The sequence below is a fragment of the Nostoc sp. T09 genome, from assembly GCF_002154695.1.
Classification (GTDB): domain Bacteria; phylum Cyanobacteriota; class Cyanobacteriia; order Cyanobacteriales; family Nostocaceae; genus Aulosira.
This window is the reverse complement of the sequence record NZ_MTAV01000016.1, coordinates 3731-61401: the sequence shown is the minus strand read 5'-3', so window position 1 is coordinate 61401 and position 57671 is coordinate 3731. Positions and strand designations below refer to the sequence as shown.

Below are 57671 nucleotides of genomic sequence, written 5' to 3'. Positions count from 1 at the left end.
TTAGCGGTTCTCTTGTTGCAGCCAATATTTTGCGAAACGCAACCATACCAGTATCTATTAAATTGATTGAACGTAATTCTGAGATAGGTAAAGGAGTTGCATATAGTACAACAGTTATTTCTCACTTGCTGAATGTGCCAGCAGGTAAGATGAGTGCTTTTACAGATGAACCTAATCACTTTTTGAGGTGGCTGCATAGAAATGGACATGCTGAAAGTACGGCATCGACATTTGTGCCGCGCAAAGTTTATGGAGAGTACGTACAGGCAATTTTGAACGAAGCTGAGGCCAATGCTCCAGCTTACGTGCGCTTAGAGAGAATTGTTGATGAAGCGATCGCGATTGAAACAACAAGCTACAGCACAAAGGTACAACTAAGTAGTGGTCAATGGTTGCACGTGCAGAAAGCTGTACTAGCCTTGGGAAATTTTCCAGCTTTGCTACCACAACCAATTGCTGCACTCGGAAAAGATCATCGCTACGTTAAAGATGCTTGGTCTAGTGATGCGATCGCCGATCTTAATCCAGAAGATTCCATTCTGTTAGTAGGAACTGGGTTGACGATGGTCGATGCAGTTGTTGCACTACACCAACAAGGTTTTCCAGGAAAAATTCATGCTGTCTCCCGTCATGGATTAACGCCCCAGCGCCACCAACCAACAATCCCCTATCATATATATATAGACCTGGAAACTGCGCCAAAAACAGCACGGGGATTACTGCGTTTAGTACGTCAAGAAGTCAAAAAAGCTGCTACTCATGGACAGGATTGGCGAGCAGTAATTGATGCCATTCGTCCAATTACCTCACAACTTTGGCAAGCACTGCCAATGATAGAACAGAAACGCTTTCTCCGCCATGTCAAAGCTTACTGGGAAGTTTCCCGCCACAGGATTGCAGGGGAAATTGCCGAGGTATTAGATGCGGCTAGCCAATCTGGTCAACTGAGCTATTACAGCGGTCGGATTCAAACTTGTCAGGAAGTTGACAATGGAGTAAATGTGACAATTCGGGAACGGGGAACACACGCAGATATAGTCTTGCAGGTTAAGCGAATTGTCAATTGTACAGGTTCAAATTGTAACTACCGCAGGTTACAGCACCCACTGATTGCTAACTTACAACAACAACGGCTGATTCGTCCTCATGCTCTATCAATCGGGATCGATACTGCTCCTAACGGTGCTGTGATTGATGCCCAAGGAAATGTCTCTGAAATCCTCTATACCTTAGGAACACCGCGTAAAGGCAACCTTTGGGAAACTACTGCTGTTCCTGAAATTCGTATTCAAGCAGCAAATTTATCACAAGAGTTACTGAACTCTCTGACTCCCAAACCCTACGCTGTGGAAAGAAATTGGTTCGCTGGAAATTCGTTGAATGCATTGCCCAAAACTGCCATGCTATTTCGTCAACTTTTCGATCCAGAATCGAGTACCTATACATACCTCATAGCCGACCCACAAACCAAAGCGGCTATCTTAGTAGACCCTGTATTAGAACAAGTAGAACGTGACCTCCAAGTATTGCGAGAACTAGGACTGACCTTGCATTACTGCTTAGAAACTCACATTCACGCTGACCATATTACCGGCACAGGCCAGTTGCGACAATTTACAGGTTGTTTTAGTGTTTTGCCTGAGAATGCTAAGACGGCTCGTGCAGACCGCTACATTGCTGATGGTGGAATATTGCAATTAGGGAACGTACAGATTCAGGCGATCGCTACTCCCGGACATACAGATAGTCACATGGCTTACCTAGCCAACGGTACTCATTTGTTAACCGGAGATGCCTTGTTTATCCGAGGCTGCGGTCGTACCGACTTCCAGAATGGTGATGCTGGGTTACTCTATGATGTCGTCATGCAAAAGCTATTTACACTACCAGATGACACATGGGTATATCCCGGTCACGACTATAAAGGACAAACTGTGTCTACAATTGGTGAAGAAAAGCGCTGGAATTCCCGGTTTACTGGACGCAGCCGCAGCCAATTTATTGAACTAATGAATAACTTGAATCTTCCTTATCCTAAGAAGATGAAGGAAGCTGTACCTGCAAACCAACGTGGTGGCAAAGTTTTAGTGACCTTGGACTATCAAATTTGAGCTTGGCAAATTATTTTTTGTATGGTGGGCAGTGCCCACCTTAAAATTTATTGTCTATACTTTAGCGTTGCTGAATAAAAGTACTTCAAATGTGAATCATATAGGTTTTTGGTAGACGATGCCCACTCTACGATCTAAGCCAGAGATCATCAATCCCTGGCTTAGAAATTTATGGATTTACCATTTATTGAGAGAGCGTAGCGACGCAGTTTTAATTACTGATATTGATATGGAGTCATGATTCCTGCGGGTAGAACTGCATCTTCTAAATCAGCCCCTAGCAGGTTTGCTCCTTGTACGTTCGCAGTTAGAAGATTTGTTTTTTGTAAATCAGCCTTTTGTAGATTTGCTCCTTGGAGATTTACTCCTTGCAAGTTTGCTCCCTCTAAATCTGCATCATAGAGATTTGCTCCTTGCAGATTTGCTCCTGCTATATTGGCTTTGCTTAAATCTACGCCTTGCAAATTAGCTGTTTGTAGGTTTGTACCTTGTAAATTTGCCTTTTCTAATTCTGCATCTTGTAGGTTCGCACCCTCTAAATTAGCAGCTTGCAGGTTTGCCCTTTCTAATTGTGCTCCAACTAAATTGCATCCAACACATTCATTAGTTGTTAATAAACGGCTGACATTTGCTGCTACAGGATCTACAGACCATATTGTTGGAAATGTTACTTGAGGTAGAGATACTACTGGAGCAGGTATGGATTCGGTAGGTACAGAAGTTACAGGTGATGTTTCTGTTTGGGCTAGGGCATTAGGTTGGTCAAACAGAGAAAATACTGTGACAAACGCTATAAATACAGCTGTAAAAATCCAGGAAGTAATTTTTTGGTAACTTGTTGACTTCATAATTTTCCCCTCGCGATCAATGGAGTTAAACTAAAACTAAAATGTTGCAACTATATGGGCTACACCTGAAATATACTGACTTTTATAGTTTTGTATTTTTAGTTATACATCATAATAAATATATTTTTTCATTTTTTCATATTAATGAAACAGCAGTTCAGGCGCTCTCTATCAGCGCCACAAACCTATTTTTAAAGCGTTGCCAAAGTAGGTAAAAGCTGAAACGTTCCACTTTTCATCATAATAGATAATCCTAGCCAAATTAATACAAAAGGGAAGATTTTTCGACCAAAGCGAGCTAGAACAGGAGCCATCAGAGGATTACGAGTCATGTTGTATGATATGAAGCACCACAACCCAACAGTCAAATATAAAACACACAAAATTACCCCTAGACTTGGAAGATTAGTACTAGCAAATAAGGGCACATAGATACCAATATTGTTTCCTCCGTTGGCAATAGTGACAGCAGAAACGCGGTAAGTTTGGGGATCGCGGATAGTTGCCAATAATGAGTTTCTATGACGCTTGGATTTGACTGAATCCTTGAAGTCTAATGGTACAGCTTGTACAGTTCCCGATTCATCTTCGCGACTTATGAGATTACTAATACCAATAATAATTGGAAGAATACCTAGTAATCCAACCCAAGCTTCTGGAAGGACTAAACCACCGAAGAAACCCGGGAGACTAGCGGTAACTAATATAGTGAATCCAATAAATTCACCGCAAATAATATGCTTGGGACGAAAAGTATGATCAACTTTACCAAAAAAAGCTGTTAAATATATATTGTCATCAAAGGTAGTTGCAATAGCTGCAGAGATACCAATAATTGATGTAGTAATCAGCCAACTCATAATCTTGATTCACAATAATTTAATGATGTTTTGACTATTCCCTGTCTGCTTATAGAGGTAAGGACAGTTCAGGAAATCGTTTAATCAAATCTTGTTGTTTTTGATGGCGATCGCTCTTAAGACTGCGTGAGATTTGTTGTTAACAAGCTAGCTTGGCTTTGTATGGTTTCAATATTAAGTTTTTCGCCTAGATAAGAGCAAATACTATTTTTTTTCTAAACGATAAACACAAGTTATTAATATTTAATTATTAATGAAGCTTGACAATTAGCAATATAAATCTGACCTAATCACAGTCAGATCAAGTCTGGTGTAACACCTATCATTAAGGCCCAGAGAGAACGCAGAGAGTTTTTTACTCAGCAATTAGGCGGACATAATGAGCGATCGCCGCCAGGTTGATAGATAATAATCCAGTGATTGCAGATGGATTTTCCCAGCCCAATGCACTATGACCAACTATTTCCGTTCTAATGTTGATGCAATGGCTAGCTATATCCCTGGTGAACAGCCGCCACGGGGTACACCAATTATCAAACTCAACAGTAACGAAAACGCCTATCCTCCCTCACCTGCGGCATTAGAAGTACTGCGGAATATTGATGGTGAATGGTTGCGGCGATATCCAGAACCATTCGGAGGAGAGTTTCGGCAAGCCGCAAGTAAAGTTTTAGGCGTTCCTAGTGATTGGATCATTGTAGGTAATGGCAGTGACGAATTGTTGAGCATCGTTATTCGTGCTTGTACTGAACCGGGACGCAAGGTAGTCTATCCAATGCCTACTTATGTGCTATATCGCACATTAACTGAAATGCAGGCGGCAGATATTTTAGAGATTCCTTACGAAGAAGATTACAGTTTGCCCTTGAAAGAATTAATTTCTGCTGATGGGTCGGTAACATTTATTGCCTCTCCTAATAGTCCATCGGGTCATGTAGTACCAACTGATGATCTGCGGAAATTAGCCAGTCAGTTATCTGGGGTTTTAGTAATTGATGAAGCATATGTAGATTTTGCTGAAGAAAATGCTTTGGATTTAGTGCAGGAATACGAGAATGTGATGATTATTCGGACACTTTCCAAAGGTTACTCCCTAGCAGGATTGCGATTAGGGTTTGGGGTGGCAAATCCCAGGTTATTGGATGGGTTGTTTAAAGTGAAAGATAGCTATAACATTGATGCGATCGCCTGTGCAGTGGCAACTGCTGCTATCAACGACCAAGCTTATAAACACGCTTGTGTAGCAAAGATTAAAGCATCAAGAACTCAGCTAGCATCAGACTTAAAACAATTAGGTTTTCGTGTTTGGGATTCTCAAACCAATTTTTTACTAGCGCAACCTCCTCAAGGAAATGCAGAATACCTCTATCAAAAACTCAAAGAACAAAAAATTTTAATCCGCTACTTCAAGCAACTAGGACTAGAAGATAAATTACGCATTACTGTTGGCACTGATGAACAAAATCACACTTTGGTGCAGACATTGAATAATTTGCTGGAGACTAGGAAATATTAAGTTAAAAACAAAAATTTGTTATTTAGACTTATGGCAAATGCAAATTGCCTAAATTGTCGCTAATTGCTAGATTTTATGTCAATTTAAGTATTTTTGAGGTAGCAAATCTAGTTTATCCAGACTAAGACAGTTAAGGGCATTTATGGTGAATGAGTCAATGTTTTCAGATATTCAAAACCATTGGGCAAAAACATCTATTCTTGCAGCGGCCCAGCGAAATATATTAAAAGGTTATCCAGACGGTACTTTTCGCCCAGCTGCACCTGTGACTCGTGCTGAATTTGCGGCGATTATTTCTATTGGCTTACCAAAACAGCCATCATCTCGTCCTGAGATTAGCTTTATAGATGTACCAGCTAATCATTGGGCGGCTAAGGCAATAGCCGAAGCATATCAGGCAAATTATCTGTCTGGATATCCCAATCGGATGTTTAAACCCAATGAACTAATTCCGCGTGTGCAAGCTTTAACCGCTTTAGCATCAGGGTTAAATTATGGGGTAACAGCAGACCCGATAAATACTTTGAAAAAATATTATGATGATTTCGGGCAAATTCCCAGTTATGCTACACGTGCGATCGCAGCCGCAACTGAAAAGCGCATTGTTGTGAACTACCCAGAAATCAAACGCTTGCAGCCCAATCAAAACGTTACTAGAGGCGAAATAGCAACATTTATTTGTCGAGTTCTCGAAATTCCTACAGTACCTTCTAAGTATATTCCTGGTACAGAATTGTTCGTGATTCCACCCCAATTTGATGCTGCTGATAATTTTGTGGAAGGATTAGCACGAGCGCAAAAAAGTAATCAGTGGGGATATATTGACAAAACTGGAAAATTTGTGATTCTGCCACAATTTGAGGAAGTTCATCCTTTTTCAGAAGGATTGGCATTAGTCAGAGAAAATCTCAATAAATCAAGCCCAACCTAATTCATGGAAATTCGTGGTATTTGGCTGACTACAACAGCTAGCAAAGTCTTTAACTCCAAACAAAATATTGCCGAGGCGATGAACTTTCTCGCTGAAACTGGATTTAATGTGGTATTTCCTGTTGTCTGGAATAACGGACTCACCACTTATCCCAGCCGAGTTATGCGAGAAAACTTTGGTGTTGAAATAAATCCGCAATTTCAAGGTAGAGATCCTTTAGCCGAATTAATTGTCGAAGCCAAACGAGTTAATCTTGCTGTTATCCCTTGGTTTGAATATGGCTTTGCTAGTTCTTATCAAAAAAAAGGTGGTACAATCATCGCCAAAAAACCAGAATGGGCAGCGCGTGACTATGCTGGTAATTTACTTACTAAAAATGGTTTTGAGTGGCTAAATGCTTTTGATAGCGAAGTGCAAAACTTTTTATTAAGTTTATTTTTAGAAGTCATTAAAAACTATAAAGTTGATGGAATTCAAGGAGACGATCGCTTTCCCGCTTTACCAAGTGAAGGTGGTTACGATCAAAAAACTGTTGAACGCTATCGCCAGGAATTTAATCGACTACCACCAGAAAACCCCAAAGATCCACAATGGTTACAGTGGCGAGCAGATATTCTTTCAAATTTTTTAACCCGCGTCTACAGGGAAATAATTAATATAAATCCGGAATTAATTATTTCAATGGCTCCGAGTGCTTATCCTTGGAGTTATGAAAACTACCTCCAAGATTCTCAAACTTGGGTTAACCTTGGGCTAGTCGATTTAATTCATCCCCAATTATATTGGCGAGAATTTGAACTATATAAGAGAGATATAGATAGGCTTGTAGCTAATCAATTTACCAAACAACAATTGCCACAACTAATTCCTAGCGTGCTTTTAAAACAAAGTACATATCGAATTGATTCAGAACATTTAGTTAAGGCACTAAACTATAACCGTTCTGTTGGTATTCAAGGGGAAGTTTTCTTTTTCTATGAAGCTTTGCTAGAAGAGAATAACCTTTTAGCTAAACTGCTAAAATCTGAATTTTATTCTAAAACTCCTAGAACACTTGACATAAAAGAAATTAAAAATAATAGCTTTACCCATCGGCGCATAAATAGTAACTATAGTTATATAGATACATCGCAGCCAATTAACATCAAGCCACAATTTGATTGGGTTGAACCATTTTCTGAAGGTATGGCAGCCGTGAAGATGGGTTACAAATACGGTTACATTGATAAAACAGGTAAACTTGTCAGCCGCCTTCAATTTGATAATGCTCAACCTTTTGCGGAAGGGCTAGCCCTGATAAAAGTTAATAATAAATATGGCTATATAGATAAAACTGCCAACCGGATAATTGCGTTACAATTTGATGATGCTGCATCGTTTTCTTCAGGCATGGCAGCGATAAAAATAGCTGATAAGTGGGGATATATTGATAACATAGGCAAAATCATTATTGCTACTCAATTTGATGATGCTAAATCATTCTCCGAAGACATAGCAGCCGTAAAAATAGCTAATAAATGGGGTTTCATTGATAAAACTGGCAAAATTATAATTGAATCTAAGTTCGATGATGCTACAAGTTTTTCCGAAGGTTTCGCCTTAGTTAAATTTGTGAATAAATGGGGATATATTGATAAACTAGGAGAATTTATTATAGAGCCACAATTTTATGAAGCTGATATTTTTTCAGAAGGATTAGCTCCTGCGAAAATGGGAGGTAAATGGGGATATATTAATCAGTTTGGTGAATTTATAATTCCCAGGAATTTCGATTTTGCTAAACCTTTTTCTCAAGGTATGGCATTAGTTAATGTAGGTGGAGAATTAAAACAAGATCTAGAACAAGGCAAAGTATATTTCACAGGAGGTAAATGGGGCTATATTCGCAAACCTTAAATGGCAGTGAGTATTGGGTAAACTCAAATTTTGCAGCAGTGAGCGATGCCTGCGGCGGGCTACGCCTACGCACTTGTTGTATCACTGATGAAATAAACGCGATGATCGCTCAGTTGTCATCTCTTCTTCTTCAACAAGCATCACAGCTAAATCTTGCAATGCACGTTCACCATCCCCCAGAAACGTTGAACCATGCATTGTCGCCAGGGTTCGCAACTTGAGTGCTGCTAACTCTTGGAGAAACGGTATGTGTTGTGTATGTATGGCTCACACAGGTAACAAAGAAACATGAGCCGAAACCACCTTCCACCCATCCGGAAATCTGTACCAAGTCTGGCTTTGTCGCCCAAAACGTTCTACACCATCGATAATGCGACGAAATTCTAGCGTTACAGTTGCTGTATCCTTTGCAAACGCCACAACTTTGAGATTGGAAATTTCTCGTTCGATTTTTGGGTTCGGTCGAGAGGCGCGAAAATTGCGAATCTCTTCACCACCGTAGAGGTTTTCTGCTAAACCAAAGCGTACTACTTCTGGTGCATCCCAAAATAAACTATCCATCACTTCCAGATTGTTATTAACCAAGGCTTCTTCGTACTTGAGGTACAAATCAGTTACTTCAGCTACAACAGCAGGATCATTTACTGTAGTCATTGTTGCGATCAATTGGGGTGATATGGCTGATTATGTCATTCTAATTAGTCATCCGAGTATTTAAAAACACAATAGTTCTGGTTGATTATTTGAAACTATTACGAATTGAAAGATTTTCGCGTAAAATGTGATGAATCAAGTCACATTTTACACTCCTGGTTATTTCAGTCCGCTAGTGTAAACTTCGTCGAACAGGGACGATAAACCAAAATATTCAATAATGCGGCCACTGTTAATTTTGATAGCGGATGAATTACGCAAGCGAATTGTGCGACATAGACAAGTCGACTTTTTTAGCAGCCAATCCATCAAGCAGACTGGTGACTAGGAATTGGGGATTGGGTGCCAATCCCCAAATCTTTTAAGCTCATTTATGCAGCAAAACCTAATCGGCTTATTTTCCTGACTCATCTAAGCGACGTTGCCATTCAGCGTCAATCTGTGCAGAACGCTCAAATTCCTGTTCGAGTAAGTCAGTTTCACTAGAGTAAATCACATCTTCTTTGCCGATTACTTTTTCTGTAGCAAACCGAAGGGCGTAATCGATTTTGTGCTGTAAACTTGCATCCATGTTTGTTAATAGCCTAGCCCGCGAAAGGCGATCGCGGTTACGTGCGGCAATTTTACTATTGCGCCACTGAATCCAGAAATAACGGACTAACGGTATACCCAAAAAGCCTATTCCATAAGCTAACAGTAGCCAATAAATCCCTTGGACAAAAGCTACCAATCCACCTAATTGGGCAGCAACTATACCATCTCTTAACAAACTTCCCAGTACTAAAGCACCAACAAAATTTAGTACGCCCAACCCAGCACTGAGCATATTTTGTCCTGAACTTGCTGCACTAAAACGCCAGAGTGATTCCTCTAAATATACTGGAATCGATTGATGACGCTTTTTGCTCGCTTTCACCTGCAATTCTGGGAAGTAATAGACAATTTGTCCATCGGGACTTACCTCTGGTTGCCCATTGAATCGTATGAGCACAGGCAACATATAGTCTTCGTATTCTTGTTGGTATCTCTCACCAATATTATCCAAATAAGGAGCTATTTGCTCTGCTACAACTGCACCACGATTATTACGAATTACAGCAGCAATTTCCTGCCAACGACGTTCTTCTAAGTTGGCATTAGGATTACCATCACCAAACAAAAACGAAAAAACAGCCTCAAAAAAATTTAGATTGCTTGTTTGGTTTCTTTCGCGTCGCCGTTCCTGATATTCAGTCTGATAATTGGGGCTAAAATACCAAAATAAATCTGGAAAAAAAAAGAAGCCACCGCCCCCATAATTACTGCCTCTATTGTCACTATCACGATCTGAGTTCATAGCAGTAATGATAATGATGATGGTAACAGTAATTAAGGCGATAGAAGCAATTAAGAAAATCCCAAAGGAAATGCGAATCAGGTAAAACAGAGCGCCCCAAACCTTTTGCCACCATTCCTGAAACCGTAACTGCAAATACTTGTTACGTAAATTTGACCGAAAATCTTGTGGAAATAGGTAAACAATATCACCTGATTCTGCTACCTGTAAATGTCCGCCAGCATCAGATGCTAAAGCTAATAACCCTTGTCCCGCCTCCGCGATATTTAATCCTGCCTGGGTTGCTACATCACCAACGGTGACGCGATAACCCAGTTGTTCCACAGCGTGCATAATGGTGGGATTGGGAGCCATAGCTCTCCCCTCCTGTTAAACATTTTTACTCTCTTTATTCAAGTATAAAGTTTTATTTGGGGTGACTGGGGAAAGCGATCGCCAATTCAATATTCAATTTCAGTACAATTCTCAAGAATCACTTTCAATTTTTAATTTTTAAATATTTAAGGTTTTGGTCGCTACTCTATTTATGTTAAAATTGTTTTCCTCGGCTTGGTTAAATAGCAACTTTTCTGCCCTCAAATATGGTTCAGTACACTCTCGCTCAAAGCCCAGAAATTATCCTCAGTGTTTCTGGTAAAGATTCAGCCAAAGCCCGTGAGAAAGCAATGGATCAGCTGATGGAACTGATGGATGCAGGTAACCTCCCCACAGAACTAGAAGAGGGATTTGGTCCTCAACAATTAATTGAGGTAAAAGAACCAACTACTGAGACTGCTAGTGGTGAAGATGCCATTACTCAAGCTGTGCAGGTTCTTAGCAACCTTGCCACACTTAAGCTCAAAGTTCAGGAATCACGTACTGAAGCCTTAGAAATTCGCAAGGCAGTTGATATTTTGTTCTCAGATAATTCAGTAACAGAAGAAGAAATTTCTCGCCTCAAAGAAGGTTTTAAACTCCTCAAAAATTTTGCCCAAGCTAATCTACGTTACCAAGATGCGCGAACTAAAGCAGAGCAGGCAAGACAAGTTCTAGATCAGGCCTTAAAATCACCTGATAAGTAATAGCATTTGGCAATTAGTAAAGGGTAATTGTTAATAAAATTACCCTTTATTAACACTAACTTCGCTTAGTTTTACTTAGATAAGAGGAGTTAGTATTGGCTGTGACTTTTTCTGCACTTACTTTTTCACCACTCACGCTCTGCTTGTAATACTGTTGATAGTATTGATAAGAAACAGGCGCAGCATCCTTAGACTTATTAGCTATCAAGCCTAACAGGGGAGTTCCAGAGATCTGAATCTGTTCCAATGCTTGCTGTAGTGCAGTGCGCTTGAGCTTACCCAAACCAGCAACTAGTACAAGACCATCAGTATTAGCTGCTAATAAGTAGGCGTCTGCAAACCCTAAAAGAGGGGGGGTGTCATAAATTACTAAATCAAAACTTACTTGCAGCTCCTCCATTAAATTATGCATTTTCTGAGAGGCAAGTAACCTTACCGAATCTGGCGGAATCGGCCCGGCTGGCATCACAAACATATTCTCTTCTAAAGGCGATGGCTCAATTACATTGTGCCAATCTAGGTCTTGCGAAATCACATCAGTCAAGCCCTGAATGTTCATGAGTCCCACTCGATTGTGTAAGCTAGGAGCACGCAGATTGGCATCCACAAGTAATACTCTTTGACCCATCGCTGCTGCTGCTTGCGCTAGCTGCGTCGCAATTGTAGATTTGCCATCTCCCTGTCCTGCTGAACTGATTACAAGTGAGCGAATTGGTGTATCAGAACCCAAAAGCAGAATATTGGTGTAAAGAGAGCGAAAAACTTCAAAGAAAGAGGCTCCATCTGAATTTTGCACACCCCTGGAGAGATTGTCTTTTGTCGCGACTTCTAGTTCCTTTCTTAAAGGAACTATTCCCAGTAAAGGTAGCCTTGTAGCATCCTTGAGTTCTTGAGAAGAGTAGAAGATATTGCTAAGTTTATCCACAACTAAAGCTGTTCCTATACCCAAAAGCAAACCCAAAAGACCACCCAATGCTAAGTTTCGCTTAGCACTATCTGAGACAGCCAAAGGTTCATTTACTCTTGTTAGTTTAGGATCAAGTAAAAGCCAAGGTTGTTGCTTTTGGGCTTTCTCAATTTGCAAAGATTGTTGTTTAGTCGTAAATTGAGTCAGTGCCTCGTTAGCAATTTGCAATTCTCGTTGGATGTTGTCGTAATTACGGCTAATAGTTGCTAACTTTCTAACTTCACTATAACCATTGTTGATTTTTTCATCTAAAGCTCTATCACGTGCTGACAGTTCCCGGATACGGCTTTGAAAGTCTTTTTGGACTCGGGACTCTTCCTGAGCCAGCAATGGCAGTAAATACTCTTTCTTTTGTCTCAAAGTCACCATTGCTGGGTTTTCATCTGTAAACACAGCTGACTGTTGTTTAGCTGCAATATCTGCTGCCTGGATCTGGTCTAGAATCTTTTGGTAGCGAGCATTATCACTCAACAAAGAATTACCTGCTCTCTCACCAGGCTCTTGAGCTAATTCTTTTTGTAATTCTTCATATTTGGCTACCATTTGTTCTAACTGGACTCGATTCTCTATTCGCTGTTGCCTCAAAGTAGCAATTTGAGTAGATAACTCTTGAGCTTTCTGCGCAGGTTCAATCAAGTTATTATCAAGCCGCAGATTGCGCAATTGGTCTTGCCAGTATTTCAGACCCTTAACTAGTGGCTGTTTTTGTTGATTAACAAACTTAATAGCCTGTTCAACATCTGATTGCCGTTCCTGCAAACTATATTGCAGATAAGCATCAGCCAGCAGTTTTAATACATCACTAACTAACTTTTGATCTGAGTTGGTATATTCAATATTTAAGATGTTTGGCTTACTAGATGAAATCTTTAAGTAATAAACCAGTATGTCATAAGTGAGATCTGGGTATTGAGCTTGAAGCTTTTCAACGATAGGATTAAGGACTCTAGGACTTTGTAAAACCGTGATTGTTGTCTGAACGTCTTTTGTAGACTCAGGAGGCGCTTGATTACTTAGAGTTTGGGGAATATTGGCGAGCGCTTTATCCTCACCAGTCACTGGCTTGGTTAAAATATCAAATGTGCCTTGATATACTGGGGGATCTGTTTCCGCCTTCAGCACTGCTGCTGTTGCTACTAAGGCTGTGGTTCCACCAATCAACAATAGTCTCCGACGCAGAACTGCCCCAACTTGACCTAGATTTAATCCACCTTCATCATCATTTAATTGGGTAAAGTTTGCTTGTGACAACGGGTGAGGATACTTTTCTGACTTCAGCATAGCATTTGTCAAATAAACTACTTATATTCCTTACACAGGTGAATTCTTCGATTCAATCTTTGGTATAGGTAGTTAGATTGCTCCGAATTAGGTTTTTTTTCTCTGCACCCTAGTAAACCAATAAATTTACTAATTAATCATGTAGTACAAACAATATTAGGGGTAAATAATTGTTACTAAGACCTTACTGAATACAAATATCTAGCTTAGGCTGCTATACATAAAATATAGCTAATTTAAATAAATTTACTATAACCACAGTAGCATTACGCAAGAAAAATTGGTGAAATTCTTGAAAATATTGAGTCTAATTTTGGAGAAAATGGCAATTATTTACATATAAATACTATAATACTAGTATATAAAATATCTATAAATTAAAAAAGTATTTAAGTATACACTTAAATTTAGACATTAGACTGATTTTTGCAAACAACTGTAATTTTCAGATATTGTCTCGGAGCTTATATTACAAACTATTAACCAACTATTTGGGCATGTGTTTAATACCACACGGGGGCGCTCTTTGACCCCATACATGAAAGCTCTTGATTCAATTCCAGGACTATATTTTTTGTTTGCACGAAGAAATTCCCTGGTTTAGAACCATGCGATCGCCCACAGAATGACACAGACATCTCTGCCTCATCTTCGTTCAAAAGCAGTTAGTATAGGAGGGTTTTTGCTAAAAATATTTTAAAAGTCTGTGTTTACGTAAAATCTTTTCGTCTACGCGGACTAAAGTCCAGAAAAGCGTTCTTTTGCTATGCCTCAAAAGGTTGGTTATTTTATCTCATAAACTAAAGCCTTGAAGGCTTTGAAATAATGAAATAGCACAGCTTTCTAAGTAACTGGGGCGCTAGGATTCGAACCTAGGGATGGCGGGACCAAAACCCGCTGCCTTACCACTTGGCTACGCCCCAACGATTTGCACTTTAGATAATATAGCAGCCACTGCTAGGTTAGTGTCAAGTACTTGGAGAGAAAAATTAGAATTATTTGCTTTGCTTTATAGCCAGATAGCGAGCACCCTAAATAAATTTAACTCTGCTTGGTATAAAGCTGACGGTTCGCACCATTAACTTCTTGGTGTGCTTGAGGATTAAGCGATTCCCTACTTATCTGTCGTTGATGCCATTGCAACCCAATCAAAATAGCTACAGTCATTGTTTGACCAGGTTCCTCCATTTGAGTAATAATCAGTCCGTAAATAAACAAAGTCAGCATTAGCAATTTGCATAAATCGTCCCGGCAAAGACGGCTCCAAACGATATACCCCAAATACAGATAAGTTACTAAACCAACAAAGCCTAAATCTCCCCAAATACCAGCCCAGCTGAAAAGAGGCATAAACAAGGAAGATTCTAGAATTAGCCAGTTAGAGTTTACATAAGCCCACATTTCTTCTGTTACAGGATGAGTTGTAACACCTAACGGAGCCAGCATAGATGCATAATCCCGGAATACCCATCCTCCTAGCCTGCTCACAGTATGACCAGGTCCTAAACCCAGCAACCAATTGAAAGGAGAGTGAAAATAACTAGAGATCATGCTAATTCCTGCTATTTTAGCCTGATAACCTTCGCCATTAGGAGGAATGTAAATTGATGTTCTATTCGCCCAATGTTTGAATGCAGCTAAAGCTTCTATATCTAGATTTTCTATTACCCAGAAAAAACCTCCAACAACAATAACTACAGCTACGAAGTATAAGAGTAGCTTGCGAAAATCATTAAATTTAGTTAGTACCAAAATTATCCAAGCCAGTAAAAAGACTACCAATATCTGCTTGGAATCAGAAACTATTAAGTGATAAAAGGCAGCAAATATACAAAACATTCGCCACCAAAGAGGAGCGCTTTTAGCATTTATAAAATAGTACAAAGCAACACTTATTGAAACTGAAACAGATACATAATTACCAGCTCCAGATAAATAGAATACACCTTGTACGTTATCTGCTAAGGAATATTTAGAATACTTAAGTATACCTGTGACCAGAAGAAAGTACTGAGCGATCGCCAAAATTATATTAATAATGGCAGATGCTAAAAGAAAAAATCTTAATTTTTTCCAGCTTGCTATTGATAGTGGCAGACAAGATATCGCTAACAATAGCATAAAAGGCTCAGTTAATAATATAAAATCTAAGACTACGTTAATGAATCCCGCATGATTTAACAGCGCGCTTGCAAGCATTACTCCCAGGAAAAAAAGTAAGCCGGCTATAATGTCCCACGCAAATCTGATCTGCAATCGATTTCTTGTTGGAGTACTAGCTACTACAATTCCTAATACTACGGGAACAATTAAAAAATGTAAAAAATTTATAATTGAGGGTGCACCAACTGCACTAATCATGCGAGGGTAAAAAGCGCTGGCAAAGGCTAACAATATTAAAAATATATTTTTAACATAGCCTTGTTTCTTTTTTTGATAAATTGCTGATTCATCAATAAAACTATGCATATATTATTTCCCAGAAACTTTATTTTATTAAAATCAGAATTTCGACTGATGCAAGTATTTAAAATTCTAATATTTTAGCATAAAAATTGAGATATTGATGCGCAGTGTTTAGCTTGCAAAAACGTTGCTCTGGGATAATCTGATTAGAATAAGGTTCAGATAAAGAATCTGTTATAGCATTAGCAAGATTTCGGGTAGTATCTCCCTGTAATTCAAAATAATTGCAGTTATTATTTCCAATTTCTCTAAATATAGGAATATTAGAGCATACCACTCTACAAGAAAGATATAATGCCTCGGCTAAAGGCAAGCAAAAACCTTCAGTTGAAGAAGGGACCACCAAAAGCTGGCAGTTCTCATACAACCAACGTAATTCACGATCATCGATTGATGTCATGAGCAGAATACGATCTTGTAAGGAAAGTGCTTGGATTTGGTTATGAATATTCTCCGTCTCTGGCCCAGTGCTACCTATAATAATCAACTGAGTTGAATCTTTTATCTGATTAGTCTTTAACAATAGATGATAAGATTTGATTAAGATATCTAAGTTTTTATTTTTGCGATGCTGGGCAACAGCTAGTAAAAAAGGTAGTCTAGTATTAGTAGATTTTGGTGCTTGAGAAGTGACATGACTAAAGTCTACATAATTATAAATTACACTAAGTTTTTTTCGCTGTTCAATCTGGGAAAAATATTCTTTTAAGCGTTCTACAGTATATTGGGAAACACAAGATAATCCATCACTATTATTAATACATTGCTCTAAGAATAATTGATTAAAAAGCACATTAGGATAGCCAAAATTTTCCGGATATTCATAAGGATATAAATCATGGATAGTAGCTACTACAGGGCATGGAAAAAGTTGACGAATAAACGGAAGTGGGAATGCAAGATGCACTAAATCTGCATGAAGTTGTTTGGCTAGTTTTGGTAAATCCCATAAAAACCAAAGATTCCTTGTAATGGACATATTTTTAATATCTACACTAACCAAGGAAACTTTATCTGATTCTAGAGAAAAAGAAGTTTCAAAATAATCTTTTTGCCATAAACCCAAAACCAAAGTTACTTTGCTAATTTTGTCTGTATCAGCCAGACATCTTGCAAGATTTGCAGCATGTCTACAAACTCCAGTTGGTTTTGTAGGCCTGTGTAAAGCAGCAATTAAAATGTGCATATTATGATTTTATTAAATAATTTGCAACTGAAAATGAAAGATACTGTATTTGTTTATGTACTAAATAAATATTTGGATATTGTACTATTTTTCATGAGCAAATGTACAGCTAGCCAGCTAATAAAAAAACTAGGTAGAGAAAATACCATCTGAGAGAGAATGGTTACCTCTTCTAGAAGATGAGGTTGTATTCTTTTTACTAAAATCTCCATAATATTGATTGCTAAAGGGTGAATTAAGTAAATTCCAAAGGAACATAATCCCAAATCTTTTATAAAACTGTTATCCTTTAAGTGATTGGATAAAGCAATGCCAAACGCTAGTAGAGAGTATCCTAATAAAACTTCTCTAAAGCCAATAGGTAAGAACCAATTTCTCAAAAAATCAGTAATAATAAATACCAATAATGCTAGTGTAGTGGCTGTTAATTTTGAGAATTGTAGTGTAAAGTCACTTTTAAAAAGAATAAATCTCCATGTTGTAGCAATAAAGAAGTAAGGCATACACCTCACTATCCATGCAGTTATTACGGAAATAAATCTCAAAAACTCATTAGTGTTATTATGGTTAGGAATTAATTGGTTTAGTAAACCTTGAAAAGCCACATTAGGTCCTAATAAAAATGTATTATTAGTTATAATAAGTAAATTGTAAAAAATGAGACTTAATAAAGTTAAAACAAATAATCCTCTAATATTAATTTTTGTTTTATCCAAGTAAAACGCAACTATTATAAGTGAAGTTCCTACTAACAGAATCGGTAAAAAATATAACTGTATTGCTGCTCCTCCATAAAAAATTATTGAGAATGGATCTTTAAATAATTCATTTAGTTTATTATCCTGATGTAATGCTAAGAACATTATTGTTTTAATAATCAAAAATACTATTGTCCAGATGATATAGGGAAGGAAAATACGCCGCAATCTAACTTGCCAATAATTCCATGAAAAATCAGGATTGCGCCTACAGATTATGAGATAAAAAGAGGTAGCTAAAAAGAAGGGAACAGGAAAGTTAAATAAATATGAAAGCTGTGCAGATAAAGGGTCTACAGTAGACCAAGTTTTATCTCCAGAATGCAATAAAACAACACCGTATGCTGCAATACCACGGCATAAATCTATCCCTGCAAACCTTGATTTTTTTTCCATTTTGCTGTTCACAAATATTTCACAATATAGTTAGCGTAAGGTAAAATATTTACCAGAAAAATAACTAGAGATAGTAATTAGTTGTCAATATTTGAACAGTTGTATCTTATAAACTTTTAAGCTGATTCAACCTGAGCAGTTATTTTTGCCAGTGTGCATTAGTAGTAATTAGTTTTTAGGTAAAAAACCTTCAATTCAGTGAAGTACTTTCGGATTTTGTAAAGATATAGCTTCTTCGTAGACTTGAGCCAGGCATTTACCCATAACTTGCCAACTATAGCTATCTCTGACTAACTTCTGTCCTGCTTGTCCCATGCGGATGCGAAGTTCTGAATCTTTAGCCAAAGTAATCAATGCTTTTGCCAAATCATCAACTGCTTGCTCCGGATTAATTGCAGCAATTTTGAAGCCAGTATCTGCTGTTACCTGCTGTGCTGGTCCTCCCAAATCTAAACAGATGACTGGACGGCCTGTTGCCATTGCTTCAATGCATACCCATCCACCTGAGTCATGTAAACTAGGGTGAATTAATACATGACAATGTTTTAAATTTTCTAAGGTCTTTTCGCGAGGTAATCTACCCCAAAATTTCACTTTTTGTGCAATTCCTAACTTTTGTGCCAGGTTTTTCAGTCGCTCCCATTCTGGTCCATCCCCAACAATCCAATATTCTGCTTCAGCTAAGTTCGCTTTTGCAAAAGCTCGTAATCCTAAGTGAAAGCCTTTCCAATGCAAAAGTCTGCCCATACTAATAAACCTTACAGGTTGCTGAGCAGGGATTGGGTATTGGTTCAGTACAGCGATTTCTTCTGCGAGTAAACCTGATTCCGAAAGAATATCGACATATTTCACGCCCATTTTATACAGCCTTTTAGCTGTATCTTCAGTTGTGGCTCTCACTATAGCGCTCTTTCTTGCAGTCATATGCACAAAAGGATCGAGTTCCCCTAAAGAGCGAGTGAAAATCCGTGCCGTTTCGTAAGCTTTAGCACGGAAGTTGAAATCCTGCCAAAACTCTTTTGGAGCAGTTTCGCCACCACCAACAGGCCCCCATATAAAGGGAACGGGCAATAATGACAGAAAGCTGGGATTAGAATACTTAACAAATGTGACATGATGTACTACATCAAAGCCAATTTCACGATGCAAACTACGGGCTATAAAGTATGCTTGTATCTGCCATAGATAGTAGTGAATTTGCATTGCGCCATTCGACCCTAAGCGCCATAGTCCACCTAAGATGGGTAAGGTAAAATAAACGAAGTGCAAGTTAGGAATTGGATTAGAGGCTAGTTCTGCTTCAATAGCTTCTTTACTTTCATCAGGTCGAGTTAAAACCCAAACTTCATGGTATTTGGCAGCTTCTCGAACCACATTCCACCCTACACCACGCTCAGATCCCTTTCCCGGTTCACACGAATAAGCAGAAATTAATACTTTCATCAGCAATCAAGATATGGTTTGATAAACAGTGTTAATTAAATAGCGGCATCAAAGATATACACAATTGACCTATTTCTCCTTTATTAATAAAAACAACTAATAATACAACAGTTTTTCATAAATCTCTGCCAGTTTTTCTGCTGTTTTTTCCCAAGTAAATAACTTGGCTCTTGACAGTCCTTTATCGACTAATTCTTGATAATATATTGGGTCATTGTGCAATCGCAGTACTGCTTCTGATATCGCTTGAGGATCTTTGGGGTTAATTAGAATTGCAGCATCTCCAGCTACTTCCGGCATGGCTGAGGTGTTTGAAGTAATAACTGGAGTTCCACAAGCCATAGCTTCTAAAATTGTTATGCCGAATCCTTCATGCAGTGAAGGTGCTATCAGAATATCAGCAGCATTATATATTTGAACTAGCGTATTCTTATCTGGCTTACCAAAATAAGTAATATAATTTTCTAACTGATGATTTTGAATGTATTGTTTTTGCTCATCTGTAAAGTCTGCCCCTACTTTCCAAAACTTTATAGATAACTCTTTTTGTTTTAGAATATTTAAGGATTCAAGTATAGTAAAAATATTTTTACGAGGATGATTTGCCCCTACATTAAGTAGGTAAGTTATTTTAGAGTCAGATCCCTGCTTTTGGCAAAAAGAGCTAATTTCAGATTGAGGTAATGGTCGAAATATAGGCTCAACAGCATTAGGTGTTACAGAGATTTTGGCTGGTTCTATATTTAATAGTTGAGTGGTATCCTTAGCTGTTACACAAGAGACAGCAAAGATATGATTAGCATACTTCATGCCTTTTACAGCCAGCAGCCACACATTCTTACTCACAAACGGCAGTTGCACCGAACCTTGAAGATTGCCAGAATAGTAAAAGTTTATTAAGTCGTGGCAGGTGACAACAACAGTTTTAGCAGCATTTTGTAACCAGTAAACAATATGAGCTTCAGCCGGTTCGATAATATGAAAAACATCAGCTGATTGTTGTTTTACCAAGCGTGGAAAGCGCCAGAAACGCTCATAATATTTTATAACTCTTAGAAAAAAAGAGGAACTGGTTCTATCAAAATTACGCGGTGCTAAATCCACAATTTCCCAATCAGGTCGGACAGTTTTTAGACCTGAAATAATGCCATCGGCATAGACATCCATGCTGAATTCTTGCATGGTACGGACAATAACTACACGCATTATTAATTTCCCTTTGCATCACACTCCAAATTACAATTAACGCCAACTTTTGTTCATGGCATAACTATTACTGCTTGGCTGGATTAGGTTTTGCCAAAGGTTGATTAAACGTTCAGCAATCTTTTCATGGGTATAGTACTGATAAACTCTAGTCATACCATGTTGCCTTAACTCTTGCCGCCAAGTTGGATTGCGAATCATTCGCTCTAGAATTGCTGCTAACCCTGCTGATTCTCCTTCTGGAAATATCAAGTCAGAACGCCCAATGACATTTGCAATTTCGCCACTGCTAGAGCCTACTACAGGAACACCCATTGCCATCGCTTCAATCAAGACGTGACCAAATTGCTCTTTCCATGTGGGAGCCGTAAGCGAGGGTAGAACTAAAACATCCAATTTACTAATTTCCTCAGGTGCTTGCTCATGGCGTACTGATCCGCGCCAAACAACTAAATCTGCTATTTGCTGCTTCTGGGCTTCTTGTTTGAGAACTTCTTCATAGGGACCGGAACCACAGATAATAATCCGAAGGTTGAGTCCTTTTTCTTCAAGTAGATGTGCAGCAGCAAATATAGTATCGATACCCTTTTCAGGAACTAATCTGCCAAGAAATCCAATGTGAAATTCTTCATTTTTATTTTCAGGCGATCGCGGACTAAATAATTGAGTATCCACTCCCATCTGAGGCATAATTTCCATTAATCCGGTGTAACCCCATTGCCGTAATAAATTAGCTCCGTCCTGATTGCCTGGAAGCATCAGTTTGGCTGTATTCATTACAAATTGACGAATCCAATGGCGTACAATCGGTAGAGTGCGATCCATGTTCTCCCAACCAAACACGACAATTGGCTTGCCTGTTAGTCTGCTCCAAATTGCGAGCTCAAAAGTACAAAGGGAGAATACTTCTTCTTCTACCTGCACTATATCAGGTTGAAAATCTTTCAAAACTTGCCACAGGTGCCAAGGTGTATACATATGAGCACCTCCGCGACCGGAAAATATTACAGGTGCTGTATAGATTTTAATTTTGGGGTAAGGTGTTTCTACTTCAAATTGGCGATTCCACTCCAGTGCTTTCCAGTTGCTAGGAGTTAGTAAGCCGACTTCAACTTTACCAGTTTCAGCGATCGCATTCAGCTTTCCTTGGTTTACACCAACTACATAAGCGTGACTAATAAAAAGTACACGTATAGGAGAATTGGCTTCAGTTTTATCTGCCTTGGTAACTGCAAAGCTATCAACAGTACTCATTCTTCTCTCCTTATGCCATGTACTTCAGGCTGATGAATTTTGCCCAACAGCTCTCTGCTTTCGGATAAATTTGACTAAACGCTTCAACCATCCATTACCGTATATCTGGTTGAAACAAAGCGCAAACACAGAATCTGGTAGATACTCTCCTTTTTTCAGTAGCCATCCCTCGACTCCTGACCAACTAAACTGTGGATGGTTAATAAGTTGTTGATGTGCTTCCCGCCGTTCGGATTTGGATGCCTTTTTTAAACGAGCCACTATATAACGATTGTGACAATAAATCTGTCTTGATTTAATACTAGTTAGCCTTGTAGCTATATCTGGACCATAAAATTCGCTTAAAAAGTGTTTGATCTCTAGATTAATTTGCTCAGCAACATTCATTTCTCTTTCTAAATAATCTGCTGACAAAGACTGAACAAATGTTAAGTTTGAGCCATGCAGACGATACTTGCTTAGTACATCTTTTACAGGCACTATGCTAGATAAGAACAATGCAAAATTACGAACAAGTGCATCTGCGTTCCGTACAAAGGCTTCATTTAAGGGAAAAATACAATCAGTTACTTCACGGCGAAAGCAGAGTGCAGAAGCTGGCGGTAAATCATCAATAAATCCCCCATTTTCTAGGGCGGAGATAGCCATCCAACCTGAAGCCATACTGCTTAACAAAGGTTTTCTTTCGATCACATTTCCATTAGCATCTACTGGAATTACATTGTGAATTGCAAATCCACTGCTTGGTTCTGCCTTAAATGCTTCAACGATTTTGTATAGCTTGTTATCCATCCACACATCATCTGCATCCAAAATACAAATGATTTGCCCTTTGCTTTCTTGATATGCTGTATTTAATGCCGAGCCAACGCCTCCATTTGGTTTGCGTATTAATTTAATTCTGGAGTCTTTTTGCAAGTAGGCTTCGATTATTTCGCAGGATTGATCTGTTGAGCCATCATCACAAACTATCACTTCATAATGAGAATAGGTTTGGCGAATAGCGCTGTCTAAAGTCTCGCCAACATATTTTGCGTAGTTATAATTTGGAACTAATACTGATACCAATGGACTCTCAGGCAGTTGCGACAGTTTAATAGGTTGCAAATTTTGCGTTTGTAGTTCTTGCATTTGTTAATTACTTAGTATTCAAAGAAGCATTGTTATAATGTTTTGTAAGCAATAATTCTTGGTCATCTAATTTAAGATACTTTTTCCAAAATTTTGTGGAAGTAAACCGATTAAAGGCATTTCTCCATTCAGTTCTAACAGATGTCCATCTGATACTAAGCAGAATAATAATTTTTAGCCAATTAATTAATATTTTTATGCAGCTTTTTCGATCCATTTCATATTTTTCTACACTACTATTTCCTTCTCTAACGATAACAACTCTTTTATTTGGGAAAACTTTATGCCAATTATCAAAATAATCAGAGCCCATCCAGTACATTACATCTTCATTACTGAGCAAGAAGTTAGGAAGGAAATGACCATTCAGAGTCAATAAACCTATAATACGCTTGATTACTAGTTGACTATGGTTTTCATTACCTTGTTCTTTTAATGTATGAACTGTATTTGAAGAAGTAGTTTTTGTGCTCTGAGTTTTATGAATTTTGCTAAGTTCTAAAATTTTTGAGTGCAGAATCTCTGGATCATTATTTTCAATAACTGTTGGCCCTTCTATATAATCCTCAAATCCTTTAAGTAACATTTCCGCAGAATTGTAGTCAAATACTAATAAACTATAAAGTAATGATTTTGTAAGGAATTTAATGGTATCCACATAACCAAATAAACTCCTCATTGAATTAGTTATCAATCTATTGCGAACTGAATAATAATTTATCCAACCAGAACTTTTTGCATAAAAAGGTTCATGCCAAATAGAAATTCCCGGGAAAACCACTATCATTTTTCCCAGCCGTTCTCTTATCCTCAATCCAAATTCAATATCATCCTCTTTTATAAAGAAGGGCATTGGAAGACCCATATCTTTAATAACTGATTGAGAAAATGAGAAGAACCAAAATGCTCCATAATCTGGAATATCTTCCGCTAGCAATATATTTATATTACTAGGATTTTCAATATTAAGCTTATGCTTCAAAGATAGACCTTTAGACATGTCATCTTTGTAATTTCCATTAGTATCTATATACTTGCAATATAGTGCTCCAGCTTCATGTACAAGATACTTTTTATATAAATCCAACATACTACCAGCTACAGCAAAGTCCTGATTTGCGTACTCGTACAAAACGAAAAGTCTATAGATAGATTCACTATCTATTTCTACATCATCATCCATAAACAGAAAATGTGTATAGAGATTCTCATCAATAGCTTGAATTAGACCTCGAGTAAAACCTCCAGCACCACCAAAATTTCTGTTCGGAATCAATTGAACCCTTGGCTCAGGAAATTCATCTTCTTTAAGCGTTCTACCGTTATCTACGATAAAAAACTTAAAATTTTCTTTTTGTAATAAATCATCTTTTAAGACAGTATTAACTGTATTCTTTACATATGCTTCTTTTTTAAAAGTACAAGTAATTAGCGCTAAAGATACTTCATGAAGTTTGGGTTGCTCTGTTGCAATACATCCTTTGACAAATAAACCTTTCTCACTCAAACAAATGATTTCTAAGTAATGCCTGCCTGCATTTTCACTACGCCAAGAATCTGGTAGGATTACTTTAATAGGTTTTGATAGCAAACATTTCTCAAAGTTTGCTGTATAAATCAAGTCTCTGGACTCTCCATTGTAGTATTCTCTATAGAGAGATATTTGAAAATCACCATCAAGTTTTAACAAGTAATACAAATCTTTAAGAGCGGTATATTTGACATAAAATTTTTCATAAAATGAATTGAAATAAGTATTCAAAGATAAAATACTTTTTTTAGTAAATGCTACCTCTACTTGTTCTTGAGAAAAATTGAGCAATGAACCTTCACTGCACCTCATATATAAATTAGAAGTTTCCGAGGCGCGGGGAAATCGAATTCTAGTGATTATGTTCATTTGTAACCTGTTCTTTATTTGCTTGTTTCAAGTGTTGTTAGTAGATGCCGCGCCTAAGTTCTATTTATCTAGAATTGTACAGCCAGCGTTTGCTTTAATTAACTGATAAATTATGAGTAAAATGGAAGCCGACTAAGTTGCTTCTACGTTAGCTATCTCTTTCTCAAACAAGCCAAGTGCACGCAATACTGCTTGATCCATATCGTAGTATTTGTAATCTGCAAGTCGTCCTGCAAAAAGTACCGTACCGTTGAGTTTTTCTACTTCTTTGAGGTAAAGGTCTAGACGGGCACGGTTCTCTTCATTGAGAATAGGATAATAAGGATCATTTTTACCTGGGACATAAGCTTGCGGATATTCCATCACTAAGGTAGTTTTGGGAGATGTTTGTCCTGACAAATACTTCTGCTCGGTTATACGGGTGATGTCGTAGTCGTTGGGGTAGTTAACTGTACCAACTTCTTGATACAACTCTTGATCTAAAGTCTCGAATTGAAAGCGTAGGCTACGATAGGGCAATTCGCCATACATATAATCAAAAAAAGTATCAATTGGTCCTGTGCACAGTATTCGGTTAAACTTTACATCATTGATAATCTCGCGGTAATCTGTATTTAGGAGTACCTTGATGTTAGGGTGAGCCAGCATTTTGCGAAACATTTCGGTATAACCCAGCTTGGGCATACCCTGGTATGGGTCTTGAAAATAACGATTATCTCGACTGATGTACACTGGCACACGTCCTGTGACACCCCGATCAAGTTCCTCTGGTTTCACGCCCCACTGCTTCATGGTGTAGCGGAGAAAGATATTTTCGTAAATGTAATCAGCTAAAAAGCTTAGGTCGCCACTGGCACTTTCACGCAATTTTAAAATAGGTACTTTGACTCCAAAACCGAAGTTCTCTAGAAGCAAATTTTCTAGCTTTTCTGCATATTTTGGCGGAAAAAGAGCATAGAGCGAGTTCAGATTAAAGGGAATAGGAACTTTTTTACCCTCTACTACACCCAGAACATGGTGATAGTAATGTCTCCATTCTGTGAATTGAGAGAGGTAATCCCAGACTTTCTTAGACTTCGTGTGAAAGATATGGGGCCCGTATTTATGAACTAAAATCCCATGCTCTTTATAGTAATCGTAGGCATTACCGCCGATATGGTCTCGTTGTTCTACAATCAATACTCTTTGCCCAAGTTCATTAGCAATTCTTTCAGCTATGACGCAGGCTGAATACCCAGCGCCGATGATTAGCCAGTCAAATTTCATGCGATTTCTCCTTGTTTAGCATTAAATTAGAGCTTAAAATTTTGTCACTGCTTAGTATGTTATCTAATGATTGTTCGGTAGTTTTTTTCGCTACTTTTTGTAAGTGCTGCTCAATACGGTCTACAAATGGCTGGTATACTGCTTGAGGTGAAAGGTTTTCTATTACATACTTGTGGGCTTGTTCTTCCATCCATTGGCGTTTGTCTGGATTAGTCAACAGTGTATGTATGGCAGCAGCGAAACCTTCAGCTGTATCTGCTACGGATACAGCATTACCGACAATCTCAGGTATCCCTTGAACACCAGCACTAGTCGAGACACAGGCACGACCATGTGACAATGCTTCCACAAGCTTAATCTTAAGACCACTACCGATAGGTAATGGAACTAAACATACTTCGGCATGACTGTATTCAAGTTTCAGATCATCTAAAGTACCTAAAAGACGAACATTGGGAAAGCTTTCTTTAATCTCATTGCACACACTACCGCAAACATGAAGACTGCAATGAGGTAATGACTGTAGAACAATTGACCACACATTTTTAAGGAACCATTGTAAACCATGAATGTTGTGGTCTGCATCACTGCCTACAAATAAACAACGGCCAGAGACGTGATTATCATTATGGAAATAATTGACTGCCGATTTAGGCATTTTAATTACTTCGCTCTGAGGTGCCATGCCTTGGAGAATTTTTGCATCTTCCTGCTGAATAGCTAATAGCACTTGTGCTTTAGACATCGCTATACTTTCTTGCTCTCGTGTCCAAACCAATTCAAAAGCACTAACACCAAAATTATTAAAATCGACCGTTCTTTGGTGACGTATATCGTGAGTAAGTATGACTTTTAAAACTGTTTCATCTAAATAAGGAGATTCTAAAACATCCGCTAAAAAAGCGTAGTTAGCAATTACAACATCCGGCTTAAATTTGAGAAATTGTGTGTTGGCAAAAGCTACCTCCTCTGGTTTAATGGGATGTCCCCAAATTGAAGAAGATTTTATATGGCTACAGGCTTCTTGTGCTTTATCTCTAGCAGAACGGTAAATATTCTTTAATTTTTCTGGCAATAATTGATTATAAGCCAGTCGCAATGGTGCGACAATCCAATCAGATAATGAGTTAAATCTTAATAAAAGTCGACCAATTCGCAAGTTGTCTTTAACAGACACATTAGCAAGCCTAGCTAAAGTAGGCGGAATGATATGCCAAGGAGTTTTACTATCAGCTAATGAATTAATAACCGTAAATTCGATTTTATAACCTAGCTTTTGTAAGTAGCTTATAAAATCAACAATATAAGCAGCATTACCAAATTTATTCTCGACAGGAATATCTCTGCTAACAAATTGAATTTTTATAGGTCGATTAGTACAATCCATGAGTACATCTTTCTTCATATTAATAAACTATATTATGATTTATTGAATATTCGCGAATATGTTGAAATCATTGCAATAATAACTGGATTAACTAGTAGATTAGGAAGCAAGCCTACTGCGCCATCATCCCAATATTCATTAACATTATTTTTTAGACAAATAACTGCCATTATAATGATGAATTGATTGGATAGTCATGATTTTTTTTCTGAGCACGTTCAGATAATTTATGTAAAATCTTAAATGTTTCTTTCATCATTTTGTCTTCAGAGAAATCATTAATAATGTGTAACTTCGCATTGTGTGACATTTCTTTCATTTCTTTGGGATGTTTAAGGGCCCACCTTATGTTTTCTAACAGATTACAACTATCTCCTGTACGAAATAACAAGCCATGAACTTTGTGTTTGATTGTTTCTGGAATGCTACTAGCATCTGAAGTGATAATTTGTAAGCCATATGCCATTGCTTCTAAAAGTGCATTTGGATGACCTTCATACAAGGTCGGAAATACAAAAAAATCTGCTGATTTTAATAGGTTAGGTATATCGGAGCGATAACCCAAAAACAATACCTTGTCTTCGACACCATATTCTTGCACCTTACTTAACAAGTATTCTTTTTGCTCACCCTCGCCCACCCAAACAAATCTTACCTCTGGAAATTCCTTAGCTATATACGGAATTGTATGTATTAGAAAAATATATCCTTTCTGCTCATGTAAGCGAGCAACTGTCAAAAGCAATTTGTTAGTTGTAGATAAACCAAGTTCCTCCAAGATTTGATAACGCAGTGATACATTTTCTTCTTGATTATTCGTATATAAATCAGGCTTTAAGCTAAAGCCATTATAGATGCAAAGTACTTGTTCTCTTTCAATCTGAAATGATTCACAGACAAGGCTTCGATTATTCTCTGAGACTGTTATCCACTGTTGATTACGGCTTCTAGCCCAGGTGTATGCTTTTAGTTTTTTAGCGCTGAATGAGTATCTATTGACAACTAAACCAAACCTAACTAATGTTGGAACTCTTAAAAATCCACATGCAAGGATACTTCCAAAGCAAGTATCAATACCAGGGAGAACAATCTGTACAACATTTGGTTTAATATGGAGCAGCAAAAAGATTGTTTTGCTCAGGTTCACTAAATGTTGTATTAACGTTGTGTTTCCGCTGTCAGCTATTTCTAGGCTATGATATTGCACTCCTTTAGATGTAAAGTCTTGAATTAAACTTGTTGTCCCCTCAGTATTAGGAAATGCTACATGAACATCCCAGCCTTTTTTAATAGCAGATGAAGCAATTCTCAAACTATATTCCTCAACACCTCCACGTTGGGTAGAAGGTAGTATTATAAGAAATTTCATATTCAATATCTTTTACAATGTTTTGGAAATTTGGGTAATAATTTCATTATCTACAGATACATTTGATATGTTTAGGCAAAAATTTTTCCCAAGGCTCATACAAACACCTCCGCATCTTTTAGTTGCTTACCTACTTGATCTTTAGCTGAGACAATAGGTTTTGCTTCTAAAGGCCAAGCGATCGCCAAATCTGGATCATCCCAAAAAATTGTGCGCTCGTGCTCTGGCGCGTAATAGTCTGTAGTTTTGTACAAAAACTCCGCATATTCTGAAAGCACCAAGAAACCGTGAGCAAAGCCTGGTGGTATCCAAAGCTGCTGCTTGTTTTGAGCGCTCAGACGATAGCCAACCCATTGACCAAAGTACTTAGAGCTTACCCTCAAGTCCACTGCTACATCAAATACTTCGCCAACCACAACTCTCACCAACTTGCCTTGAGGTTGTTTAATTTGATAGTGCAAACCACGTAGTACATTTTTGGCTGAAAGGGAGTGATTGTCTTGTACGAAATGTTGCGTAATCTCTGCCTTTTCTAGCAAAACTCGTTCATTATAACTTTCGTAAAAAAAGCCACGTTCATCTCCAAAAACTCGCGGTTCAATTAGCAGTACATCAGGAATTTCAGTCGGGATAATGTTCACAGCTTTACCCTCTTAGTGTCTGCAAAGTTTTCCTTGATTCCATTTGCTGATGCAAACCAGTTTTCTTCTTGAACTTGAGTAGTATGGCGATCGCCATTGATCAAGTCCATCAGGTAACGTCCATAGCTGTTTTTAGCTAGTGGTTTGGCAAGTTCATAGAGTTGGTCAGCATCGATATATCCTTGGCGATAGGCAATTTCTTCGACACAAGCTATTTTGAAACCTTGGCGTTGTTCTAGAGTTTGAATAAAGCTAGCAGCCTGATGCAGAGATTCATGGGTTCCCGTATCCAACCAAGCGTAGCCTCTACCTAAAAGCTCAACTTTTAATTGACCTCGACGCAGATAAACTTGACTCAAGTCGGTAATTTCTAGTTCATTGCGGGCTGATGGTTTCAGATCTGAGGCAATTTCTGAGACTTGAGAATCATAGAAATAGATACCAGGTACAGCATAATTAGACTTGGGAATTTGGGGTTTCTCCTCTAGACTCACTACTTGGCCTATAGAGTCAAATTCAACCACGCCATAGTGCTGAGGTTCAGCGACCCGATAACCAAATATGAGTGCGCCTTCGCGTAAATGAGCTGCACGAGTTAAAACGTCAACTAAACCATGACCATAGAAGAGGTTATCTCCCAAAACTAGGCAAACAGGCTCGTTACCGATAAAATCTTTGCCTAAGATAAAAGCCTGCGCTAAGCCTTCAGGTCTAGGTTGCTCAACATAGCTAAACTTTAGACCCCACTGGCTACCATCTTGCAAAAGTTGTTGAAATAGAGATAAGTGTTGAGGTGTAGAAATGATGAGAATCTCACGAATCCCAGCCAACATCAGAGTTGACAAAGGGTAGTAAATCATCGGCTTATCATAGACCGGCATGAGTTGTTTACTCACCACTTGAGTGAGCGGGTACAATCTTGTACCAGAACCACCAGCTAAAATAATGCCTTTCATTGTTAACTCCTCGAATGATTTGGGCTTTTGCTTAGTGTGATAGCGCTGGTTTTCGGTCACCATAGTTTTGCTGAATCCAGGTTTGGTAAGCACCTGATTGAACTTGCTCAACCCAGATGGAATTGCTCAGATACCACTGAATTGTCTTTAATAAACCACTATCAAAACTCTCTTTTGGTTCCCAACCCAAATCTTTCTTAATTTTGCTACTGTCAATTGCATAGCGTCGGTCATGACCAGGGCGGTCTTTGACAAAGCTGATAAGAGAAGAGTAGTGGAAGTTTGGTTTAGGTGCTAACTCATCAAGGAGGGCACAAATTTTTTCAACAACTGCGAGGTTTGTTAGCTCGTTGTTACCTCCTATGTTGTAAGTTTCTCCAATAGAGCTTTGTTGTAGAACTAGATAGATAGCTTCACAGTGATCTTCCACATACAGCCAATCGCGAATATTCTGGCCATCTCCATAAATTGGTAGTGGTTTTCCATTCAAAGCATTGAGAATTATCAGAGGAATCAGTTTTTCTGGAAACTGTCTTGGGCCGTAGTTATTTGAACAGTTGGTAGTTAAAGTTGGTAAACCATAGGTGTGATAATAGGCACGTACCAAATGGTCAGAGCCTGCTTTAGAGGCCGCATAGGGACTGTTTGGCGCATAGGGTGTGTCTTCTCGAAATGCTGGATCTGTCTGAGTTAATGAACCGTAAACTTCATCTGTAGATATGTGTAGAAAACGAAATTGTTGTTGCTTTTGAGGAGATAATTTTTCGTAGTAGGCTCTGCTAGCTTCGAGAAGTTGGAATGTTCCTAATACGTTAGTTTGAATAAAATCTTGAGGGCTGAGAATGGAGCGATCAACGTGGCTCTCAGCAGCAAAGTTAATAATTGCGTCTGGTTGGTGCTGTTCTAGAAGATTATGTATTAGTTCAATATCGCCGATATCGCCACGAACAAAATGATATCCAGAATCATTTTGTAATTCTGTTAGCGTTAGCGGATTGCTGGCATAAGTTAACTTATCTAGATTGATAATATTAGCCCACTGTTCTTTTCTCACCTTCAATATGAAGTTAGAGCCGATAAAGCCTGCGCCACCTGTTACTAAAAATGTTTGCATGATTATTGCTTTTCAATATAATTAAAGCCGGCTGTTTCTTTCGTAGCAAATCCAATAAGCATATTTTATGAAGGTGGAGTCTTTAAGCGAGATTTTAGCGTTCCTGCTAAGTTCATATCCTCAAGCTTAATCCTGAGAAACCGCCGAATTTTGGTTAGAAGATTTTTGCCGGACTCCTTTATCCTATCCTGAAGGAATTGTAAGCGATGTTCCTCTACCATGAATCGCCAAAGAATATAGGACAGGTAGGATGATATTTTCGATATTTGAGTGTTAGATTGGTTTTGCGAAGCGGAATAAATCGATTTATTACCTGACTGTATGCCTTCTTCAACAATCTCTACAAATTTCCTGGCTATTTTATCTGGAGAATACTTCTCCCAAATGAGATTTTGAGCTTTTTCAAGGTAAGCTTTTCGGGAGGAGGAGGAGCGATATTTTTGAAGGGCTTTTAGCAACTCTTCAGCATTAGAAAATATGGCGTCATCAACACCTGCCTCTCTGGCAATCCGAGCGTATTCAGGGGTATCAGAGACTATGGCAGGAACTCCCCAGCAGATGCTTGTAATCATCTTATGGTTACTCTTCTGTCGGTCGTATAGAGAACCATCGTGCATTAAACAAGAAAGATCGCAACTCTGAAGGATATGAAGAAAGTTAGTAAGACTCCAAGGAATAACTTCAAACTTTAGTTCTGGGCAAAGAGAATTAACTAATTCTTCAGAGCCACCGCAAATTACTATTTGAATGTCAGGTAAAGATCCTAAAGCTTTTACATATTTTGTAAACATGTGTAAGTTAGACGATGTTCCAAACCAAAGAACTCGTAACGGCGATCGCGTAATTGGTTCTAATTTAGATGGTTCAGTAGGTGAATAATCTACAGAGTTATGCCAAACCTGGACATTAAGCCGCTTATGGCTTTGCAATAACCATTTTGCCCGACCAATGGTATCTGTTGTAATTAAGTTGGCTCGTAAGAGCATCTCATAGCACAAACGCGGTGATGTCCACCACCAAAGAGCTGAGCCAAAATCATCTATATCATAAATAATGAAAGCACCATTTGATATAGCACGGTCAACGTAGGAAAGAATTTCCGGTGTTACCCGTTTTTGAACGACCAAGACATCCCTAGTGCCAAGCTCATCAAATCGTGTTTTAAAATCTAAAATATTTTCATGCTCGGCACTGTGTATATTAACTTGAATTCCAAGATTTTTTAAGGTTGAGGTTAAGCTAAAGACACGAAGACGGGAGCTGGCCGTATTCATATCACCAGCAGGTAAAAAATAAATTTTAGGTAACTGGAAAGACATCATAGTCAATGCAAAAGTAAGAACTTAGTGAAAATGGCTAGAAGAACTTTACGGACTATCAAGCATTGTGCTCCAAAAGTGTAATTAATGAGCAGAAGTTTTATTTGGATATATCTTTTTCATGTATAGTAATGAATGGTCATAACCAATGCTCAAGAAACCTCCATGCTCTTCATTACTTGCCAGGAATAATTCCTATTTCTCTGGGCTTGATTTAGCAATTTGCATAGCCTCAGCCTCACTAAGCAAAATATATTTAATTTCTCTTTCTTGTTGTTTTTTGAACAAAATTACTTTTCTAATTTTATTTTGAAGCAACTTTATAATACTAGCTTGATAAAATTTTGAATCAGTCCATTCCCGATGGCCTATGTAGGTAAATGGATGTTTACCTACTATATCAATTCGATACCCTCTAGATTGAATTTTTTTAGATATCGCAATCTCGGCGGCAACGGCTCTACCCTTAGTATCATTATCTGGAAGTGGAAAACCATCTATTTCAAGAAGTACGTCGCGCGTAGTAAAAAGCACCAGACTCTGCAAGTGATCTGCTTTTTCCCCACACGGAATATTGTGAGTTTTTAAATAATCAAGATAATTGTCAACATTAGGAAATAAATCAAATCCTGATGCAACATCATAATAGTGCACCACTTGATTAAAGTAAGATTGTTTAAGTTCTGACCATGCCTTATCCCAATTTGGATTTGTACGTTCTCCAAGCAAGCCGAGAGTAGGATCTGAATGGAATCTATCTATAAAGCCTGAATACCAATTGTCATCCAAAATGAAACAATCGTCCTGAATAAAAAGATAGTTTTTAGCCTCAATTGAACGCCAACCCTCTTCCCACGCAGCTATATTAAATCCACTATTAGGACGATTTACTATTTCTATGTTATATTTTTTGAATTTTCTAGGAAGACTAAAAAAAATATCAGTACCTCCATTACACACCAGAACAATTGGAAAGGACAATTCATCTTTGATATTTACAATTTGATCAATTAACTTATATAAAAACTTAGGGGATGACCCAACCCAGTATGAGATAACTACACACAAATGATGCATAATCCAGAGACCTTAGTGGAAATAGTATAGGAATGTTATATATTTTCTATTAATGTCCAAAGTCTTGGCTGATAAAATAAGCATTGACTCATATTTTCAGATTTTTCAATACTAAATTCAAAAGATTCAATTGCATCTAAAATATAAAGAGAAGACTTGCTTATGCCGAGTTTCATGCTGTATAAACCAGGCTTTAAGCAAAGATATTGCATTTGTACTTGTAGTTCATGCTCTCCTGGCTGTATGTTGAAATATTTATTGTCATTAAAGCTACTCAAACGTAAAATTGTTTCATCTCCACCAGATTCTTCTCTTACTAATAAATTCAAGGTTACATTGTCAATACTTTTATGAACTTGACAGCCTATACAAAAAGTAACCCTTTGTCCACTAACAAGAGATTTAGCTATCTTGCCTTCATTATCTTTAAAGCATAAATAAGTAATATTTAAATCTGTTCCTTCTTCAACCGATTTTTTGGGTAAAACTAACTGATTTGCAAGGTTTCCTCTGTTCTTCATGAATAGATCTTCTTCATATCTATTCATAATTGAGCTTGTATCTCCTACTGCAATTACATTACCTTGTGACAAATAAATTGATGATTTACAGACACCTAGGATAGCATTTGGATCGTGTGAAACTAGGATGAAAGTTGTGCCTTGCTCACGTAATTTAGCCAAGTAGCGGTAACATTTAACTCTAAATTTTATATCACCTACTGCTAATACTTCATCAATTAATAAAATTTCTGGGTTTACGTGAATCGCGCAAGCAAACCCTAACCTTGCTGCCATCCCAGAACTGTAACTTTGGACTGGTGCATCAATCGCATCACCAATTTCTGCAAAATCTACAACTTCATCAAAGCGTTCATCAATTTCTTTCGTAGATAATCCTAAAATTGACATATTGGCATAAATATTCTCCCGTCCTGTCAAGATTGGATTAAATCCTGCTCCTAATGCAATTAATGGTGCTACTCTACCATTCACTTCTACAAAACCAGTATCTGGTTTAATCAAACCTGCAATAATCCTTAGCAGAGTTGATTTACCACTACCGTTTTTTCCAACTAAGCCTAGTGCTTCTCCTCGCCGTAATTCAAAACTGACATTATCTAGTGCCCAAAATTCCTTGGTACGCAACTTATCACTCTTCTCTCGTAGCCCTAATAACTCAGAGGTAATATCTTGAACACCATACATCAAAGACCGCTTCAAATCCCGACAAAATTTTTTGGAAACTCCATTAACTGAAAGTACAATCTCACTATCGCTATCCTGTGGCTTTAGTGCCATTTCTTGCTCATTGATGCTAATCGTCATTATGAACTAATCCTCTCAATTACAAAGGGCATTGCAAGACGATAAATAACCCAAGCCAGTAGCAATCCTAATATTGCAATTAAGCTTGCTATCCAAAATCCCTGCGGGTCTGATATAACGCCTGTTGTTGCTAATTCTCGTGTCGTTACTAACAATGGAGTAACAGGATTTAGCTTCACAATACTGCCAAATACGCCATTACTGGGAACTGGATAAACCACTGGCGTAATAAATAGCCAAAATCCCGATATTAAGGTTAAACCTTTGGAAAAATCTTGATATAAAGCTCCCATTGGGGCTAAGAGCAATCCGATAAATGTTCCTAGCAATATTAAATGAATTAATGCTACTGGCGCTAGAATTATGCTCCAAGTTACTGGAATTTTATACCAGATAAATAAGCCCAAAATTAAGATGAGCTTGATGCCAAAGTTAAAAAATACTTCTCCTAATTTGGCAACAATCAATGCTTCGCGGGGGAAGTTAATTCTTGCCAACATTGCTTTAGCTGCTGTTACTGCTTGTACTGGGCCATTTAGCGCTTCAACAAAGGTCTGCCACAGTGACATACTGAACATAACATAGGCTGCATAGGGTAATTCTGTATTACCAATGTTGACAATACCACTACTTTTAGCAAGAGTAAAACCAGCGGCTGTAATTACTGGAGGGATAAATGCCCAGAAAATTCCTAGCAACGATTGACGGTATTGAGCGCTAATATCTCGGACTAACAACCGCCAAGCTAATTCTCGCGATGCTAGTAAATCCCGCCCCATTTCTCGAAATAATTGTAGCGGATGTCTTATTCGACTTTCAGGTCGATACACAACTCTGGTTTTTTTCAGCATCATACAGATTCATAATTTATGGGGCAAATTCTATCTATCTCCTGCCAGAAAGTAAAATAGCTCTCTGCATTTCCAAAAGTCTTGCCAATACTACTTTTCAGCCCAATCTGCCTTAAGGATGAGTATCGATTACTTATTCATTTACTTAGCTGTATGTTGGATAACTATATATAAGGCCATATGCGATCGCTTGAAACTTTACGATCTGTGCTTTTCCAAAAAAAATACTTCTTTGGATAGGTGCGCAAACATGATTTTTTAATCGCCAGTCCCGTCAACAAAGGCTTCTGCAACACGACCTGATGATATTAGTTGTTTGGTCGCCAACCATATAAAAGGTGGAATCGTTTTAATATAACGACTCCAAAGACGGCGTGGTTCTTGAATCCAGCGATAAAACCATTCAAATCCTAATTCTCTAACTATGCGGGGTGCTCGCTTATGAATTCCTGCGTAAACTGGGAAAACTCCTCCCATCCCAAGCATGACTGCCTGAATTTTACCTTTATGCTGAGCCATCCAATTTTCCTGTTTTGGACATCCAAGGGATACAAATACTAGACCCGCACCACTTGAATTGATCTTATTAATTAGTTCGGTATCTTCATTCTCAGTCAATGGACGAAAGGGTAAGGGTTCCATCGCTGCGATTTTCAACTGAGGAAATTCTTGCTCTAGTCTTTTTCGCATTCTAGAAAGGATTTCTGTTTGCGAACCTAGAAAGAAAACACTAACATTTTGTATTTGAGATAGCTGGCACAATCCTTGTAGAATATCCATCCCGGCTACGCGATCTTGGGAATGCGCACCCATGCGCCGCATCATCCAAACTAGAGGCATACCATCAGGAGTGACGACATCCGCATTTCGTAATACACTAGCAAACTCTGGATTCCAGTGGGCCTCCATCAGCATGTGTACGTTAGCTACGCATACTGTTCTACTCTCGCGGGCGATCGCCCATTTCATGATTGTTTGGATCTGATCTTCAAACCGTAAGGCAGTAATGGGAAAATCCAGAACTTTTTGTTTGGGCAGAAATGTTATTTCTCCCATAAATTCCTCCTGTGTCAAAGACAAAAATCATCAACATCAACTAGTCCATTTCCAACTGTGGAACAATTAGGTGGTACTATTGCTGACTTTTTTCTAAGCTTTTGGCATGGTCTGACTCACATGGAGATGCAATAGCTTTATCAGTAAATTTCTGGTTACCCTGGTATTTTTCAAACATCTGACCACCGTATATTAGTTTACAAGTTGAATTGCGGCTTTTCCCAAAACTGTGTACAAACTTCATGGTTACTTTATAATTAGTTTGTCTTTTCTTCATACAATCATTACAATTTATGTAAATATAATTAACTGAATAATTTTTTTTCTTTTAGATAGTTATTTATTATCAGTAAAAATACAAACAGTAAAGCTACTATCGTCTGATATGTAAATATAGGAAATTACTAGCTTTGATAGATACAAAGACGGAAATCTATTTAAATACTGGTTAATGGCTATACTTCGCCCTAAAGTAGATATTTACAACTAATATTAAGTCTGGTTGTTTAACTATGACTCTCAAATGATCGCTTATCCTGGTTTACAGAAGCTTTGATACTAAGTAATTAGATGGAGTTGATATCAAGCTACAGATAAGCAAAGATGTAATTCTAAGCATCTGTGGTTGCAAACTTTCCAGAAATTTTTTGTATAAAATTCCTGATTAAGCTACTATGTTCGCTAAGGACGTTGTTGCAGACTGAGAGTTCCCGCAGGTGCTTGCTGAGAGGCTTCTGACAGATTAAGCAAAAGTGAATAGGCTGATTTTATAGGTTTTGCAACTAAATATTTATTCTCCCTATTCTGCAAGACTAGGGTCATCTGTCTTAACGGTGATTTCATCAGAATAGTTAATTGAAAATGTAATTTTTATCATAAATTGCTAATATTTTTTGATTAGATAAATATACTTTATTGTTACTTATATAACTTCTTATGTTTTCAGATAGAAAAATTTGTTTTTGTTGATTGAGCAACATAAAAAAGGAGAAGATAAATTTATCTTCTCCTTTGCCATTATTTTTAGTATTGTCTGCTTTTTTCTCTTCTTTCAGCCTTTGTCGCAACATCTGTCTTTGTTTTTTAAGTTGCCGCTTTCTTGCTGAACCACCTTTACCTTTATCGTTCCGTCCCTCTCGACGAGGAGATTCCCATCTTTTCAATCTCATAATTTTCCATCTCTGTTAAAGTTGACAAATTTAGAAACTAGTTATCCTATCTTATGTGCATATCATAGCGCTTTTTAAACTGCGATCGCTTAATTAGTTATAGCTACTATGTTAGTAAAGCTTGATGAATAAGTTAGTATGCGATCTCGACTTTTCTCCGTATAAGTACTTAATTTAAGTTTTGCATATTTTACTTATATATAAAGTATTTATTTTTAGAAAAATGTATAAACAGGTACATTTTAGTCGTATTCAATAAAATTACTCTTTAGCGCTCACAGTTTTGGAAGATGCATTAAAAAAATAGACGCATTGGTCTGCTTAATGGTTTCCATAAATTTAAGCAAGTATGTCATAAATACTAAGATGACATCTAGTGTTTATGACCTTGGTTTATAAGTCTTCTCTATCCAAGCGATTGTGCTTGCTAGAGAAACTTAAGAATTGAAAATTTCTGATAACTATATTTTTTATAATGGGCAGGAGGAGAATCGAACTCCTATGACCGCAAGGTCGCCACATTTTGAGTGTGGTGCGTCTACCAGTTTCGCCACCCGCCCTTAGATGCAACTTTACTAATATACTCTATTCAAGAGTTTTGTGACAAGGTATTGATAATTATTTCAGAATTCTTGCTAGTTTGGTACGTATGTATTACTAAAATCATACTTTTCGGAATGCTGGAACACACGCTACAAAATACACTTTGTATTGATGGGCTGCTAGAAATTTAATACTTGACTAACGAAGGATCAATATCTTGTAGCTGGGCACAACCGCTAAGTGCCATAGCTAGGCTTAACTCAGTTTGTAGTAGCGAGAGTATATGAGATACACCTGCTTTTCCAGCTACCGCCAGCCCCCATAAAATAGGACGCCCAATGAGCACAGCTTTTGCTCCTAATGCTAGAGCTTTTAGAATATCTGTACCTCGGCGGATACCTCCATCTAACAGTACTTCAGCTTTGCCATCCACAGCTGCAACAATCTCTGTTAAAGCCTCTAAAGATGCGATCGCACCGTCTAGTTGTCTGCCACCATGATTGGAAACAACAATTGCTTGAACTCCGCACTCTACAGCACGTACAGCATCATCCCCGCGCAAGATCCCTTTTATTACTAAAGGTAGAGGACAAATAGATTGCAACCATGCCAAATCTTTCCAAGTTAACGCTGGGTTTAGCTGCTGGGCAAAATAGGTAAATAACCCAGACTCGCCTTGTGCATGAGAAATATCTAGTCCTGAGATAGTTGCAAGATTGGCTGCGTGTAAACCTGGTGGTAAGGAAAATTCGTTACGTTTATCCCGTTCTCTTTGTCCTAAAAAAGGTGCATCCACCGTCAAGCAAAGTGCTTTGTAACCTGCGTTATCGGCTCTTTCGACTAAAGCGCGAGTTAAACCTCTATCTTTGTGGATATAAAGCTGGAACCATTGCAGGGTGTTGGGAAAATTTTGCTGAACAGCAGCGACTTCTTCAATAGTTTTATTAGATAAAGTACTTAAAATCATACCCACCCCTGCTGAAGCCGCAGCTGTTGCGGTGGCTACTTCTCCGTCTGGATGAGCCAGACATTGAAAAGCCATTGGTGCAATTAGTAAGGGTAGGTCTAGAGGTTGTCCTAATATAGATGTAGTCAAGTTGCGATCGCTCACATCTACTAACATTCGCGGCCGCAGTTTCAGGCGCTCAAAAGCCGCGCGGTTTTCTCGTAATGTAATTTCATCCCAAGCACCGCTGCTATAGTAATCAAGCGCCATCTGTGAGAGATGCTCTTTTGCTAGCTGTTCGTACTCAAAGAGGTTAATCGGTTGCAAGTGATTGTGGATCGTGACTAGGCGTTAAATATTCTAAAATCTCACGCAGAGGCGCAGAGGAGATGAAGTTTTGATAATTTAATACCAATCTACCAGTTTCGCCATCCACCTTTGGGTGTAAGTTCGGTAGTTGACTGAGGTTGGTGATTGTGCAATAAAGTTTGATATTCTTGGCTACTTGCCCAACGATCAATTTCTCGAGCTCGCAGTACGGGTACGGGGTGAGTTAGTTGGGCGGTGCGGGCGGCTTTGACCATTTCACCCAGTTCTGTTTTACTAATATCATCGTAGGCGCGAGCTTGGGCAACAAAGGCATCAAGATTTAGTTGCGGTGCCAAGCTGGGGGAGCCACCTGCTAGCTTCATCAAAACTGACATCACAACTTTAGGATTTTGGGTGGCTAACAATGCGGCGCGATCGCAGGTAAACTCAGCGCAGCGCACCCATTCTAAAAGCTGTGTCTGTATAGCTTGAGCAATAATAGCTCCGACATTAGGCAAGATTGTTGCTGCTAATACTAATAAATTTACAGGAGTCAGGTAAACGCTGTGGTCACATTTAAGATGTCCTAACTCATGGGCAATGACTGCCTGAATTTCCTCTGGTGTGAGGATATCTATGAGGGACGTATGCAGCACAATAAAAGGTTGCTGACCCCGCATGGCAAAAGTGTAAGCGTTAGGAGCCGGATGCTGCCTAATGTACAACTGGGGAGGCTCTATATCTAATACTTTGCAAGCATCTACCAACAGCTGATGTAAATCGGGCAGTTGGTTTTCACCCACGAGAACGCTGGAGGCAATATTTTCTACATAAAAAACCTGCTCTGCCATTGGCCCCAGCCAATTCCGCACCATCATATCTAGACCTGGTATTTGTTTGAGAGCTTTAGTAGCTTCCAAATCTAATGGGTGACGAAAGGAGTCAGCTTTTAAACCAATCAGCGGTGTTTTTAATAAAGACATGGTGTAACAAGCTTGAAAAAAATAGCATTTTGGAATGCTGCTAGTTTAGATAAACAGCCTCCCAAAGCTAGTATAACGATTAAGTAAGGGTGGGCATTGCCCACCTACCTACTATGTCGTTATCGACGCTGGGGAATTGCTCGTATTCGGGGCAAGTTCTGCATCTGTCGATGGTTCACTCACACGCAGGATTCTTGCGCCCAATTGCTGCAACTTCGCATCGAGTTGATCGTAGCCGCGATCGAGGTGGTGCAATCCCTGAATTGTAGTTGTCCCTTCTGCTGCCAATCCAGCTAAGACTAAAGCTGCGGATGCTCGCAAGTCTGTGCCTAATACTGGTGCGCCTGATAACATCGGGACTCCACGGACGAAGGCTGCATTACCTTTAACACGAATATCTGCCCCCAAGCGATTTAACTCTGAGGCATGACGTAACCGATTCTCAAATACAGATTCGTTGATCAAGCTGTCGCCTTCTGCCAAAGTCAGCAAAGCCATAAACGGCGCTTGCATATCTGTGGGAAAGCCTGGATGCGGTAAGGTTTCAATATCAGTAGCTTTAAGGGTTGTCGCTGGCAGAACACGTAAGCAATCCGGAGCTTCCTCAATGATAGTCACGCCAATATCACGTAACTTGGCAATGACTGGGATCAAATGCTCTGGACATACTCGTGACAAAGTCAGTTCTGAGCGGGTGATGGCTCCAGCAACTAAAAACGTTCCGGCCTCAATGCGATCGGGAATGATGTTGTATTCTACTGAATGCAACTTGGGAACCCCAACGATTGTAATCGTACTGGAACCAGCCCCCTGAATCTTCGCGCCCATCGCATTACAGAAATTTGCCAGATCGACAACTTCTGGTTCTCGTGCGGCATTTTCGAGGATCGTTTCGCCATCAGCTAGAGTAGCAGCCATCATCAATGTTTCTGTTGCTCCCACACTGGGAGTGTCCAGATAAATTCTGGCTCCTTTTAACCTGCCATTGCTACCAGGAACATAGGCATTACAAATTCCATGCTCAATCTGAACTTCGGCTCCCATCGCTTGCAGTCCGCGGACGTGCAAATCAACTGGTCTGGCACCAATTGCACAACCTCCTGGTAATGGCATCTGAGCCACTCCCAATCGCGCCAAAATCGGACCAATGGCAAAAAAACTTGCCCGCAGTTGGGTAACTAATTCGTAGGGAGCCTTAGATGTAGTAATTTCGCTGGCATTGATATCTAAAGTGTCATCTTTTCGGGTTAAGCGAATACCCAAAGCTGATAAAACCTGACCCATCCGTTCCACATCCGCTAGTAAAGGAACATTACGGATGCGGCAATCGCCTGAACATAGCAAGGTTCCAGCCATGATGACCAGTGCTGAATTTTTGGCCCCGCTAATTTTTACATGACCTCGCAAAGGATGCCCTCCCCAAATTTGCAAGACTGAGGAGTCTGCTTCAAGGGAGGATTTAGCATCTGGTAAGCTGCTAGAAGTATTAATAAGCCTACCTCCGAAATAAATATGTCAATTTTAAAGGGTTGAAGTTGGTTTTGATTCTACAGTAAAGATTTGATTTGTCTACAATTTGTACTTGGATATTGCATAAATAAATTGTTGTTTTTGCTTGGTCATGACTGCTGAAAACACCTAGGAGTAAGCGTTATAGAGATTTAAAAATTCTTAAGATAACAAAAACAAGAAATTATTTCCTTGGCAAAACTCTATACTCAGTAAAAACCGGGCAAAGTACTTGACAAATATTGATAAATGAGTAACGATAAGAAATTGTCGATAATAAGCAAATGCCAGCGGAACTGGCGGAATTGGCAGACGCGCTAGATTCAGGTTCTAGTGCCGCAAGGCTTCCGGGTTCAAGTCCCGGGTTCCGCATTTGAGTAATGAGGAGCCAGTGTGTTGCGGTGAGCAGTGCGTTGGGCGGCTAGCCTTCGGCAACGCCAAGGGCGAACGCCGACTTGAAGCAACTGCGAACCCGAAGGGAGGTTCCCTCCATTGTAGCAACTGGCGTTGCTGAGTCTAGAGTCCTGAGTAGGAACAAGACTCAGCACTCAGCACTTTCAACTCAGTACTTTCATGTTGACCAGTTTACAAAATTCCTTAGTCAAGCAAATCCGCAAACTGCACTCCACGAAGGAGCGGCACAAGCAGCACCTATTTTTATTAGAAGGGACGCATCTGTTAGAGGAAGCTTGTGCGGTCAATTATCCGTTAGTAGCGGTGTGCTGCACCCCAGAATGGCAATCAGCCCATCCTGCACTCTGGGAGGAAGCTTGTAGTCGATGCGATCGCGCCGAAATTGTCAGTGAAGAAGTATTAGAGGCGATCGCTACTACAGTCCAACCAGATGGGGTAGTCGCAACAGCAAAAAGGAGCGATCGCCAAACTCAATTGCCTGTGACTGGCATAGTTCTGGCTGTGGAAACTTTGCAAGATCCTGGCAATCTCGGTACGATTATTCGCACAGCGGCGGCGGCGGGAGCGTCAGGTTTGTGGTTGAGTGGGGATAGCGTAGATTTAGATAACCCGAAAGTTTTACGTGCCTCTGCTGGGCAGTGGTTTCGTTTAGCGATGGCAGTGACAGAAGATTTAAAAACTACTATCCAACAAAGTCAGCAAGCGGGAATGCAAGTAGTAGCAACCTTACCCAGCGCGACTTTAACTTATTGGGAAGTAGACTGGCGCAAACCCAGTTTAATTTTATTGGGGAATGAAGGTGCTGGTTTGTCGGCAGAGATAGCAGCAATGGCAGATCGGCAAGTAAAAATTCCTCTAAGTCCGGGCGTAGAGTCTTTGAATGTAGCGATCGCAGCGGCTTTAATGTTGTACGAAGCCCAGCGGCAAATGATTGATCAAGACTGAGGAATTTTGATTTTTGACGATTATTGTTTGCGTTCGGCAAAATATTGCTCTATGTCAGCAACTGCATCTTCAAAAGCTTCTATATCAATAGCTGCTAACTCTTCATCTTCTTGAGCTAGTTGGGCATCGCTGACACTACCATTACCATTATGTAATTCTGGGTTAGCTTCACCCTCGGTCGGTTGTTCTTGTAATATATCCTCTAATTCATCCAAGGCTGCTTGAAACTCTTGAGCGGCAGTTTGGCGTTGTTCTTGCTGACGTTGCTCCATAATCTTGACCTGAGAATCTGAATTTACTGGCATAATCTTGAGTGTATTGACTACAGTTTAATATTTTGCATATTTCACATCATAGTCTCGGCTATCTGGAATAAATTATCCTAACCTGTATCAAATTTACATACTTCAGGTAAAAAAGTCTAAGTTATTTCATCTTCCCATCAGTTAGTCGCCCCAGAGTGGAGTGTTGCCAAAAATTTATCTAACATCATACTGGGGATCGGTCGTGGACGCATTGTCTTGACATCCACCCATACCCATAGTGCTTCGGCTGTGACTAGCAAATCCTCTTGGTTTTGTTTGCGGATTTCGTAACGTCGGAAGGCGCGAGTACCACGTATTTCCCTCAACCAAGTGGTGACTTCTAGAGTATCTCCTGCTACTGCTGGACGCAGATACTCAATTTCTACCCGCCGCATCACAAATACACCACCTGATTCCTGATAGATATCTAAAGTTAAGCCTAAGTGTTCTGAGTGTTCAATAGCTGCCTGTTCCAAGTAGTTTTGGTAGACAGCATTGTTGACATGTCCGAGAGCATCCATCTCGTAGTGTCGAACTCGTAGTAAAGTTTTAAATATTTGCATGGGTGAATTGCTAAATTGGCGCTGTTTTAGACTTTCTCTATATTAGTTTTTCTGAATCGGCAATATTTATATCTTTAGAGTAGATCAAACCGTGCTAGAAAAATACGAAGACACAGGCGATCGCTTGTTCATGTTCAGCACAAGCGATCGTTTTCAATGGCTGATTAGCCTCTAAAGTGCTGACTACGAACGTAAAGCAATACTAGTCTACCTCGTACATCTGTTTGTGTCGGGCTAAAAGTTGGAGATATTTTTCATTGGTCTTTGCTTGTATCCACTTAGCTTTAAATATTGCCGCTGATTCCGCTTTAATTGGATCTACATCATAGGGGAGAATTTCTTTCTTCTTACCCGATTCTAGTTCATTTTTTTGATACTTTCTGCCGCTTTTATGATTAGCATAACGGCGGGATCTGGTATATCCCATTTGTAAAAACTTTCGTGCCATATCTGCACCCACGAAATCATCTTGCTCTAAATAAGCAAGAAAAATCTCGTAGATTTTTTCGCTCGACTCCTTAGCGATTTCAGGATTTTTAAATCGCCAATAGGGAAGAATTTCTGATTTGTATGGTTCAACCAAAAGTACACCCTGCTCACCTTTACCAACACGATAGAGTTCAGGATGTTGGCGAAAATTGAGATTTTGAAAGTCTAAAGAATAATCAAAAGGCATGGTAAGTTTTTAGGATAAATAATAAACTCAAAACAAAGAGTTAAACTTCTATCCTTGTAGGGAAAGTTGATTCTGCCATGCTATCTAGCTCCTGTGCAAACAGTGTCTTAACTCCAGGTGTTTTACGGAAAGTGCATCACATTGCTCTCAACGTGAAAGATATGCAAGCTTCCCGACACTTTTATGGCACAATTCTAGGTTTACATGAACTTAAAGGTGATGAAGTACCCGCAACCTTAGTTGAACTTGTCGCCGTTGGGAAAGTAGCTAACTTCATTACTCCCGATGGCACAATTCTGGATTTATTTGGGGAACCAGAATTATCACCACCCGATCCCAATCCAGACAAGACTTTCACCAGAGCATACCACTTAGCCTTTGACATCGATCCGCAGTTATTTGAGCAAGCAGTGGCAGTAATCAGAGACAATCAAATTGCGATCGCTCATGGTCCTGTTACCCGTCCTACTGGTAGAGGTGTATACTTCTACGATCCTGATGGTTTTATGATAGAGATTCGTTGCGATCCAGTTTGATAGAGAGGACTAAAGTTCTCACTATAAATTTTTTAAGTATGACCATTCAAACGAAGATGATATCAATGCAGATATTTCAAGTCATCGAAGAAGCAATTACAAAACCGCCAATTCCTCACGAACCATATAAGCAATCATTGAAAAATTGGGCCATGTATTGCCTTAGAGATAGAGGTTTTAAGGTAGTTTATGCGCAAAATGCTGATTTTGCTATTGAACCCAAGGGTGAAAACAAGCTCTATTTTAAAGTCACAAATAATTCAGATGACGTAGACAATTCTTGTAGTTGGATAGTTTGGGATAGTGCAGCCAAACGCGCCAATCTCATTCCAAAACAAGACTGACACGGAGAAATTTTCATAAACCCCTCCGGACACGGGCGATCGCACTCATCCGTCAAGTTTATTTCGTTGATTGGGTTCATTCCCAATCAACAATTGCGATCGCTGAAAGTTCTTATATTTGGATAAAGTCGAAATGATAGCACTATTGCTATCTCCTCTGTGCTTGCTGTCCAAGGTAAAATTGAATTTATTGGTGACGAAATGCCAATCGATACCACAGTGTTTTTCGCTTGAGCCTAGCGTCAACCAGTAGGTGTTTGAAAACAACAGTCAAATTTTCCGCCCTAAAAGCTTACTCCTGCTAGGTTTGAACCCTTTTCTACAGAGTTTGAGGTTGACGCAAACTCTCTAACCCTTTCTACACAAGCTTTTGAGCTTATTTTACTCATGACACCCTTGACAACCCAACGCCACAAAAGCTACTTTGATTGGAGGTTGACGAAACTGTACCTTGAAAACCAAATATATCAATGCTTTCAACTCCGGGCGATTGCAATTAATTAAAATCCCTATCAGGGATTGAAACCTCTCGCAGAGAAGATTTTTCTTGCTCTTGTACTTGAGATTGCAATTAATTAAAATCCCTATCAGGGATTGAAACATCTCTATTTAAATCTTTACCTAGTTCAAGTATCATTGCAATTAATTAAAATCCCTATCAGGGATTGAAACGAAAGATACAAGTAGAAAGCAACCGGAAAGCCAAAATTGCAATTAATTAAAATCCCTATCAGGGATTGAAACCAAGATTATACTAATAGACAATTTGAGGGACAGGATTGCAATTAATTAAAATCCCTATCAGGGATTGAAACAGGGTTGTACCTAAACAACCCCCTAAATTCTTAAAATTGCAATTAATTAAAATCCCTATCAGGGATTGAAACCTCTTAAGGAGTGATACAGTTCCTTGTGTGCCTTATTGCAATTAATTAAAATCCCTATCAGGGATTGAAACAACTACACCTTACGCTTCTAATACTGCTGTTGCTCAATTGCAATTAATTAAAATCCCTATCAGGGATTGAAACCTAGATTTTATTTGGGAATAACTGCACTAGAAGCTCTTATTGCAATTAATTAAAATCCCTATCAGGGATTGAAACTTTTATCGCGTAAAGATTTAGCTATTTCCTGACTATTGCAATTAATTAAAATCCCTATCAGGGATTGAAACAAGAATGGTTACAGTGGTAGCCCATTGTCTAAATAATTGCAATTAATTAAAATCCCTATCAGGGATTGAAACTGATAAAAACCAAATCCTTGGCGAATCTGTTCCTTATTGCAATTAATTAAAATCCCTATCAGGGATTGAAACAATTTTTCCCACAAGTTACCGCGATAGCTTCGCTATTGCAATTAATTAAAATCCCTATCAGGGATTGAAACATATTGTATGCCCTACAACAAGAGACTGCGACAGATTGCAATTAATTAAAATCCCTATCAGGGATTGAAACTTTATCCTGTTTCTTTATTACGAATAATTCACCCCGATTGCAATTAATTAAAATCCCTATCAGGGATTGAAACTTTTGAGATTGCTTACTTGGCGCACTTAACAGCAAGAATTGCAATTAATTAAAATCCCTATCAGGGATTGAAACAAAAGAAGCAAGGGCGGGGGTATTCCGCTGGAGCATTGCAATTAATTAAAATCCCTATCAGGGATTGAAACTTTGACTGGGTAAAATTCAAACAATCCTTTATCTATTGCAATTAATTAAAATCCCTATCAGGGATTGAAACTGAGTGAAATGCTTTTTTAGTATTCATAGTTTTTATTATTGCAATTAATTAAAATCCCTATCAGGGATTAAAACTGACCATTTTTAACTTTTTAAGCTAATGTCATTCCATTAGCCAGGACTGCAATTGACACAAATGAACGGTTCTTCCTTAAGAAAGACTATGACACTACGGCATTAGCAATACTCTGCATCTCACAAATTGCATAATTTTGAGCCAATGCTAATAGATTTCATTATTGCTAGACCTAGGTTTAACTTTTTTTACTTATCATTCCACCACTCACGTGCCAATGAGTACATTTTCATGTACTGATAGGAATATAGTACAAATGAAGTTTTGTGAAGCGAGGACTAGGAATGTACATTGTACAGATTGCCTCGGAATGTGCTCCTGTAATTAAAGCAGGCGGTTTAGGGGATGTTGTTTACGGATTAAGTCGGGAATTAGAGACTCGGGGACATTGTGTCGAGCTAATTCTGCCCAAGTATGACTGTATGCGCTACGACCATATTTGGGGGCTGCATGATGCCTATCGCAATTTATCTGTGCCCTGGTATGGTGGAGCCATTCAGTGTTCAGTGTACTGTGGTTGGGTACATGGACGGGTGTGTTTCTTCATTGAACCCCACTCTCAAGATAATTTCTTCAATCGGGGCTGCTATTACGGTTGCAATGACGATAATATGCGCTTTGCCTTCTTCAGCAAAGCTGCTTTGGAATTTTTACTTCAAAGCAATAAGCGACCCGATATCATCCATTGTCATGATTGGCAAACAGGCTTAGTTCCAGTCATGCTCCATGAAATGTACAAATATTATGGCATGGAGTATCAAAGAGTTTGTTACACCATCCACAACTTTAAGCATCAGGGAATGGGCGGTGTAGAAACTCTTGAAGCCACAGGTTTAAATCGACCAGAGTATTATTTCCAATACGATAAACTGCGTGACAACTTTAACCCCTTCGCCGTGAACTTTATGAAAGCGGGTATTGTTTACTCCAATGCTTTCACCACAGTTTCACCAAATCACGCTTGGGAAGCGCGTACTAGTGAAGTTGGTTGTGGTTTGGGTCATACTTTGCACTTGCATCAAGATAAATTCCGTGGGGTACTCAACGGTATTGATTACGATTTTTGGAATCCGGAAGTTGACCGCTACATCCCCCATAACTATACCAAGGAAAATTTTGAACAAAAATTCGATAACAAAAAAGCTTTGCAAGAGCGACTTCTGCTTCGCCAAGATGATAAACCAATAGTTGCTTACATTGGCCGCTTAGATAATCAAAAAGGTGTGCATCTTGTTCATCACGCCATTTATTACGCCCTCAATAAAGGAGCACAATTTGTATTACTAGGTTCGGCGACAGAAGCAGGAATCAATGCTACTTTTCAACATGAAAAACAATTTTTAAATAGCAACCCAGATGTACATTTAGAACTGGGCTTTAATGAGGAATTATCCCACCTGATTTATGCAGGGGCAGATATGATTGTTGTTCCTAGCAATTACGAACCCTGTGGGTTAACTCAAATGATTGGCTTGAAGTATGGCACTGTACCAATTGTGCGTGGTGTCGGTGGCCTGGTGAATACAGTATTTGACCGCAACTACGACGAGAATGTACCACCAGAAAAACGCAATGGCTATGTGTTTTATGAAAGTGATAATCAGGCGCTTGAGTCAGCAATGGAGCGAGCAATTGATTTGTGGTATTACTCTCCTGAAGAGTTCCGCCAACTAGCTATTCAAGGTATGGAGTATGACTACTCATGGAATGTCCCAGGCACGGAATATGTAGAGATTTATGACTGGATAAGACACAAGTGGTAGTATCAACTCGCTTTAATTGTATTACATACATGATGATCCGCACAATAATGTGTAGCTAGCAGCGTAATTGACACTCTACGATTATCTAAATAGTACATTGATCAAGAGGCGGTTTTGCCGCTTCTTTTTCTTGCTTACAACTATTTCTTAGATAAATAAACTCTATCTTTTTATCTCGTGCATAGACGTGGAGTGGCTTCCCGCAGAGTAGGCACAAAGAAGAACACAAGATTATAGCCGAAATCAATAACTTATATCGAAAAATAGAAAAGCGATCGCCGCAGCAACAAAAACCTCGGCGACAAACCGAGGTAATGAGGAAGAGGTTAAATGACCATGAGATCTACTGATACCGAAATCAAAAAATCTTAGCTAACACTCAAGCCAACCAAGACGATGGTGGTGACAAGTAATGTAGCGAATGCACCTTGCAAAAGATATTTGCGTTGTTCCCAAATTGCAGGGTACTCAGCATAGTACATCTGGGGTTCGGTTGCGTAGTTATTGAGAACGCCGTCTTCATTAACAGTGGTATACATAATTTTTTCTCTTGCTTATTTGTTAACTTATGTAAATAAATTTAACAATATTGTTACAAAAAGTCAACACAGCTTGACAAATAATTGTGGATAGTATGGATAAATGGAGCTTATCAGTAAACATATGACAATCTCTGGTTAGCAATCCTCATCTTTGGAGCATCTAGTGCAGTCACCCGCAAGCTAACAGAAATATTGGTGCCCATCACTTCATAGGCGATCGCAATCCAATTTCATTGTGTAATGTTTTATTTGTGGGCAATCTTTGCGCCTTGATGGTGCTGATAACAATCTACTGGCGACAGTGGAATAGAACGAATTTGCGACAGCTATCAAAAAGAGATTGGATCAGCCTCACCACAGTAGCTATCTTATCGGGAGCGCTGGCCCCTGGCTTAAAGGAATATAGCTGTTTACGGTTGAAGAAAGCATCTTGCTACAGAATAAATACTTAGCAGCTTTGCATTAATTCGGAGATTTTTTAACCGCACAGAGAAATTCAGATTGGTGGAAGCCTGCAATCTGAACTTCTGTGGGCAGAGTATTTCTGAATTTAATTCGTTACGAACTTGTTAAATTATGTACTTAGTAATTAAAAACTGTTTTTTTCTCCTCACTTAAATAGACTAAAAACCTTTTTCAGACGTCTGGAGAAGACTTTGGTCACCAAAAACAATTTCAATGGGAACTAGTAATTGCTATCCCCTGTCTAACACAAGTATGTATATCTATGTAGAGATACATAGCTTAAGGGCTTTTAACATGAAGTTTGTAATTATATTAGGATTGCATCTCTAGAAATTGTTATAGAAAAAAGCTTTGACTGTATTAGAAACTGAGTACAGTGGTACCAGCAGATATGAATATTATGAAACGTAAATTGTGGATGAGTTATCTGTTTGCTGTTTTAGTCTGTCTACCTTTTGGTGCTGTCAGCACAACCAAACTTTTAGCAGCAAATCCAATTTTCCAAGTAGCACAAGCGAAGTCTGCTTATGACCAATATATGCGTTCTGGCTACACTGCAACTAGACAGCGAAACTACCGCAGAGCTTTGGGGTTATTTCAGCAAGCAGCACAAATACGCCCTGGAGATAGATATGCTACTGCGGCAATTAGAAATGTTACAGGTTATATTCAAGGTCGCAGAAGTTTGATTGGCTTTGTTCCGGGGAAACCTGGTAGGGTAAGGTCAGCAGCATCGCGGGGAGCTTGCTTTCAGAATGGAGAGGTTGCTATTCCTCTAATTCCGACAAGCAAAGAAGCTCAACATACCACAAAAGACCATCCAACATTCTTTTTCTACATTCCTAAAACTTCTCAAACAGTAGCAGGGCTAGAATTTGTTTTGCGGGATGATGATAATAGTGAGCCGTTATATAAAGAAACTTTCCCACCAGTTGGGCAGGCTGGGATTGTTAGTGTAACCTTGCCTGCTAACCAACCATCTTTAAAAGCAGACAAAGAGTATACTTGGACTTTTTCAATGATTTGCGATCCTAACAGCCGCGATCTAGACGTGTATCTAGAAGGCAAAATTGAACTCATGCAGGACGAAAACATTACTGCTCAGATACAAGAGACTTCAAAACCTTTAGATCGTGCGGTTCTGTATGCAACAGCTGGATTTTGGGAGAACGCACTCAGCATTTTAGCTGATTTACGCCGTGAGAATCCTACCAATCCTGAAGTTCAACAATATTGGGCAGATTTATTGAAATCGGTGAATCTTGAAGAGGTTACAGATAAACCTCTATTGCCGTGTTGTACTGCCCAGAAATGAATCAATAATTAGTTACAGACCCGGTTTGTTAAAAGAAACCGGGTTTTTTCATATTTTTAGGACTAATATTGGCGAAACGCCTTCCCGCAGGGTACGCTTTCAGCGAACAAGAAGCCGCTTCGGTTGCAATGACAAGTATTTATCCGAACTTGGTAACTCAACTGCAAACTTCTATTAGGTGCGATCGCACTTCACAAAATTTGGAATTAATGTCTTTTTTACTACCAGGCTGAGAAAATCATCAGCCTCGCCATTTGCCTTTGTAGATGAGTAGAATATTGGGTAATTTTTCTACAAAAATCTACTTAATTTCTTTAATCATCGTGTATACAGAAAATACCGAACAATCCAAGGGCAATACTGGCATGGTTCGAGCTAATCGCCAACAGTTACGGAAATTGGGATTAGTAATTTTACTAGCTATCAGTAGCGTCATTACCACATTGACGGATTCTGCACGCGCTCAAATCACCCCAGATGGGACATTAGGCGCAGAAAGTACAAAACTGACGCCAAATGCCAATGTTCAAGGATTACCTGCAACCTTAATTGAAGGCGGCGCTACCAGAGGTATCAATTTATTCCAGAGTTTCTTAGAATTCAACATCGGTGATGGACAACGAGTTTACTTTGCTAATCCCGCAGGCATCGAAAACATCTTAACTCGCGTTACAGGTAGCGATCCCTCAAAGATTTTCGGTACTTTGGGTGTGGATGGCAAAGCAAATCTGTTTTTCCTCAATCCCAATGGTATTGTATTTGGCCCCAATGCCCGCTTAGATGTTACAGGTTCATTTCTGGCGACGACAGCCAATAGCTTTGGATTTGAAAATGGCTTAAAGTTCAGTGCTACCAATCCCGAAGCAGCGCCACTACTAACAGTCAGTTTGCGTCCGGGGTTGCAGTTTGGCGCAAATCAATCTGCAAGTATTAGCAATAGTGGCAATTTAAGCGTTGGGCAAGATTTGGCCCTAATCGCTAGCAATCTCGACTTACAAGGTAGGTTACAGGCAGGTAGAGATTTAACACTACTTGCTCAAGATACTGTCAAAGTCAGAGATACAGTTGCAAATCCATTCATTGCCTCTGCTAGTAATCAGTTAATTGTACAAGGCTATCGCGCTGTCGATATATTTGCCCTCAATCACCCCGAAAGTGGCTTGTTCTCCGGCGCGGATATGGTGTTGCGCAGTCCCAATACAGTAGCTGGAGATGCTCACTACTGGGCTGGTGGCAATTTTCGCATTGAGCAACTAGATGGTAATTTAGGAAATCTTTCCAGCCCTGGTGATCCCATCATTCGGGCTAGCGGAGATGTGAGTTTCAATCGCTATCAAGGAGCCTCTTTGCACATATTAGCAGGGGGTTCTGTGAATATTGGCAGTCTTACTATTACAGGCGCAGATGCAACTAACCCTGCGAACTCAATCACAGAAAATGTGCCGCTATCAACCAGCCTACCCAATGGCACGAATTCTGTTGCTATTAACGGTGGAGGGGAACCAACCTTAGATATTCGCGCCGGAACTACTGCTTTTGGAACCCCAAGACTAACACCAAATCCTATTCCTGGTGCTATTGGTATCATTAATCCTAACGCACCTAGTTCAAGTGCAGATATTAATATTGGTAGCATTGCAAATTTAAATTATTCTGGCACAGGTGAACCGATAAAGGGCAAAATTCTTTTAACTAATCAGTACGCAGCTAATGGACTGCCTGGTAATATCAAAACAGGAGCGATCGCTACCTTTGGTGATGTCACTATTGATTCACGCGGTGACATTGTAACTAACGAAGCAATTGATATTTCTTCTGGTATTGATAGTAATAATAATATTCAATTCATTGCCAATAAAAATATCCTCATTGGAGGCGATTTACTCTCCTATTCACATACTGGAAATGGAGGTAATATCACTCTCATTAGTAAGAACGGTAGTATTGATATAACGGCTGGGACTATAGCCTCTGATACTTATGATGGAGTTGCTGGAGATGTAAATCTTCAGGCTGCTGGTGATGTCTACCTCGGAAATATACTAGGCGGTAACATCAATATTCTGGCAGGAGGCTTGTTCACCTTAGACAATGTTTTTGTCAGGAGTGAAACATATGGATCTGGAAATGCAGGCAATATTGATGTTGCTGCTCAGTCTGTGTTTCTTAACAATGGTGCTCAACTCAGAAGTATTTCCTATGGAAGCGGGAATTCAGGCAATATTACTGTTAAAGCGCAAGATATTCTTTCCCTCACTGGTAATGGCGATCAAGACGAGCTACCAACTCCTAGCGCCATTTTTACATTAGCCAATCTGAACTCTACAGGTAATGGAGGAGACATTAACATAACCACAAATTTGCTGGTAATGCGGGATGGTTCGGAAATTTTAGCTAATAATTTCGGCTGGGGAACAGATACAAAGGCTGGCAATATTACAATTCGGGCTACTGGCAAAATCAGTTTGGATGGCTACCGCGTGCGGCAGAATGATATTCCTGGAACTGGTATAGCTAGTAATGTGTCTTTCTTTGGTTACGGTAAACAGGGAGGCACAATTGATATTGCATCTGCGGCCTTAGATTTGACAAACAGCGGTTCTATAGCCAGCAATCTTGAAAGGGGCGCAAACGGGCAAGGGGGCAATATCAAGCTCAATATTGGTGGAGATATTCTGATCTCTGGAGTTGGTCAAGCTGGCCCGAGCGGTATATTTGCGCTGACACAACCCACTAGCGTTGGCAATGGCGGAACAATAGAAGTTAAGGCAGGGGGTACTATATCCTTGCAGAATGGTGCTGAGGTAAAAACGGATAATAATGGTTCTGGTCTAGCGGGATCTATAAAAATTACCGCTGGGGACAAAGTATCTGTTGAAAATAGTAATGTTACTAGCGAAAGTAACTACAATAATGAGTCTCAATTCTATTCTACTATCGATATCGCAGCTACGAAAGGGTCAGTATTTTTGAACCAGGCTAGGCTAAGTACTACCAACTTGGGTTTAGGCTTTGCAGGCGATATTAGTATTAGTGCCCGTGATGAAATTTCTATTCTCAATAATTCAAATCCTCCAGATCGGCTTGAAAGCGAAAAAAAAGGAATATTTAGCAATGGTAATTTAGGAAATATCTTTATTGGCTCTTATCCGGAGGATAGCCCGCTCATTCCTAAAAAAGTCACGATTGACAATTCCTTCTTGACTACTAGTAACCGAGTGGAAGGGAATAATAGCGAAAATATACTTGCTAAAGATGCGGGCAATATCATAGTTAAAACTCTTGGAGATTTATTTCTAACTAGTAGTAATTTAGAAACTGCAACTTATGGTTCAGGTTCTGGAGGAAGTATTAGCGTTGAGGCTAATTCAGTATCTTTAAGCAACAAAAGTTCTCTATTGGCTAATACTCAAGGAAGTGGAAAAGCAGGAAGCGTAAATGTTAACACAACTGGTGGTGCAGTATCACTTTCTGAAAGTAGTATCAACACTGGTAGCGATGGGCTAATTCCCACAGAACCCAAAAATGTAGAAAAGAAAGAAGGTCAAGGTGGTGGTGATATCAATATCACAGCTAATTCTTTATTACTAACAAAAAACTCTCTTCTAAATGCTAGTACTTTTGGTTCAGAAAACAGTGGTAATGTCTATATTACGGCAGATAAAACAGTATCTTTTACAGACAGTTCTATTTTAAATGCTAGAACTTACACAGGTGGAAATGCTGGTAATGTCAACATCAATGCTCAGGAACTTTCTTTTAGTAATGGAGCGTTGATCCAAGCAGAAACTTTTGGCAGTGGTAATGCAGGTAATCTAAATATCAATACTCAGTTATTGGCATTAAGTAATACATCAAGAATCGATGCTCAAACTTTTGGTAGTGGTAATGCAGGTAATGCAAATATCAAAACACAGTCCCTTTCATTAACAGAGGGTTCGAGAATCAATGCCGACACTTTTGGTAGTGGCAAAGGTGGCAATATTACTATTGATCCTCTCATTTCTCAAGACCAAGCTGTTGTCACTATGTCTGGTGCAGCACCTGGGAATGGATTTTCTAGTGGATTCTTTGTTAATACAGAAAGCGAACAACCAGATGCTGGACCTGGTGGCAACATCACTATTAATACTGGTAATTTAAACATTAAAGATGGTGCTGTTTTGAGCGCTTCTTCTAAAAGTAGCGGTATTGGTGGCAATATCAACGTTAGTGTCAATAATCTTGATATTGCAGGCGGTGGACAAATTATTACTAATACCTATAGAAGTGGACAAGCTGGTAACATCAAAATTAATGCAACTGATAATGTGACGATCGCTGGTCAGGACTTGGCATACGATCAACGATTGAATGAACTGAAAAATCAAATCAATTCAATTCAAGATACCTACGATTTTGTTGCCCCAGAAAATGATAGTGAAGCTAGACGTATACTCGGGTCAATTAATCAATATAGTGGATTGTTTGCTAACACGGAAGCGAATTCTACTGGTAATGGCGGCACGATTAATGTTGAATCACAGCAAGCCACCATTAAAGACAGTGCCAGAATCACTGTAGATAGTCAGGGAACAGGTGTTGCAGGTAGTATTAGCATGAGCGCTAATCGTCTGACTCTGGATAATCAGGCAAAGATTACCGCCGACACCAATAGCGGCCAAGGCGGTAGCATTACACTCAACTTGCAAGATTTATTGCTGTTTCGCCGCAACAGTGTTGTCTCCACTACCGCAGGTAGACAAGGTGCAGGTGGTGATGGGGGTGCGATCGCAATTAATCTAGATACTGATCGAGGCTTTATCGTCTCCCCTGCTGTGGAAAATAACGATATCTCTGCGAATGCTTTCTCTGGTAGCGGTGGCACCATCGAAATCAATGCCAAAGGAGTGATTGGCTTAGCAACGCTGACTAGGCAAGAACTTGAGCAAAAATTAGGCACAACCGACCCA

The 57671-nt window shown here is 39.1% G+C and carries 44 protein-coding genes, 3 tRNA genes, 2 pseudogenes and 1 CRISPR repeat array (1 of these 50 cut by a window edge); of the genes and pseudogenes, 15 read left to right on the top strand and 34 right to left on the bottom strand.

From position 1 onward, the window contains the following. On the top strand, nt 1-2111 hold the 3' portion of the coding sequence (locus BV372_RS05580) for an FAD/NAD(P)-binding protein (RefSeq protein ID WP_256973091.1). 49 nt of this gene lie to the left of the window's left edge; 2111 of the gene's 2160 nt are visible here — the last part of the coding sequence; its start codon lies beyond the left edge, outside the window; the stop codon is at nt 2109-2111. Nucleotides 2112-2326: 215 nt separating this feature from the next. Here the strand turns inward: BV372_RS05580 and BV372_RS05575 are convergent, their stop codons facing one another. Both BV372_RS05575 and BV372_RS05570 read right to left on the bottom strand, forming a co-directional pair. Further along, nucleotides 2327-2959 carry a pentapeptide repeat-containing protein gene (locus BV372_RS05575; protein WP_086684392.1) on the bottom strand — a complete coding sequence of 211 codons (633 nt, stop codon included), beginning with the start codon at nt 2957-2959 and terminating at the stop codon, nt 2327-2329. Between the two features lie 191 nt (nt 2960-3150). Continuing rightward, nucleotides 3151-3819 carry a cadmium resistance transporter gene (locus BV372_RS05570; RefSeq protein ID WP_086684389.1) on the bottom strand — a complete coding sequence of 223 codons (669 nt, stop codon included), beginning with the start codon at nt 3817-3819 and terminating at the stop codon, nt 3151-3153. Between the two features lie 451 nt (nt 3820-4270). On the opposite strand from BV372_RS05570, the gene hisC reads away from it, so the two are divergent. From hisC to BV372_RS35030, 4 genes are all read left to right on the top strand, one after another. Continuing rightward, complete coding sequence (gene hisC, locus BV372_RS05565; protein WP_086684386.1) at nt 4271-5335, top strand: histidinol-phosphate transaminase; 1065 nt, start codon at nt 4271-4273, stop codon at nt 5333-5335. Between the two features lie 142 nt (nt 5336-5477). After that, nucleotides 5478-6266: an S-layer homology domain-containing protein gene (locus tag BV372_RS37030; protein WP_218776686.1), complete on the top strand. Its 789-nt coding sequence runs from the start codon at nt 5478-5480 to the stop codon at nt 6264-6266. A 3-nt stretch (nt 6267-6269) separates the two neighbouring features. Continuing rightward, nucleotides 6270-8162 (top strand): WG repeat-containing protein, encoded by a 1893-nt coding sequence (locus BV372_RS05560; protein ID WP_218776685.1) that lies wholly within the window; start codon nt 6270-6272, stop codon nt 8160-8162. After that, nucleotides 8138-8383, top strand: coding sequence for a hypothetical protein (locus tag BV372_RS35030; RefSeq protein WP_143844985.1), 246 nt, complete (start codon nt 8138-8140; stop codon nt 8381-8383). Before BV372_RS05560 ends, BV372_RS35030 begins: the two co-directional genes overlap by 25 nt. A 46-nt stretch (nt 8384-8429) precedes the next feature. Here the strand turns inward: BV372_RS35030 and hpxZ are convergent, their stop codons facing one another. After that, nucleotides 8430-8816, bottom strand: coding sequence for an oxalurate catabolism protein HpxZ (hpxZ, locus tag BV372_RS05555; protein ID WP_086684383.1), 387 nt, complete (start codon nt 8814-8816; stop codon nt 8430-8432). Nucleotides 8817-9210: 394 nt separating this feature from the next. Beyond that, nucleotides 9211-10506, bottom strand: coding sequence for a hypothetical protein (locus BV372_RS05550; RefSeq protein ID WP_086684380.1), 1296 nt, complete (start codon nt 10504-10506; stop codon nt 9211-9213). A gap of 227 nt (nt 10507-10733) precedes the next feature. Between BV372_RS05550 and BV372_RS05545 the strand changes: the two genes are divergently transcribed. Then, nucleotides 10734-11213 (top strand): hypothetical protein, encoded by a 480-nt coding sequence (locus BV372_RS05545; RefSeq protein ID WP_086684377.1) that lies wholly within the window; start codon nt 10734-10736, stop codon nt 11211-11213. A 55-nt stretch (nt 11214-11268) separates the two neighbouring features. Here BV372_RS05545 and BV372_RS05540 read toward each other — a convergent pair whose 3' ends face one another. From BV372_RS05540 to murA, 26 genes and pseudogenes are all read right to left on the bottom strand, one after another. Further along, nucleotides 11269-13461, bottom strand: coding sequence for a polysaccharide biosynthesis tyrosine autokinase (locus BV372_RS05540; protein ID WP_086684374.1), 2193 nt, complete (start codon nt 13459-13461; stop codon nt 11269-11271). 851 nt (nt 13462-14312) lie between these two features. Further along, nucleotides 14313-14384: transfer RNA gene (locus BV372_RS05535), tRNA-Gln, on the bottom strand. 118 nt (nt 14385-14502) lie between these two features. After that, nucleotides 14503-15930: a hypothetical protein gene (locus tag BV372_RS05530; RefSeq protein WP_179197988.1), complete on the bottom strand. Its 1428-nt coding sequence runs from the start codon at nt 15928-15930 to the stop codon at nt 14503-14505. Between the two features lie 58 nt (nt 15931-15988). Then, nucleotides 15989-17113 carry a glycosyltransferase family 1 protein gene (locus BV372_RS05525; RefSeq protein WP_086684371.1) on the bottom strand — a complete coding sequence of 375 codons (1125 nt, stop codon included), beginning with the start codon at nt 17111-17113 and terminating at the stop codon, nt 15989-15991. 53 nt (nt 17114-17166) lie between these two features. Next, complete coding sequence (locus BV372_RS05520; protein WP_086684368.1) at nt 17167-18267, bottom strand: acyltransferase; 1101 nt, start codon at nt 18265-18267, stop codon at nt 17167-17169. Between the two features lie 195 nt (nt 18268-18462). After that, a complete protein-coding gene (locus BV372_RS05515; protein ID WP_086684365.1) occupies nt 18463-19710 on the bottom strand; it encodes a glycosyltransferase family 4 protein in 1248 nt (415 codons plus the stop codon). Between the two features lie 96 nt (nt 19711-19806). Then, nucleotides 19807-20916 carry a glycosyltransferase family 1 protein gene (locus tag BV372_RS05510; RefSeq protein WP_086684362.1) on the bottom strand — a complete coding sequence of 370 codons (1110 nt, stop codon included), beginning with the start codon at nt 20914-20916 and terminating at the stop codon, nt 19807-19809. A gap of 36 nt (nt 20917-20952) precedes the next feature. Continuing rightward, nucleotides 20953-22170 carry a glycosyltransferase gene (locus tag BV372_RS05505; RefSeq protein WP_086684359.1) on the bottom strand — a complete coding sequence of 406 codons (1218 nt, stop codon included), beginning with the start codon at nt 22168-22170 and terminating at the stop codon, nt 20953-20955. 24 nt (nt 22171-22194) lie between these two features. Beyond that, nucleotides 22195-23301 carry a glycosyltransferase family 2 protein gene (locus BV372_RS05500; protein ID WP_086684356.1) on the bottom strand — a complete coding sequence of 369 codons (1107 nt, stop codon included), beginning with the start codon at nt 23299-23301 and terminating at the stop codon, nt 22195-22197. A 7-nt stretch (nt 23302-23308) separates the two neighbouring features. Next, the gene (locus BV372_RS05495; protein ID WP_086684353.1) at nt 23309-25201 is read right to left on the bottom strand and encodes a glycosyltransferase family 2 protein; all 1893 of its coding nucleotides are present in this window, start codon (nt 25199-25201) and stop codon (nt 23309-23311) included. 132 nt (nt 25202-25333) lie between these two features. Continuing rightward, entirely contained in the window at nt 25334-26467 is a 1134-nt protein-coding gene (gene glf, locus BV372_RS05490; RefSeq protein WP_086684350.1) for a UDP-galactopyranose mutase, read from the bottom strand. Beyond that, nucleotides 26457-27872 carry a glycosyltransferase gene (locus BV372_RS05485; protein ID WP_086684347.1) on the bottom strand — a complete coding sequence of 472 codons (1416 nt, stop codon included), beginning with the start codon at nt 27870-27872 and terminating at the stop codon, nt 26457-26459. Before BV372_RS05485 ends, glf begins: the two co-directional genes overlap by 11 nt. 151 nt (nt 27873-28023) lie before the next feature. Continuing rightward, on the bottom strand, nt 28024-29223 hold the full coding sequence (locus tag BV372_RS05480) for a glycosyltransferase family 4 protein (RefSeq protein ID WP_086684344.1): 1200 nt from the start codon (nt 29221-29223) through the stop codon (nt 28024-28026). A gap of 95 nt (nt 29224-29318) precedes the next feature. Next, the gene (gene rfbC / locus BV372_RS05475) at nt 29319-29864 is read right to left on the bottom strand and encodes a dTDP-4-dehydrorhamnose 3,5-epimerase (protein WP_086684341.1); all 546 of its coding nucleotides are present in this window, start codon (nt 29862-29864) and stop codon (nt 29319-29321) included. Next, complete coding sequence (gene rfbA, locus BV372_RS05470) at nt 29861-30820, bottom strand: glucose-1-phosphate thymidylyltransferase RfbA (protein ID WP_086684410.1); 960 nt, start codon at nt 30818-30820, stop codon at nt 29861-29863. The genes rfbC and rfbA overlap by 4 nt, the downstream gene beginning before the upstream one ends. Before the next feature lie 31 nt (nt 30821-30851). Then, nucleotides 30852-31934, bottom strand: a complete 1083-nt coding sequence (gene rfbB / locus BV372_RS05465; protein ID WP_086684338.1) for a dTDP-glucose 4,6-dehydratase — start codon at nt 31932-31934, stop codon at nt 30852-30854. Between the two features lie 65 nt (nt 31935-31999). Continuing rightward, nucleotides 32000-33208, bottom strand: a complete 1209-nt coding sequence (locus tag BV372_RS36020) for a glycosyltransferase (RefSeq protein ID WP_179197987.1) — start codon at nt 33206-33208, stop codon at nt 32000-32002. A gap of 240 nt (nt 33209-33448) precedes the next feature. Beyond that, entirely contained in the window at nt 33449-34330 is an 882-nt protein-coding gene (locus BV372_RS05455; protein WP_086684332.1) for a glycosyltransferase family 2 protein, read from the bottom strand. Between the two features lie 35 nt (nt 34331-34365). Continuing rightward, the gene (locus BV372_RS05450) at nt 34366-35658 is read right to left on the bottom strand and encodes an ABC transporter ATP-binding protein (RefSeq protein WP_086684329.1); all 1293 of its coding nucleotides are present in this window, start codon (nt 35656-35658) and stop codon (nt 34366-34368) included. Continuing rightward, nucleotides 35658-36512: an ABC transporter permease gene (locus BV372_RS05445; protein WP_373270745.1), complete on the bottom strand. Its 855-nt coding sequence runs from the start codon at nt 36510-36512 to the stop codon at nt 35658-35660. Before BV372_RS05445 ends, BV372_RS05450 begins: the two co-directional genes overlap by 1 nt. Nucleotides 36513-36767: 255 nt before the next feature. Then, on the bottom strand, nt 36768-37565 hold the full coding sequence (locus BV372_RS05440) for a WecB/TagA/CpsF family glycosyltransferase (RefSeq protein ID WP_086684326.1): 798 nt from the start codon (nt 37563-37565) through the stop codon (nt 36768-36770). 980 nt (nt 37566-38545) lie between these two features. Further along, nucleotides 38546-38734, bottom strand: a pseudogene (locus BV372_RS38180) (hypothetical protein); the annotation flags it as partial. Between the two features lie 476 nt (nt 38735-39210). Then, nucleotides 39211-39294 (bottom strand) — tRNA-Leu (locus BV372_RS05425). Nucleotides 39295-39464: 170 nt separating this feature from the next. After that, on the bottom strand, nt 39465-40562 hold the full coding sequence (locus BV372_RS05420; protein WP_086684317.1) for an alpha-hydroxy acid oxidase: 1098 nt from the start codon (nt 40560-40562) through the stop codon (nt 39465-39467). A 77-nt stretch (nt 40563-40639) separates the two neighbouring features. Next, nucleotides 40640-41515 (bottom strand): M48 family metallopeptidase, encoded by an 876-nt coding sequence (locus BV372_RS05415; RefSeq protein ID WP_086684314.1) that lies wholly within the window; start codon nt 41513-41515, stop codon nt 40640-40642. A 111-nt stretch (nt 41516-41626) separates the two neighbouring features. After that, on the bottom strand, nt 41627-43006 hold the full coding sequence (gene murA / locus BV372_RS05410) for a UDP-N-acetylglucosamine 1-carboxyvinyltransferase (protein WP_086684312.1): 1380 nt from the start codon (nt 43004-43006) through the stop codon (nt 41627-41629). Nucleotides 43007-43314: 308 nt separating this feature from the next. On the opposite strand from murA, the gene BV372_RS05405 reads away from it, so the two are divergent. Continuing rightward, a tRNA-Leu gene (locus BV372_RS05405) sits at nt 43315-43396 on the top strand. A gap of 201 nt (nt 43397-43597) precedes the next feature. Beyond that, nucleotides 43598-44383 carry an RNA methyltransferase gene (locus tag BV372_RS05400; protein ID WP_086684309.1) on the top strand — a complete coding sequence of 262 codons (786 nt, stop codon included), beginning with the start codon at nt 43598-43600 and terminating at the stop codon, nt 44381-44383. Between the two features lie 20 nt (nt 44384-44403). On the opposite strand, the gene BV372_RS05395 is transcribed toward BV372_RS05400, so the two are convergent. From BV372_RS05395 to BV372_RS05385, 3 genes are all read right to left on the bottom strand, one after another. Further along, nucleotides 44404-44688 carry a hypothetical protein gene (locus tag BV372_RS05395; protein WP_256973090.1) on the bottom strand — a complete coding sequence of 95 codons (285 nt, stop codon included), beginning with the start codon at nt 44686-44688 and terminating at the stop codon, nt 44404-44406. A gap of 137 nt (nt 44689-44825) precedes the next feature. Further along, nucleotides 44826-45251: a thioesterase family protein gene (locus BV372_RS05390; RefSeq protein ID WP_086684306.1), complete on the bottom strand. Its 426-nt coding sequence runs from the start codon at nt 45249-45251 to the stop codon at nt 44826-44828. A 202-nt stretch (nt 45252-45453) separates the two neighbouring features. After that, the gene (locus BV372_RS05385) at nt 45454-45927 is read right to left on the bottom strand and encodes a DUF4385 domain-containing protein (RefSeq protein ID WP_086684303.1); all 474 of its coding nucleotides are present in this window, start codon (nt 45925-45927) and stop codon (nt 45454-45456) included. Nucleotides 45928-46004: 77 nt separating this feature from the next. Here BV372_RS05385 and BV372_RS05380 point away from each other — a divergent pair, with 77 nt between their 5' ends. From BV372_RS05380 to glgA, 3 genes are all read left to right on the top strand, one after another. After that, a complete protein-coding gene (locus BV372_RS05380; RefSeq protein WP_086684300.1) occupies nt 46005-46463 on the top strand; it encodes a VOC family protein in 459 nt (152 codons plus the stop codon). A gap of 65 nt (nt 46464-46528) precedes the next feature. Continuing rightward, the gene (locus tag BV372_RS05375; RefSeq protein ID WP_086684297.1) at nt 46529-46807 is read left to right on the top strand and encodes a hypothetical protein; all 279 of its coding nucleotides are present in this window, start codon (nt 46529-46531) and stop codon (nt 46805-46807) included. A 489-nt stretch (nt 46808-47296) separates the two neighbouring features. Then, nucleotides 47297-48633: direct repeats of the CRISPR family, unit length 37 nt; unit sequence ATTGCAATTAATTAAAATCCCTATCAGGGATTGAAAC. A 285-nt stretch (nt 48634-48918) separates the two neighbouring features. Then, nucleotides 48919-50397 carry a glycogen synthase GlgA gene (glgA, locus tag BV372_RS05370; RefSeq protein WP_086684294.1) on the top strand — a complete coding sequence of 493 codons (1479 nt, stop codon included), beginning with the start codon at nt 48919-48921 and terminating at the stop codon, nt 50395-50397. A gap of 368 nt (nt 50398-50765) precedes the next feature. Here the strand turns inward: glgA and psb34 are convergent, their stop codons facing one another. Continuing rightward, nucleotides 50766-50936 (bottom strand): photosystem II assembly protein Psb34, encoded by a 171-nt coding sequence (psb34, locus tag BV372_RS35015; protein ID WP_143844983.1) that lies wholly within the window; start codon nt 50934-50936, stop codon nt 50766-50768. A gap of 144 nt (nt 50937-51080) precedes the next feature. On the opposite strand from psb34, the pseudogene BV372_RS05365 reads away from it, so the two are divergent. The 4 genes and pseudogenes from BV372_RS05365 to BV372_RS05355 all read left to right on the top strand — a co-directional run. Further along, a pseudogene (locus tag BV372_RS05365) lies at nt 51081-51334 on the top strand (EamA family transporter); the annotation flags it as partial. Nucleotides 51335-51804: 470 nt separating this feature from the next. Continuing rightward, nucleotides 51805-52719 (top strand): DUF928 domain-containing protein, encoded by a 915-nt coding sequence (locus BV372_RS05360; RefSeq protein WP_256973089.1) that lies wholly within the window; start codon nt 51805-51807, stop codon nt 52717-52719. 68 nt (nt 52720-52787) lie between these two features. After that, nucleotides 52788-52952: a hypothetical protein gene (locus tag BV372_RS36010; RefSeq protein WP_179197985.1), complete on the top strand. Its 165-nt coding sequence runs from the start codon at nt 52788-52790 to the stop codon at nt 52950-52952. Nucleotides 52953-53084: 132 nt separating this feature from the next. Then, nucleotides 53085-57671, top strand: a 4587-nt coding sequence (locus BV372_RS05355) for a filamentous hemagglutinin N-terminal domain-containing protein (protein ID WP_218776684.1), incomplete at its 3' end; no start/stop codon positions are given.

Excerpts from the sequence above, each read along its gene's own strand:
- BV372_RS05575 (WP_086684392.1), bottom strand. The coding sequence starts at position 2,959 with ATGAAGTCAACAAGTTACCAAAAAATTACTTCCTGGATTTTTACAGCT.
- BV372_RS05570 (WP_086684389.1), bottom strand. The coding sequence starts at position 3,819 with ATGAGTTGGCTGATTACTACATCAATTATTGGTATCTCTGCAGCTATT.
- hisC (WP_086684386.1), top strand. The coding sequence starts at position 4,271 with ATGACCAACTATTTCCGTTCTAATGTTGATGCAATGGCTAGCTATATC.
- BV372_RS37030 (WP_218776686.1), top strand. The coding sequence starts at position 5,478 with ATGGTGAATGAGTCAATGTTTTCAGATATTCAAAACCATTGGGCAAAA.
- BV372_RS05560 (WP_218776685.1), top strand. The coding sequence starts at position 6,270 with ATGGAAATTCGTGGTATTTGGCTGACTACAACAGCTAGCAAAGTCTTT.
- BV372_RS35030 (WP_143844985.1), top strand. The coding sequence starts at position 8,138 with ATGGGGCTATATTCGCAAACCTTAAATGGCAGTGAGTATTGGGTAAAC.
- hpxZ (WP_086684383.1), bottom strand. The coding sequence starts at position 8,816 with ATGACTACAGTAAATGATCCTGCTGTTGTAGCTGAAGTAACTGATTTG.
- BV372_RS05550 (WP_086684380.1), bottom strand. The coding sequence starts at position 10,506 with ATGGCTCCCAATCCCACCATTATGCACGCTGTGGAACAACTGGGTTAT.
- BV372_RS05545 (WP_086684377.1), top strand. The coding sequence starts at position 10,734 with ATGGTTCAGTACACTCTCGCTCAAAGCCCAGAAATTATCCTCAGTGTT.
- BV372_RS05540 (WP_086684374.1), bottom strand. The coding sequence starts at position 13,461 with ATGCTGAAGTCAGAAAAGTATCCTCACCCGTTGTCACAAGCAAACTTT.
- BV372_RS05530 (WP_179197988.1), bottom strand. The coding sequence starts at position 15,930 with ATGCATAGTTTTATTGATGAATCAGCAATTTATCAAAAAAAGAAACAA.
- BV372_RS05525 (WP_086684371.1), bottom strand. The coding sequence starts at position 17,113 with ATGCACATTTTAATTGCTGCTTTACACAGGCCTACAAAACCAACTGGA.
- BV372_RS05520 (WP_086684368.1), bottom strand. The coding sequence starts at position 18,267 with ATGGAAAAAAAATCAAGGTTTGCAGGGATAGATTTATGCCGTGGTATT.
- BV372_RS05515 (WP_086684365.1), bottom strand. The coding sequence starts at position 19,710 with ATGAAAGTATTAATTTCTGCTTATTCGTGTGAACCGGGAAAGGGATCT.
- BV372_RS05510 (WP_086684362.1), bottom strand. The coding sequence starts at position 20,916 with ATGCGTGTAGTTATTGTCCGTACCATGCAAGAATTCAGCATGGATGTC.
- BV372_RS05505 (WP_086684359.1), bottom strand. The coding sequence starts at position 22,170 with ATGAGTACTGTTGATAGCTTTGCAGTTACCAAGGCAGATAAAACTGAA.
- BV372_RS05500 (WP_086684356.1), bottom strand. The coding sequence starts at position 23,301 with ATGCAAGAACTACAAACGCAAAATTTGCAACCTATTAAACTGTCGCAA.
- BV372_RS05495 (WP_086684353.1), bottom strand. The coding sequence starts at position 25,201 with ATGAACATAATCACTAGAATTCGATTTCCCCGCGCCTCGGAAACTTCT.
- glf (WP_086684350.1), bottom strand. The coding sequence starts at position 26,467 with ATGAAATTTGACTGGCTAATCATCGGCGCTGGGTATTCAGCCTGCGTC.
- BV372_RS05485 (WP_086684347.1), bottom strand. The coding sequence starts at position 27,872 with ATGAAGAAAGATGTACTCATGGATTGTACTAATCGACCTATAAAAATT.
- BV372_RS05480 (WP_086684344.1), bottom strand. The coding sequence starts at position 29,223 with ATGAAATTTCTTATAATACTACCTTCTACCCAACGTGGAGGTGTTGAG.
- rfbA (WP_086684410.1), bottom strand. The coding sequence starts at position 30,820 with ATGAAAGGCATTATTTTAGCTGGTGGTTCTGGTACAAGATTGTACCCG.
- rfbB (WP_086684338.1), bottom strand. The coding sequence starts at position 31,934 with ATGCAAACATTTTTAGTAACAGGTGGCGCAGGCTTTATCGGCTCTAAC.
- BV372_RS36020 (WP_179197987.1), bottom strand. The coding sequence starts at position 33,208 with ATGAATACGGCCAGCTCCCGTCTTCGTGTCTTTAGCTTAACCTCAACC.
- BV372_RS05455 (WP_086684332.1), bottom strand. The coding sequence starts at position 34,330 with ATGCATCATTTGTGTGTAGTTATCTCATACTGGGTTGGGTCATCCCCT.
- BV372_RS05450 (WP_086684329.1), bottom strand. The coding sequence starts at position 35,658 with ATGACGATTAGCATCAATGAGCAAGAAATGGCACTAAAGCCACAGGAT.
- BV372_RS05445 (WP_373270745.1), bottom strand. The coding sequence starts at position 36,512 with ATGATGCTGAAAAAAACCAGAGTTGTGTATCGACCTGAAAGTCGAATA.
- BV372_RS05440 (WP_086684326.1), bottom strand. The coding sequence starts at position 37,565 with ATGGGAGAAATAACATTTCTGCCCAAACAAAAAGTTCTGGATTTTCCC.
- BV372_RS05415 (WP_086684314.1), bottom strand. The coding sequence starts at position 41,515 with ATGTCTTTATTAAAAACACCGCTGATTGGTTTAAAAGCTGACTCCTTT.
- BV372_RS05400 (WP_086684309.1), top strand. The coding sequence starts at position 43,598 with ATGTTGACCAGTTTACAAAATTCCTTAGTCAAGCAAATCCGCAAACTG.
- BV372_RS05395 (WP_256973090.1), bottom strand. The coding sequence starts at position 44,688 with ATGCCAGTAAATTCAGATTCTCAGGTCAAGATTATGGAGCAACGTCAG.
- BV372_RS05390 (WP_086684306.1), bottom strand. The coding sequence starts at position 45,251 with ATGCAAATATTTAAAACTTTACTACGAGTTCGACACTACGAGATGGAT.
- BV372_RS05385 (WP_086684303.1), bottom strand. The coding sequence starts at position 45,927 with ATGCCTTTTGATTATTCTTTAGACTTTCAAAATCTCAATTTTCGCCAA.
- BV372_RS05380 (WP_086684300.1), top strand. The coding sequence starts at position 46,005 with ATGCTATCTAGCTCCTGTGCAAACAGTGTCTTAACTCCAGGTGTTTTA.
- BV372_RS05375 (WP_086684297.1), top strand. The coding sequence starts at position 46,529 with ATGCAGATATTTCAAGTCATCGAAGAAGCAATTACAAAACCGCCAATT.
- glgA (WP_086684294.1), top strand. The coding sequence starts at position 48,919 with ATGTACATTGTACAGATTGCCTCGGAATGTGCTCCTGTAATTAAAGCA.
- psb34 (WP_143844983.1), bottom strand. The coding sequence starts at position 50,936 with ATGTATACCACTGTTAATGAAGACGGCGTTCTCAATAACTACGCAACC.
- BV372_RS05360 (WP_256973089.1), top strand. The coding sequence starts at position 51,805 with ATGAAACGTAAATTGTGGATGAGTTATCTGTTTGCTGTTTTAGTCTGT.